The sequence below is a fragment of the Paenarthrobacter nitroguajacolicus genome (assembly GCF_031455195.1).
Classification (GTDB): Bacteria; Actinomycetota; Actinomycetes; order Actinomycetales; family Micrococcaceae; genus Arthrobacter; species Arthrobacter nitroguajacolicus_D.
Window position 1 is genome coordinate 1 of the sequence record NZ_JAVDSH010000005.1, and the last position, 56,834, is coordinate 56,834.

The window sequence follows — 56,834 nt, forward strand, 5'->3', positions numbered from 1 at the left end:
TACTGCACCCGGGAGGGTGTGGGAGAGTAGGACACCGCCGGACACACATTAACAGGGGAGCCCCGACCACGACGGTCGGGGCTCCACCCATTTAACCCACACAACACAACCCATGTACTGTCATGGGATGAATCTCACCCGGAGCCTCCCTTTTGACGCCACCGGTGCCCCGGCCAGCCACGGGTTGCTGACCCTCCGCCCGTTGGAGTTCCAGGATGCCGGTCCCCTGGCCGCCGCCTACGCACGGAACCGCGACCACTTGGCCCCGTGGGAGCCTCAACGCAGCGACGAGTTCTTCAGCGAAGCTGGTCAGGCTAAAGACGTCGCAATCAAGCTGAACCTGTTCGCAGCCGGCTACGAGGTACCGTGGGTCCTTACCGCGGGTCAAAGGATCATCGGAAGAATCACGCTCTCGGGTCTGGTCCGCGGACCCTTTCTCAGCGCGAATATGGGTTATTGGATTGACCAGGAGTTCACTGGCAAGGGCCTTGCCTCGGCCTCAGTAGGACATGTCCTGACCATGGCTGCGGATGAGCTCGGGCTCCATCGCGTGCAGGCCGCCACCCTGGTCCAGAACATGGCCTCGCAGACGGTACTCAAGAGGTCTGGATTCGAGCGGATCGGGATGGCGCCGGACTATCTGCAGATCGCCGGGGAGTGGCAGGACCACGTCCTGTTCCAACGCATTCTGTTCTGACCGGGCAGGGCAACGGGTCCCAACCCTTGGCGTGGGGTACGCCAAGGGCGTAAACCGGTCCCAAAAACCCCTAAAATCCGGTGATTTTGGTCAAAAAGGCGCGGAAACACGCGGAATTTGCTGGCCATGGCTGCCCAAGCTGGTAAGTTTTCGAACAGTGGCTTGCTCGCATTCCGCTTGAAAGCTCAAAAACGTATGAGTCCAGGAGGACGTAAATGGCTAAGAACCGTAGTGAACTCGTTGCAGAGGTAGCAGGCAAGGCTGGCACCAGCCAGGCAGCAGTCAACTCCGTGCTCGATGCACTGTTCGAAGTTTTCGAGGCTTCTGTCGCCGCTGGCGAAAAGATCACCATCCCGGGCTGGCTCGCAGTTGAGCGCACCGACCGTGCAGCTCGCACCGGCCGCAACCCGCAGACCGGCGAAACCATCCAGATCGCAGCCGGCCACAGCGTCAAGCTGACCGCAGGCTCCAAGCTGAAGGCTGCTGTCGCCAAGAAGAAGTAACTACTCTTCGGCGAACGCCTTGAAGGGACGGCAACCTGTTGGTTGCCGTCCCTTTTGCTGTTAGTTAATGCACATAGCGCCACTTACGATTCGCAGCCCGGCAGCGGGTAGCGGACAATGGATAAGTGCCATCAGCAAGAAGCTCCGCAACTGCCCCTTCGCCCGTTCCCAAGCCGGGACCGCGTGGAGGCGATTCCGTCGCGGGAATTTCCCTGCCGTGGCAATTGGCCGGCTTGGCGGTGTTGTTCCTGGTTCTGACCGCGGCCCTGATCTTCTCCGGAGCTTCGGCGGCCCGGCAAGTCTCCGACCCCGGCGCCTTGGTGCGGTGGGGCCTTCCCATCGCGAAGGCCGTACACAACGTATCTGTGGCCACTGTCATTGGTGGACTGATCTTCGCCGTAGGCATCCTGCCCAAGAACCTCGGCGGATCCCGATCACGTGAAAAGGATCTGGACGCTCCGGAGCATCCCGCGTTTGGCCGGGCACTTGCGGTCGCCGCAGCAGCCGGTGCTGCATGGACGTTGTCGGCCGTAACTGTTCTCGTCCTGACGTATGCGGACGTTGCTGGACAGGGACTTTCGGGAGATGCGGAGTTCACCCGGTCCTTGGTGTACTTCATGACCGACATCGACACCGGTAAGGCGTGGCTCGCCGTCACCATTATCGCCGCGGTGGTAACCACGGCATTGTTCGGCGTCAGGTCTTTGACGGGCCTGGCCTTCACACTGCTTTTGGCCCTCATTGGACTCGTTCCTACTGCCCTTATTGGGCACTCTTCAAGTTCCAGCGACCATGAAGGTGCCATCAACTCACTGGGCCTTCACTTGGTTGGAGTCTCAACATGGGTGGGGGGCATCATCATGCTCGCCGTCCTCTCCGGACTCCTTACGGGTTCGCGAAGCAAGGGGAGCCCGGATATCACGGAGCAGACCCTGCGGCGCTTCTCCGCACTGGCAGGTTTCGCGTTCGTTCTGGTCTTCGCCTCGGGTGTCATCAACGCAGCCATCCGCGTAACCAACCCAGCGGACCTGTTCGGTTCGCCCTACGGCCAGCTGATCGTTGCCAAGGCGCTGGCCACTTTGGTGTTGGGCGGCATTGGTTTCATGCACCGCCAATGGGTCATCCCCCAGCTCGGCAAGAGCGGCTCCATGTCTGCGCGCCGGGTGCTGTGGCAGTTGGTTTTGGTTGAGCTGCTCGTGATGGGTGCGACGTCGGGACTCGCCGTTGCGCTTGGGCGCTCGGCTCCGCCGCAGCCCACCACCTACGCGCCGGACGCGTCGCCGTCGTTCATCCTCTCCGGCTACGAACTGCCACCGGAACTGACCCCCGAGCGGTGGCTCACTGAGTGGCGTTTCGACTGGCTGTGGGTAGGTGTGGCGCTATTTGGCGCGGTCTCCTACATCATGGGCATCGTGAAGGTCCGCAGGCGTGGGGACAAGTGGTCCTGGTTCCGGGCCGTGAACTGGATGATCGGCCTGGTGGTGCTCACGTATATCACTTCCGGCCCACCCGCTGTCTACGGCAGGGTACTGTTTTCCGCGCACATGGTGGACCACATGGCCCTCACCATGGTGGCTCCGATCTTTCTGGTCCTGGGTGCGCCGGTGACCCTCGCCTTGCGCGCTCTCCCTGCCAGGGGCGAAGGCGCCCATGGCTCTCGGGGACTGCGCGAATGGTTGCTGCTGTTTGTCCACTCCAGGTTCTCGCAGATCGTCACCCACCCGCTGTTCGCCGCAGCGAACTTCGCAGGCTCGATCGTTTTGTTCTATTACTCGGATCTCTTCGGCCTGGCGATGCGCGAGCACGTGGGCCACGAGCTCATGAATGTCCACTTCCTGCTAACGGGCTACATTTTTGTGCTCAGCATGATCGGCAGCGATCCCCTGCCACGACGTGCCCCATATCCGATGCGCCTGCTTTTGCTGCTCGCCACCATGGGCTTCCACGCTTTCTTTGGCGTGGCCATCATGGGTGGTACGGGGCTGCTCGCCGCGGACTACTTCGGAAACCTCGGCCGTTCATGGGGGCCGTCGGCCCTGGGAGACCAGCAACTGGGTGGCGCCGTAGCTTGGGGCATCGGCGAAATACCCACGCTGCTGGTCGCAATCGGGGTGGCCGTCATGTGGTCCCGCTCGGATGAGCGGGAGACCCGCAGGGTGGATCGGGCGGCCGATAGGAATAACGACGCCGATCTCAGTGCTTACAACGATATGTTTGCCCGCCTGGCTGATCGCGACGCCAAGATGGCGGGCCGGAGCACGCAACCTACCCGGACAGACACCACTACGGACCCTGCCGGGCAGACTGAACCACATACCAAGCTGGAAGGACGCTGATGAGCGAAACCGTACGCACCCAACTCCGGGTCCGGGCCTCCGAACTGGAGGGCCGCGGCTGGCTCAACACGGGCGGCAAATCACTGGATCTTGAATCCCTGCGGGGAAAGATCGTGCTGCTCGACTTCTGGACCTTCTGCTGCATCAATTGCCTGCACGTCCTGGATGAGCTCCGCCCGCTCGAGGAAAAGTACTCGGATGTCCTGGTGACGGTAGGCGTGCACTCGCCCAAGTTCGAGCATGAGGCCGATCCCGTGGCATTGGCTTCAGCCGTTGAGCGCTACGAAATCCACCACCCGGTCCTGGACGACCCCGAGCTTGCGACGTGGAAGGCCTACACGGCCCGCGCATGGCCCACGCTTGTTGTGGTTGACCCTGAGGGCTACATCGTGGCCCACCTTTCGGGTGAGGGCCACGCCGGCGGCCTCGCCGTGCTGCTGGAGGAGCTCGTAGCCGAGCACGAAGCCAAGGGAACCCTCCATCGCGGCAACGGTCCATACGTGGCTCCAGAGCCGACGTCGGGCACGTTGCGCTTCCCCGGGAAGGCCACCCAACTGGCCAATGGCAACTACCTCGTAGTGGACTCCGGCCACCACCGGCTGGTGGAGCTCCGCCCAGACCTTGAGACCGTGGAGCGCGTTATTGGCTCGGGGACCAAAGGGTACTTGGACGGACGAGCTGAGATCGCCCAGTTCAACGAGCCGCAGGGCGTAGCTGTGCTCCCGTCTGAGCTCGCATGGAAGCTCGGATACGACGCTGTGGTGGCCGATACGGTGAACCACCGGCTGCGTGGCGTGACGCTCAGCTCAGGTTACGTGCAGACCGTCGCGGGTAACGGAGTGCAGCGCCTGCTGGATGCCGGTCCCGCACGCGTGACGGACACTGGTGCCGGTACGTGGTCCGAACACCACGACGACGGTCCGGCCGACTTCGCGGCGGACTCCGTGGACGTAGGAGCGCTGGGACTTGGTGCTGAAGTTTCGCTGTCCTCTCCGTGGGATGTGGTGTGGAGCGGGAAGCTGCAGCGCGTGGTTATCGCCATGGCAGGTACCCACCAGATTTTCGCCTTCGACCCCCTAAGCAGTGAGGTCTCCATCCTTGCCGGTTCCGGGCTTGAGGGCCTGTTGGACGGCAAAGCCGAGGAGGCCTGGTTCGCCCAGTCGTCCGGCCTCGCGATCGATGCGGATGACAACATCTGGGTTGCTGATTCCGAGACGTCGTCCCTGCGCCGGCTGGTTGTCAGCGATTCCGGCGTGACTGTCGAGACCGCAGTGGGGAAGGGGCTGTTCGACTTCGGGTTCCGCGACGGCGATTCCGCTGAGGCGCGTCTTCAGCACCCACTGGGCGTCACGGTTCTCCCTGACGGTTCGGTGGCCATCGCCGATACGTACAACGGTGCCGTTCGCCGGTACGACCCCGCCACCAAGTCTGTGTCCACGTTGGCGAGGGGCCTCGCTGAGCCCAGTGACGTAGTTGTGGTCCAGGTGGAAGGCAGCGAGCCGCTTCTTGTAGTGGTGGAGTCGAACAAGCACCAGCTGGTCCTGGTTCCCATCCCGAAGGAAGCCCAGCAAGTGGACGAGGGCGCGTCGCAAACGCACCGCCCCAAGAGCCCCGTCACGCCGGGAAACCTTGAGCTGGCAGTGCGTTTCAAGGCTCCCACGGGCCAGAAGCTTGACGACCGTTGGGGCGACCCGACGCAGTTGAAAATCTCCTCCACACCGCCGGAACTGCTGGTCTCCGGTGGAGGAACGTCGGTGGGCTTGCTCCGCACCCTTGAACTGTCAGCGGACGTCCCAGAGGGAATCCTTCACATCACGGCCCGCGCCGCGGCTTGCGATGGCCCCGAGACAGAGGACGGCGAGATCCCGGATCACGCAGCCTGCCACCTCTACCAACAGGACTGGGGCATCCCGGTGGTCCTGCAGGCTGACGGTGAATCGGAGCTGGTGCTGGACTTGCGAGGAATGGACTAGGTTGCCGGATAGTCCCGGGTCTGCCCCTGAGGGTGGACCCGGGCCATTCCCGTTTAAGCCACTCAGTTAGCAGATTCAGGCGATCCAGTTCAGCAGTGCCCAGCAAATCCGCCAGGCGTGGAGGCCGAAAACGTGCGCGACGTAGAAACCCGGTAAACCCTAGAACGTCAGGAGTGGCGTCACGGTGACAGTGTCGCCGGAGATGTCCAACTGGGTGGTGAAGCTGAAGTCGTGCTCGACGCTGAGGTCTTTGCCGTAGCCCGTGAAGAGGTCGATTTCGCGGGCGGTCAACGTCGCCTTGCCGTTCAGGGGCGCCACAACCCACTTGCCGCCAAAGGGCTCAATGGTGATCTTGGGGTATTCCGTAATGGCCCACTTGATGGTTCCGTCCACTACCCGCGCGTTGCTGACATGGTAGAAGGGGCAGTCCGGCTGCAGTCGCTGCTGTTCCGTGGCCTGGGCCGCGCACGTGTCCAGGAATTCCCGGACTTTGCCCGCAACGGCTTCATTCATGGCTTTCGTGGACCGGGTCTGCAGGTTCAGGGGCGCTTGGCCGCCGTCGCGGGAGGACACGAGGGCGGAAGCCGGCGGAGCCTCGAAATAGGTGCCGTTCAGGCTTGCTTCGTATTTGCCGGGGAAGAAAACGGCGAAGGTGTTGCGGCCGTTGGGCATGTTGACGGGGACGCCGTTGAGCGTTGCTTCGCTGGCATTCACCACGGTGACGTCAATGGTGGGCAGGGTGGTGGGCACGAAGGCCCACTTGGTGAAGAACAGCCACTGGGTTCCGGTCCGCTCCATCAGGAACTCGGTGTGGAGGCGGTTGCCGTCCAGGGTGTATTCCACGGGTACGGCCATCCGGTTGCTGCCACGCGCTTCGGGGTTCCCCACCTTGACGTCTGACATCTTGGAGGCGGCGGTTTGTAGCGCAGTTCCGTCCAGCATTGCGGCGTTGGCGCTGGGAACTTTGGCCCTCAGCAGTCCCAGCGCTTCTTCGCCTTCGCCCTTTTGCAGGGCTTGCAGGTATTCCTTGACGGGCTGCTGGGGGCTGGCCACCGAGGAGCTCACCAGGTTGATGCAGACGATGGCTCCGGCGGCAGCAAGCATTAGACCGAGCAGCCACCCGGCTGCGGTCTTGACCATCGCTTGACTCAACTGCACGCCCTTTACGTTACCTGCCGCAGCCGCAATCACTGTGCACGAAGGCGTCGGAACGTCTTATATCCACCGTTTGGAGAAGGCACGACGGCGGGCGGCAGCGATGCATGCCGCCGCCCGGGGCCGCTGGACAGGGCTAGCGACGCCGACGCGACGAGGTGCCGAAGACTCCGCGCATGAGGTCGCGGCCGAGCTGGGTGCCCATGGAGCGGACCATGCTCTTGAGGCCACCGCCCAATGCGCCTCCCAAGGCGCCGGCTATGTCGCCGAACATCCCGTCCTGTGGGGCGGGCGCGGGAGCCGGGGCAGGGGCTGGCGGGGCCGGGTAGGACTCAGGGGTGGAAGCCCGCGAGCTTGGACGGCCCAGGATTTCCTCCTCGATACGGCGGGCTTCGGCGTCGATGTCTGCCTGCGATGCTCCCGTAGCGGATGAGGGAACAGGAGGCAGGCCCGGTGCGGGGTCGCCTGTGGGGGCAGCGACCTGGCCGTTCAGCTTCTCGTACGCGGAGACGTTGTCCACCGCGGTGCCGTATTTGACCAGCAACGAGGACGCAGCCACGGTGCTCCGGATGAGCTCGTCAGTACTGGGTCCCATGACGGATTCCGGCGCCCGGAGCCGGGTCAGGGCAACCGGCGTGGGAGCGCCTTTTTCGTTCATGACGGTGATGACGGCTTCGCCGATGCCAGCTGAGGTGAGTGTCTTTTCCAGGTCGTAGTCGCTGACCGGGAACGTGGACACGGTTGCCTTCAGCGCCTTGGCGTCCTCGGGGGTGAACGCCCGCAAGGCGTGTTGCACCCTGTTGGCGAGCTGGCCCAGGATGTCGGCGGGAACGTCTTTGGGTGTTTGTGTGACGAAGAAGATGCCCACGCCCTTGGACCGGATGAGCCGGACCGTGGTGGTGATGGCTTCAAGGAAGGCCTTGGAAGCGTCGTTGAAGAGCAGGTGTGCCTCGTCCAGGAAGAAGACGAGCTTGGGCTTGTCCAGGTCGCCGGCTTCGGGCAGGTCTTCGAAGAGGTCGGCGAGGAGCCACATCAGGAAGGTTGAAAACAGCAGAGGCTTGGTCTGCAGCGTGGGGAGCTCCAGGCAGCTGACCACTCCGCGGCCGTCGGGTGCCGTGCGGAGCAGCTCGGCGGTATCGAACTCCGGTTCGCCGAAGAATTTCTCCATGCCCTGCGCTTCCAACCCCACCAGTTCGCGCAGGATCACACCGGCCGTGGCTTTGGAGAGGCCGCCCAGGTTCTCGAGTTCGGCTTTGCCTTCGTCCGAGGTGAGGAACTGGATGACGGCGCGGAGGTCCTTGAGGTCGATCAGTTCAAGGTTCTTCTGGTCGGCGAAGTGGAAGATCAGCTGGAGGCTGGATTCCTGGGTGTCGTTGAGGTCCATGATGCGGGAGAGCAGTATGGGCCCGAACGAGGTGATGGTGGCGCGGACCGGGATGCCGTTCCCGTCCCCGCCGAGTGAGAGGAACTCCACCGGGAAGTTCTTGGCTTCCCACTGCTGGCCCAGCGCGGACGTGCGGGCCGTCAGCTTCTCACTCCCGGTGGCGGGCGTGGCCAGCCCGGACAGATCGCCCTTGATGTCTGCAAGGAAAACCGGGACGCCCGCCGTCGAGAGCTGCTCGGCAATCATGTGGAGGGTGACGGTTTTGCCGGTACCGGTGGCTCCGGCCACCAGGCCATGCCGGTTCATCATGGCCAGCGGGAGCCGGACCTGTGCTTCCTTGTGGACTTCGCCGTCCACGATCGCGGCGCCAAGCTCAATGGTGGCACCTTCCAAGGTGTACCCCTGCTGGATGGTGGCGAGTTTTTCGGCAGTGCTTTTGTTGGCCATGCGCATAGCTTAGCTGCGCGGGGCAAGATCCTTGCTGAACGCCAAATGCATGATTTCCTCGGGGTCCGCGTCGAGGTCGAACAGCGCCGTGTACCCCGTGGCCAGGTACAGGTTTTTCGCTTCCGGCTGGCGGGGTCCCGTGGTCAGATAGAGCTTGGCGTAGCCGCGGCGCCGGGCCTCGGCTTCGAGCTCGACGAGAACCCGCCGTGCCAATCCGCGACGGCGATGGGAGGAGTGGGTCCAAATCCTCTTGAGCTCGGCTGTGTCCTGGTCATAGCGGCGGAAGGCGCCGCCGGCCACGGATTCACCGTTCTCCTGGATGATGATGAGCGCACCGTGCGGGGCCGCGAACTCTTCGGCGGGGTACCGGTTAAGTTCCTCGGCCGCGCCCTCGCTGCTGAACAGATCCCCATAACGTGCCTCGTATTCGACGGCGAGCTCGTCCAGGAGCGGGCGGACTCGGGGATCGTCCATGGGCAGGCTTAGGACGGTGAGGCCCGACGTCGGGAGGGTCGGCGAAGTGGTCATGTCATGCCTTTCGTGGGTGGAACCCCTAGTTGGGTTGGAGCGCTGGGACGGCGGCAACCGTGGACAGGATCCTCCGTGCCAGGGCGTCGTTTTCCCGGAACGGAGCTGCGTTGGTGTTGGGACGGGCAAAGGCGCCCGCGCCCCACCCCGACGTCCAAGGTCCCACCGCAAACAAACCCTTCTGTGGAATACCAACAGGGGACAATACTTCGTGATTCCCGGAGACCAGGAGTTTCCCCGTGGAGTGGGCTCCTGCGGAGGTGAGCAGCCGCTGTTCGGTGCCCCATCCGGCGTCGTGCAGGTGCAGCAGGGCCGGGTTGGCGGACCGCTCCACCGAGGCCGAAGGCAGCCGTGCCTCGATGTAGGCGGACGCGTCCACCACCACCGGCGACTGGAAGGAGCCTGCAACGAACCGTCCGAGGGTTTCATCAGCGCGCACCCACATACCCGGGCCCAGGAACTTCAGGAGTCCGGCCCTGTGCAGCGCGAGCATCTCACGGAGGCGGTGGGAAGGGGGCCCGGAGTCAACGAAGCTGAAGAAACCGTGCCACCAGCCGTGGATCGCCTGCTGGGAGCGGGCGTTGAGCCGCTCCTGCGGGACAAGCCGGCCGAGATCCATGTACACAAACAGCAGCGCGGTGAACAACGCGAGGGTTTCCGAGTGGTCGCTGCTGGTGCGGAGGTTGAGGTCGTTCTGGATGTACGCGGCAACGGAGCGCTGCACCGCGTCGTGGTCTGCGAAAGCGCATCCGCTCAATGGGTGGTCAAGTTTCTCCAGGTCCAGGCGGAGTGCCGGATCAGGGACAGACACGGCCACCAGTTCTTCCCGCGCGGAGCTGTACCAGGGGGCGGCGTCAAAATGGGTTTCGAAGCTTTCCCACGTCCCCAGCACCCGTGATGGGTAGCCGGTGAACAGTTCCCGGTAGTAGGCGTAGCCGGCATCCTTGGCGATGAGCGGCCACAGCTGCGTCCGGAAATCGAGCTCCTGATGCTCTGCCAGCAACGCCTGGACAGCCTCCGCAGTGAAATATCGGGGACGGGCAACCGGCTCACCGCGCAGCTCAGAGGAGATCTTGGAGTGATACGGCACCCCACGCCGCGACCCTGCCCAGACCCGTGGCTCGGCGCCGGAGGGAACGTAGTCAAGATCGCCGTCGGGCCTTTCCTCGAAACGTCCACCGCGGCCCTGGAACAACAGCACCAACAGGTCAACGAACGCGAGCCCCATTCCGGAGACGATCACGTCCTGGCCTGCCTCCACGGCGGAGTAGTCCACATCCGTGGTGTACGACGGCGGCGCATGGAACCCGCCATGCGTGGCAGCGAAGTCGCTGAGGCGGGCGGACTCAGGATCCAGCAAAGAGTCGGTGTGGCCCAATGCGTAAACCACGACGTCGGCAATCACCTCAGCGCCTGAAGCCAGCCTCAGGTGGTGGGAACCGTCGTCGGAAAGGCGTTCGACGGCCGTTGCCGTGTCCTGGTGGACCGTGACCGTCACGTCTGGGCCGAGGGAGGAGACGGCCCTGCGGAAGAACCACTCAAGGTACTTGCTCTGGAGCTGGCGGGAGGGGAAGGACGCAGGAGTCAGCGAGCGGAGCTGGTCGAGCAGGTGCGGCTCCAGGGCAGGAATGTCCCGGATGGTGCCGTCCAGCACACCCGCAGCCCAGGTAGAGAGGCCCGGGCCATCAACCGTTGGACCGTCGCAGGCCACCGAAGCGTCCGTGAACATGGTGACGTCTGCGGCTGTTGAGTTGAGCAGCAGGCCGGGGTCCTGGTCGTAACGCCAGATCCTGCCCGAGCCCGGCTGGTGTGGCTCGATCACGTGGATGTCCAACGGACCATCGAACAGCGATGGGCGGTTGGCGGCGAGCCGTTCGAGGACGCCGGCCGTGCGCGGGCCGCCGCCAACAAAGGCGACGGCTGGAACTCGTGACGGCATGGGATCTCCTGGCAAACAGTGGTTGGTGCAGTCCAATCTAGGTACCCCCGGGCACGCCGGTCGAGGAGCGGGTAACGGCCGTTCACTACGCGTCACACCGCGTTAAAGCAGGCAAAGAAGAGACGCATTTGACGGTTGGTGAAGGAATTTGTGACGCCATGCGAAGCCCCGAGAAGTCGCGCTAAGCCGGGTGAAGAAGTGCAAATTGCTGCCTTGCTGGCGGCTTCGGCGCGCCCATAGATTGGCAGCCATCCAATAGACAACAACCGAACTGAAATGAGGTGGCGCATGAGTGCAATCGCACCGCCTGCCACGGCGGACACCGCACCGCCCACCCCGGATTACTCCGAGTACAAGCTGGTCCCGGCCCGTCACCCGTGGCGTTGGGTGGGCACGGTGCTGGTTGCGGCCGGAGTAGCCGCCATCGCATGGTCGCTGGTGACCAACCCCCGCTGGGAGTGGGGCGTGGTGGCCCAGTGGTTCACCGCCCAGTCGGTAGTCAACGGACTCATCGAGACCCTCAAGCTCACGGCGATCTCCGGTGTCCTGGGGTTCGTCCTCGGTTTCATCCTGGCCCTCATGCGCCTGTCTGCCTCGCCGCTGCTGGTCTCGGTGTCCTGGACGTTCTCCTGGATCTTCCGCTCCACCCCGCTGCTGGTCCAGCTCCTCCTTTGGTACAACCTGGGCTACCTTTACGAGAAGATCAGCCTGGGCATCCCCTTCACGGACGTCCGCTTCTTCGAAGCCCAGACCACCACGCTCATCAGCCAGTTCGCGGCTGCCGTGCTTGGCCTCACACTGAACCAGGCCGCCTACTCCGCCGAGATCATCCGCGGCGGCATCCTCTCCGTTGACCAAGGCCAGCTGGAAGCAGCGTCCGCTTTGGGCATCCCGGCGTGGAAGCGTTCCACCCGGATCGTGCTGCCCCAAGCCATGCGCGCCATCCTGCCCAACGCCTTCAACGAGATCATTGGCTTGGTCAAGGGCACCTCGATCGTCTACGTCCTGGCCTACTCCGAGCTTTTCTACACCGTCCAGGTCATCTACAACCGGACCCAGCAGGTGCTGCCGCTGCTTCTGGTGGCCACCCTCTGGTACGTGGTGATCACTTCCGTGCTGAGCGTCTTCCAGTACTACATTGAGCGCCACTTCTCCAAAGGCGCCCTCCGGACCCTGCCGCTCACGCCGCTGCAGAAGGCCCGGAAGTTCTTCGCCACCCACGTTGCCGCTTCTCCCACGAAGGACGCCCGATGAGCATCATCGCAGCACGCAAAGAATCCGCGAAGGCCGCCGAAGCCGAAGGCAAAATGCAAGGCAAAACGCAAGGCAAAACCCCGGACGGAACCCAAGCTGCCGCCGTCGCCGCGTCCGCGGACACCACAGCAACCCGTGGGCAGGTGGATATCACCAACGTCCGGAAGTCCTTCGGCGCCACCGAGGTCCTCAAAGGTGTTTCCCTCTCCGTACGGCCTGGTGGCGTGGCTGTGATCGTTGGACCGTCCGGATCGGGCAAGTCCACGCTCCTGCGAACCATCAACCACCTCGAAAAGGTTGACGGCGGCTACATCACCATCGACGGTGAACTGGTGGGCTACGAGGTCCGTGGAAACAAACTCCACGAACTGCGCGAGAAGGACATCCTCAAGCAGCGCACCAATATTGGCATGGTGTTCCAGAGCCTAAACCTGTTCCCGCACCTCACGGCCCTCGAGAACGTCATCGAGGCACCGATCGTGGCGCAGAAGCGCTCCAAGGCCGAAGCCCGGAAGCGTGGCTTGGAACTCCTGGACCGGGTGGGCCTGAAGGACCGCGCCGACGCCTACCCTCGCCAGCTCTCCGGTGGCCAGCAGCAGCGCGTCGCAATTGCCCGTGCGTTGGCGCTCGATCCGAAGATCCTGCTTTTCGATGAGCCCACTTCCGCCCTGGACCCTGAACTGGTCAACGAGGTCCTTGACGTTATCCGGGAGCTGGCCAAGTCCGGCACCACGCTGATCATCGTGACCCACGAGATGGGCTTTGCCCGTGACGTGGCAGACACCGTGGTGTTCATGGATGACGGGCTGATCATCGAATCCGGCTCACCCCAGGACATCTTCGCCAACCCGCGCGAGGAACGCACCCGGAGCTTCTTCTCCAAAGTCATCGAACCAGCTTTCAACATCTAGGACTCCCTCCATGCTTCGCAAGACCCACGCCTTCGCCGCACATGAAACCACGCTGCGTCCCACCAAAACCAAGCTCCTGGCACTCGCTGTACTTCCGGCCGTCGTGCTTCCTGTCTTGGCCGGGTGCTCCGATCCCGGGGCGTCGGCTGCCAAGCCTGAATCGGAAGCTGCGAAGAACGGCATTGTGTACAACACCTCCGTTGACCAGAACCGGATCCGCGATGAGAAGGATGCCGCAGCGGCAGCCAAGGTTCCGGCTGCCATCTCCAAGGACGGCAAACTGACAGTGGCCACCACGGCCGGCTCCATCCCGCTGTCCTTCCACGCAACGGATGACAAGACGCCTATCGGCGTTGAGGTGGACATCGCCCAGCTCGTGGCCGACAAGCTCGGACTGGAACTGGACGTGCAGGTGACGTCGTGGGAGAACTGGCCGCTCAAGACGCAGTCCGGTGACTTCGAGGCCGTGTTCTCCAACGTGGGCATCAACGCTGCCCGCGTGAAGCTGTTCGATTTCTCCACGTACCGTGCCGCCTACATGGGCTTTGAAGCGAAGAAGAGCTCCAGCTACGACATCAAGGGTTCGGATGACATTTCCGGGTTGAAGATCTCCGTGGGCTCCGGCACCAACCAGGAAAAAATCCTGCTGGCTTGGAACAAGGAACTCGAATCGAAGGGCAAAGCGCCAGCCACGTTGCAGTACTACTCCTCCGACGCCGACACCATCCTGGCGCTCTCATCCGGCCGCACGGACTTGAACCTCGCTCCCTACCCGTCCGTGACGTACCGTGAAAACACCCGCGACGACCTCAAAGTGGTGGGCAAAGTCAATGCCGGCTGGCCCGCTGAAACCCTGGTCGCCGCCACCACGCTCAAGGGCAACGGACTGGCCCCGGCCATCACGGACGCATTGAACTCCACCATCAAGGACGGCTCCTATGCCAAGGTCCTGGAACGCTGGGGCCTCTCCGAGGAGGCCGTGACGGAATCGAAGACCGTCACAGAAGCGACGTTTGGTACCGGCAAATGAAGTTCCAGGTCCTTGACATCATTCCGCACCTGAAGAATCCGGTGACGGGGGACATCGTCTCCACTGCTGATCGGCTCAACCAGGTAGTGGAGACAGCCCGCCGCGCGGAGGAGCTCGGCTTCGACAGCTTCGCCGTCGGGGAACGCCACGCCGGTGAGTTCGTCTCGTCATCCCCGACGACGGTCCTCGCCGCGATCGCGGCCGTCACCACCCGCATCCGCCTCCAGACCGGGGTCACAGTGCTCTCCGTGCTGGATCCCGTGCGGGTAGCCGAGGACTACGCCACGATCGACCAGCTGAGCCGCGGACGTCTGGAATTGGTGATCGGCAAGGGCAACGAGGTCCTCCAGTACCCGTTGTTCGGCCTGTCCTTGGACGATCAATGGGAGCTGTTGGCCGAAAAGTACGCGTTGCTGCGGACGCTGTGGCGCAAGGAAAGCGTCACCTGGTCCGGTCGCTTCCGTCCCGCCCTTACCGAACCAACGACGACGACGCCACGCCCCTTTGCGGGGTCGCCCCGGATTTGGCACGGCTCGGCTACAACCCTGACATCAGCTGCGCTCGCCGCCAAGTGGGGCGATCCACTGTTTGCGGCCAACGCCATCCAGCCGCGGGAAAACTACAAGGTCCTGATCGACCACTACCGGGAAGAGTACGAGCGCCACGGCCATGATCCACGGCACCAATACCTTGGCTCGGGCAGCGGCGCAGGTGGAGTGTTCATCGCGGACACCACCCAGGAAGCCATCCGGCAGTACGGTCCCGTGTATGAGGGCCTGACCGCCGGGCGCAACGTTCCAGGGAACAACTCGCCTTTCCGGGATATCCAGCACGCAGTCGCCGAGGGCCCGGCGTTAGTGGGCAGCCCGGAACAGGTGATTGACAAGATCCTCAGCTACCACTCCTTGTACAGCCACGATCTCCAGTCGATCTCCCTGCCCACCACCCTGCCCTTCGAACAGCAACTCGAGATCCTGGAGCGGTTTGCATTCGAGGTCATCCCGGCCGTCCGCGCCGCAGCCCCTACCACTCTGTGGGAAACCGGGGATCCTTTCGGTGGCCGACCGGAATCTGCCGGAGCCACCGAACCCGACGCCGCAGCAACAGTCACCGCCGACCACGCCTTCAACAGGACGGACAACGCCCATGTCTTTGCACACTGAAACAGCACTCGAATCCTTTAGCGAGGAATGGCAGGAATGGCACGCCGCCCACGAGCGCAACCGGGCTCACCCGCACGGCTTCCTCGCAGTAACCCACCTGCACTGGCTCAGCAGCGAGGCGACCCGGCTGGAAGGTGCGCCTGGCATCTGGAGTGCAGATGACGACGTCGTAAGCGTTGTCCTGGAACCGGGCGAAAGCCTGGAGCGGGACGGTGTCCAGCTCAGCGGCAGCGTAGCGTTGGGTCCCATCGAGGAACGGGGCGGGATCAACCTGGTTTCCGGCGACACCGTGATCGAGGTTGCCAAGCGGGGCGGCGAGTACATCGTGCGGCCGCGGAATCCCGACAACCAACTGCTGAAGCAGTATCAGGGGACGCCCGCCTACACGCCCAACGCTGCCTTCGCGGTGTCCGGCTTCTTCGTGCCGTTCGAGACACCGCGCGCAACCACGGTGGGTGCCGCCGTCGAAGGTATCCAGCACGTGTACGAAGCCCCGGGCGAGATCCGCTTCAAGCTTGCCGGCGAGGAGTTGGCGCTGACTGCGTTCAACGGCTACGCGCCGGGCTCCCTGTCCGTGCTGTTCACCGACCAGACCTCGGGCAACACCACCTACGCGGCCAACCGCTCGCTGTCCGTGGTTGCCGCCGCTGATGGCTCCGTGCAGCTCGACTTCAACCGCGCAGTGAACCTGCCGTGCGCCTACACCGACCTCGCAACCTGCCCGCTGCCGCCGGCCGAAAACCGGCTTCCTGTGGCTATCGAAGCCGGCGAAAAGATCCCCTACGAACGTCAGGACCAGAAGTGAGCAGCAACAACAACCAAGCCGGGTTCCTGGCCATCGAATTGGACGGGGCGGGCTACAGGAACCTCGCCGCTGCCGTCCTCGCCGCCGAGTCCGCCGGATTCCACGTGGCAACATTCAAAGACGCACCCGCCGCGGGTCGGGTCAACGCACTACAACGGGCAGCTTTCGCCGGGCCCATCACGCGCACCATCGCTGTAGTGCCGGAAGTGGACACCGTCTATACGGAGCCGTTCCACATTTCCACTCAGCTTGCCAGCCTGGACTACGTCTCCGGTGGGCGTGCCGGCTGGATCGCTACCGCAGCGGAATCGCCCGAGGCGGCCGCCGCCGTCGGACGCGCCTTTGTTGAAGGTGACGTCCTGGCGCAGGAAGCTGCCGCCGCCATCGAGGTGGGCCGCCGTTTGTGGGATTCCTGGGAGGACGACGCCGTCATCCGCGACGTCGCGACCGGGCGTTACATCGACGTCGACAAACTGCACTACGTCGACTTTGAAACACCCGCGGACTTTGCCGGGACGCCTTATTCGGTAAAGGGCCCCTCCATCATCCCGAGGCCCCTCCAGGGCCAGCTGCCCGTGCTCGCTGCGGCGTCGCTGGTAGGCGAGGGCCTGGTCCCCGTGGATGCTGTCGACGCAGTCCTCGTCTCCGCGCCTACCGCGGAGCTGCTGGCTGCCGAGATCCGGGACGTGCGGGCCCGGCTTGGTGCCGCTGTTGCGGTCGTTGCGGAGCTCGACGTCGTCCTGGACTCGCGCGGGCAGGACGCCGCAGCGCGCTTGGCGGCTTCCACGGAAAGCGGACGTGCGCGGTTCGCTGGCACCGCAGCCGACCTGACGGAACTTCTGGACTCGCTTCTTCAGGAGGCCGACGGCGTTCGCGTCCACCCCGCTGAGGTGGACGTGGACCTGGAGGAACTGTCACGTCTGGTCCTTCCGGAACTCAGGCGCCGTGGTTCGCTGCGGGCGCCCATCCAGGACGGGTCGTTCCGCGACGTGCTGGGGCTGGGGCCGGCGGAGAACCGCTATTCGACATCTGCCGCGGCTACCGCCGCCGGAAAGTAGGGGACCACCATGACACGAGACATTTTCCAGCCGAGCGGCCAGATCCAGTTCGGCATCTTCTTCCAAGGCGTCAACTCGGGCACCATCTGGAAGGCGGAAGAATCGGGCTCACAAACGGACTTTGAGTCTTTCCGCCACATCGTCCAGACCACCGAACGCGGAAAATTCGCGGCGTTCTTCCTCGGCGAAGGACTGCGGCTGCGCGAGCACCTGGGGCGCCCCCATGCGCTGGACGTGGTGGGCCGGCCCGATGCGCAGACGATGCTCGCCGCGCTTGCCGCCGTCACCCGGAACATCGGCCTCGTTGCCACCCAAAACACCACGTACAACGATCCCGCCGACCTGGCTCACCGCTTGTCGTCGCTGGACCTGATCTCGGGCGGCCGGGCCGCGTGGAACGTGGTGACCACGGACAACGCCTGGACCGGTGCCAACTTCCGCCGGGGTGGGTACCTGGACCATGCCGACCGCTACAAGCACGCGGAAGCCTTTGTTGAAACCGCCAAGCGCATCTGGGACTCGTGGGAGACACCCACCGGTCCCGCCCGTCACGTCAGGCACGAGGGCCAGCACTACACCGTGGACGTCACACCGCGTTTGCCGCGCAGCGCCCAGTACCGGCCGGTGCTCTTCCAAGCGGGCGACTCTCCCGAAGGCCGCGATTTCGCTGCCCGCCAAGCCGACGTGATCTTCTCGGCACACCCCAGGTTCGATGACGCCGTGGAGTTCCGACGCGATATCGTGACCCGCTCCGTAGCTGCCGGACGCGGTGCCAACGCAGTGCAGATCATGCCCGCCAGCGAGTTCATCCTTGCAGGCACCGAGCAGGAGGCACAGGAGAAAAAGGCCTGGGTCCGTAGCCTGCAGATCGGTCCGCAGCAGGCCATCGCATACCTGGAACAGTTCTGGGGCCGGGAGCTCTCCTCCTACGATCCTGACGGTCCCCTCCCGGAGATCGATCCCGTGGTGGAGGAAACGTCCGAGACCCGCGGCAGTGGATTCCATGGCGCAAAAGCCCGGCAGCTCGCCGATCAGTGGAGGGCCGAGGCCAAGGACAAGGGCCTGTCCATCCGCGGGTTCGTTACGTCCAAGACGGCGCGCATCGACTCAACGTTCACGGGTTCGTACTCCGCAGTGGCAGACCACCTGGCCGAGTACGCGCGGGTGGGTGCCGTGGACGGGTTCAACATCTCGCCGTGGCTCATCCCCACAGGCCTGGACGACATCGTGAACCACCTGGTGCCCGAGCTGCAGGAACGCGGCGTGTACCCGACGGAATACCGCGGGACCACGCTCCGGGAAAACCTGGGGCTTGAGACGCCGGTGCGTTCCGAAGAGTCGGTACGGGTCTCGTGAACACGGGGCTCTTGCTGCAGCTTTGCCGTCGCTGGTTTGGGTTCACGCCGGACCGGCGCGGCAAGGCGCCCGACGGCGGCGAGGCGACTGCCGCCGTCGTCGACCCTTCGCGTGGGACCATCAGCCTTCAGTTGACGGTGCTGGGGCAGCCGCTTTAGAGCAGTTCCTTGAAGACGTTCCAACCGCTACCTATCGGCCCATACGGGCCGTACAACGCTCCGGTTGACGCACCTGTGGTGTAGCCGAGAAGGTTGCCGTTGGCGTCCACTGCAGAGAGCTCGTTGTATTTGGAGTGGCCGGAGCTGCCGAGTCCGGCCACGACGGTGAACGCCTCCCACCCAATGCCGACCCGTGCAGGCTGCTCCCAGCCCCCTTCGCCGTCGGAGGGATACTGGTACAACTGGCCATACTGATCGCGGCCGAAAATATCCACCGCACCATCGGCGTTCATATCACCGCCTGTGATGATCTTGTTCATGACCTGCCAACCCCACCCCACCTGCTCGGGCTCAAGCCAGCCGCCTTCGCCGTCGCCAGGGTAAAGGAAGAGGCCGCCGCCGGTGTCGCGTGCCAGCACATCGTTGGTGCCATCGCCGTTGAAGTCACCCGGTCCCACGATGGCATTGAAGACGCCCCAGCCTTGGCCTACCTGCCGCCGGTCCAGCCAGCCGCCCTCACCATCGCCGGGGTACAGGAAGAGCTTGCCCGCGGCGTCCCGGCCCAGGAGATCGTTGAAACCGTCGCCGTCGAAGTCGCCCGGGGAGAACACGATGTCAAAGACGTTCCAGCCCTGCCCCACTTGCTGGGGTTCGTCCCAGGAACCCCAGTACGCCGGGCAAGGGCCTTCACACATTCCCTTGTAGTACGTGTAGGTCCGTGGGTAAAGGATGAGCCTGCCGTCGTTGGTCCGGGCCAAGGGCTCGAAGTTGCCGCGCCCCGTCCATCCCATCGCCCGGCTGGAGGCTTTGACGGGCTGGGTTTCCGCGCTCAGTTGGGTGCCTGTGGGACAACCGGTTGTGCCTGGAGTGAGCGGGTGCACCCTCAGGGATATCCGCCCGTCCTTGTCCTCGGGAAGGATTTTCAGGACGTCGCCCTGCCGCTCCTGGGGAAGGGGAACACCGTCCCGCAACCATTCAAGCGTGATCCCGTCGCCGGAACCGTCAGGGTTTCGGCAACCGTAGTAGCTGTAGTCGTATTGGCGGCGCATTTCGGCGCCCACGTAAGGAACGCCGTCGATGGACGGTGTTGGCTGGGACGCCGCTTCAGCAGGGCCCGTACCCAACAGCGCCGCCGCCAACCCCAAGACCGCGGCCGAGGCAAACCTGACTGTGCGCGCTCGAATAATCCCCATTGTTTCCCCCCGGAAGCCGGCATCGATGGTGCGTAGGTTTGTGCTGAGGCTACCGCACTTGCGGGGTCCAGTCAGGGTGTTGCGGTAGAGACCATGAAAACGTCGATGGGATCCTCGGATTCCAACACGAAGCCATGGCGTTCATAGAGACGCCGGGCAGGACTGCCCTGCAGGACGTCCAGGCGGAACGGCCGGTGATCCGCCGAATCTGCCATGACATGCCGGAGCACGGCCCCGCCCAAGCCTTTGCCCTGATGGGCAGGGGCCACGTAAAAGTGTTCGATCCACAACGCATCCGCTTCCGGGCGAACCGCAATCACCCCGGCATCCACGCCATCGGAATGGATCACCGAAGTATGTTCCGGCTTGAATCCCTTCAGGAAACGCTCGCGGACCCGCACCGGATCGAATCTTCCAAGGCGCTCCAGGTCCGGGCGCATCACCACTGCACGAAGCTCGGCGATCCACGCCGCGTCGGAGGCTACGCAGGGACGAAGAATGAAATCAGCCATGCGAACCAGCCTATGCGCTCGCTGCCCATGACAGCGGCTTCACCCAAGCCACCTTAGGATGAAACGGACGAAAGGTGCCGCCCACATGGTCACACGCGAAGAAGTTGAAGCCGCATATTCCCGGACGTCAGGCTGGGTCCGCCACACGCCCGTGGCCGAAAGCGGGAGCGCCGAGCCATACCACCTGTGGTTCAAATGCGAATACATGCAACACACAGGCTCCTTCAAGGCCCGCGGTGCGTTCAACCGGCTGCTGACAGCGAAGGAAAACGGCGAACTGGATCCCGAGGTCGGAATCGTGGTTGCCTCCGGGGGTAACGCCGGGCTGGCCAACGCCTACGCCGCGGCCAAGCTGGGCGTACCAGCAACCGTGTTCGTCCCCGAATCCGCGCCGGCCAACAAAGTGCACAAGCTGTATGCCATCGGTGCCACCGTGGTCCAGGGTGGCGCGGAGTACGCGGAAGCTTACGCCGCGGCCGTTCGTTTCGCGGAAGAGAAGGGCGCCGTCTACTGCCACGCCTACGATCAGCCCGAGATCGTCGCGGGCGCCGGTGGTGTGGGGCTTGAGTTGCTGGACGAACTGCCCGACGTCGACACCATCCTCGTTGCTGTCGGCGGCGGCGGGCTGATAGGCGGGATCGCCGCCGCCACCGAGGGGAGGGCACGCGTGGTTGGCGTGGAACCGGAAACGGTCCCCACCCTGCACACAGCGCTCGCCCAAGGTAAACCCGTGGACGTACCCGTATCAGGAATCGCCGCCGACTCCCTGGGCGCCCGGCGCATTGGCGAGATTGGCTTCGGGGTTGCCCGCCGGACCGGCGTGCACAGTGTGCTTGTCAGTGATGAGGACATCATCCAAGCCCGGCGCAGCCTATGGGAGAACCACAGGATCGTGGTGGAGCACGGTGCTGCCGCGGCTTACGCGGCGTTGCTCTCGGGGGCCTACGCCCCGCGCGATGGTGAGACTGTCGCCGTCGTACTGTGCGGCGCGAACACGGATCCCGCCCACTTCTGACAAGGGCAGCCCAGCCAGGGCCAGCGCGCAAGAATCCCCGCCGGTTGGTATCCGGCGGGGATTCGGCGTCGGCAGGTCTGCCCTGCCACAGCGGGCGTCCTACTTCTTAGGCAGACCCGCCGGGTTCAGTTCGGACGCCGGGATGGCCTCGGATGACAGACCCCAACGGTCCAGGATCTTGCCGTAATCGCCGTCCTTGATGAGGGTGTTCAGCGCAGCCTGGGCCGCTACTGCCAAGCCGTTGCCCTTCTGGGTGGTGAATGCGATCTCGGCCTTCAACGGCCAGCCGCCTTCCAAGGTGCCTACCTGCTTCGTCTTTCCGTCCTTCGCGGCCTTGTAGGCTGCCGAGGCGTTGGGGCCAAACGTCAGGTCCGCACGGCCCGACTGAAGTGCGAGCTGGGAGGCGGAGTCGTCGTCGTAATACTGGAAAGCGACCGGCTGCAGGCCGTTCTTTTTGTTCTCCTCGTCCCAGCGCACCAGGATGGCCTCCTGGTTGGTGCCCGAACCGACGATGATGCGCTTGCCTGCGACGTCCTTGGCTTCCTTGACCTCACCGATGTCCGAGTCGCTCTTGGCGTAGAAGCCCAGGAGGTCGTTGCGGTACGTAGCGAAGTCGAACTTTTCCTTGCGGGCTTCTGTGACGGTGACGTTGGAGAGAACCGCCTCATACTTGCCCGATTCAACGCCCAGCGGCCAATCCGCCCAGGCCACCGGAAGGACTTCGACCTGAAGGCCCAAGGTCTCACCAACGGCGTAGGCTATATCCACTTCGCTGCCGATGAGCGTCTTGTTGTCCGTGGCAAACGTGCTCAGGGGCGGGGTGCCTCCGGTGGTCACCACCGTCAACTTGCCATCAGCCTTGATGGCGTCAGGGACCAGTGCGGCGGCCGCCGAATCGACCGTGACTTTGATGCGGTCCTGCTGGGGCGTCAGGTTGAACTCTTTGGTCGTGGAGCTGGACGAAGCGTTCGACGACGGGGCAGTCGCGTTGGTAGCGGCTGTCGCACCCGGATCCGAGCAGGCCGCGAGCCCCAGCAGGGCGGTAGCGGCCAGCGCCGCGGTGACGCCGGTCTTGCCTGCAAAACGTGCCATGTGTACTCCTCGTGTTCCCTCATCGGGAGGTCTGATGCGTGCTTGTGGCTGCAACTATCCGGTAGGTCCGCAACCGGGGTCAAAGCACTCTGAAACGCTGGGATACAGGGGTTCATGGCGGTTAATCGGGCGTCGAACAGGGTCATAAAACACCCCACGCAGGGCAGCGAACCGGGGCGCGACGCAACTCACAGAAATAAGGCAGCCATCGTGGTGGTTGTCGATAGAGTGCCCGGCGATCAACCGCGGGGCCCCGTGCAACGTACCGAAAGGCCTTTCTTGTGACTGTTCCTCTTTCCATCCTCGACCTGGCAACCATCGGGAAGGGCCAGACGGTGGCGGAAAGCCTCGCGGGCAGCGTTGCCATGGCGCAGAAAGCCGAAGAACTTGGCTATCGCCGGGTCTGGTACGCAGAGCACCACAACATGTCGGCCATTGCGTCCTCCGCGACGAGCGTGTTGATCGCACACATCGCTGCGCACACCAACTCCATCCGCCTCGGTGCCGGCGGCGTCATGCTGCCCAACCACTCGCCGCTGACCATAGCCGAGCAGTTCGGTACGCTGGAGACCCTCCACCCAGGCCGGATCGACCTCGGGCTCGGACGCGCCCCCGGCAGCGACCAGAACACCATGCGGGCCCTTCGCCGGGACCACACGTCCTCGGACAGGTTCCCGCAGGACGTCCTGGAACTGCAGGGATACCTGACAGGGCCCACCCGGATCCAAGGCGTGGAAGCCACCCCGGGCAAGGGCACCAACGTGCCCCTTTACATTCTTGGATCGTCGCTCTTTGGTGCCCAGCTGGCCGCACAGCTCGGTCTCCCCTACGCATTCGCATCACATTTTGCGCCCGCCGCGTTGCAGGACGCCGTGGCCATCTACCGGCGTGAGTTCAAGCCGTCGGAGCAACTGTCCGAGCCACACGTGATCGCCGGCGTGAACGTCACTGCTGCGGACAGCAACGCCGAAGCGCAGGCCATCCATCTCGCAGTTAAGCGTGCCCGCGTTTCGCTGTTCTTTGGCGGCGGCCGAGAGTTCACGGACGACGAAGCGGACATGGTCCTCGACTCCCCGCAGGGGCAGCACATTGCCCAAATGATGAAGTTCTCCGCCGTGGGCACCCCTGAAGTGGTGCACGACTACCTTGACGAGTTCGCGGCGTTCGCCGATGCCGATGAACTGATCGTGGCGCACCAGAGCATCGGTACCGAGGAACGCCTTCGCTCGGTTGAACTGGTGGCCGAGGTTGCAGGGCTCATTCCCGCCTAGGCTTTCAGGGCTGTCAGCCCTTTACCGTCCCCGTATCAGGTGGGCCAGGAGTGCTACGTGCAGCGAGGTGCGCGATTCGGGGTCGTCCAGGTCCACACCCAACAGTTCTTCCAACTTGGCGAGCCGGGCATAAAGCGTCGGCCGGCTAAGGTAGCCGCTGCGTGCCATAGCGGCTTTGTTGCCCCCGGATCCGAGATAGCGGCCCAACAGCTCCAAATATTCGCCTTTGCCTTCGGCTTCAGCACGGAGGACGGCAGACAACTCGGACTCCACGAATTGCTGGACGCGGGGATCCTTGCGCAGGAGGGCGAGCAGCCCGCGAAGGCGCACATCAGTAGCTCGATAGTAGGGTTTGCCTGTTTCCCGTAGTGTGGCGGCGCTTTCGGCTACGTGGGCCGCTTCGTCAATGCCCGCAGCGGCTTCCAGGAGCGTGGCCTTCATGCGGCCAACCCCAATGATCCAGGCTGGGGGAACTGCGGGGGTGGGGCGGGCTCCGGAGCCGGCCTCAGCCACTGGGCCTGCGGCGGCTTCGGCCAATATCTGCAGCGTCGGCTCCTCCTGCTGCCGGGCCGGGAGGGCAAGGATCATTCCGACTGAACCGGACTGGATACTTGCCGCCAAGGCTGTTCCGGCGGTGGACTTCACGGCCTTCGCCAGTCGCTCCAGAAGTTCGCGTTCGTCCTGCTGCCCTGCGAAGGGGTCGGTGGGCAGCACAGGGAGGCCCCATGCTGGGAAGGCGGTCCTGAAAACGAGCGGCACGTAATAGGAGGAGCGTTTCAAACCCAAGGAACCAGCACGTGCCAGCGCCTCCGCCTCACTGAGTCCGCGGGGCTGGCGCAATGAGTTCAGGAGTCCGGCTTGGGCATGATGGCTGAGCTCTCGCTGATCGCGGTCCGCCAGGCGGTTGATCGACAGGGTCTGGGCCGCCCGCTCAAGAACCATGACGGCCATGTCCTCATCGGCGCCAACAGCTGCCGGAGGCATCGGCACCACCAGCCTGCCCCATACCTGTTGCCTTACCCCCACCGCTGCCTGCAGCCATTGCTCTGGCCCGGACCTGCTGGTGAGCGACGGAAACGGCGTGGTCCTGGAGCGCCGCTCCCAATCGTCCAAGAGATCCGTGGTGGTGACGTGCTGGCCCGCATATGCGAGCACCAGGTGCGAGAGGTCCTCCAGTACGACGGATGCACCGATCATCATGGCCGCCTGCTCGACGACGCGTTGGGTGTCTGCGCTTTCCAGGCTCAGTACCGTAAATGCTTCATGCACGTCCCGGGCCCGTTCCACGCGCTCCAGTTGGTCAGCGACGATCATCCTGTGGACAATCTCCGTGACCTGGACGAACCGCACCCGCCGTTCGACGATAACCACGGGCATGGAGGCTGTGCGGGCTGCTTTCTCCAGGGCTTTCCGGCTGCGTTGCCGTTGGCCAACGAGTTCCACGATCAACCCGGCCGCTCCGGCCGCCTCCAACGAGTGAATGAACGACGCCGACGCTTCCGGTGACTTTTCCAGCTCCAGTCCGGTGGTGAGGACCAGTTCCCCACCCGACAGCAGGCCGCCGACGTCGAGGATTTCGCTGACGTGCACCCACCGGACGGGTGAGTCCAGACCCGCTGTGCCGCCAAGCACGCTGGGGTCCGCGGCACGCAGCACGGGCAGCTCAAGCACGGCACTAACAGTAGGCAACATTTACAAAGTGTAAGGCTCCAGCGACATTCCTTTACATATGCGCCCTACTGCGGGGACTCCACGGCAGGAAGACTGATTCCAACCCCGGACACCTCACCAAGGAGAACTCTTGAACACTATCGAGCACTGGATCAACGGCAGCTACGTCCCGGCCGGCGACCGCACCGCTTCTGTCACCAACCCTGCCACTGGGAAAGTGACCGGACAGGTTGCTTTGGCCAGCGTCGAGGAGGGCAATGCCGCCGTCGCCGCCGCGAACGCCGCCTTCCCGGCATGGCGCGAAACCTCCCTCGCCCGCCGCACCCAGGTCCTCTTCGCTTTCCGCGAGCTCCTCAACTCCCGCAAGGACGAGCTTGCTGCGATCATCACCTCCGAGCACGGAAAGGTCCTCGATGATGCTCTGGGCGAGGTAACACGCGGACAGGAAGTGGTGGAGTTCGCTTGCGGTATCCCGCACCTGCTCAAGGGCAGCTACACCGAAAACGCCTCCACCAAAGTGGACGTCCACTCCATTCGGCAAGCCCTGGGGCCCGTGGCTATCATCAGCCCATTCAACTTCCCTGCGATGGTCCCCATGTGGTTTTTCCCGATCGCGATCGCCGCAGGAAACACGGTCATCATCAAGCCGAGCGAAAAGGACCCCTCGGCCGTCAACTGGATCGCCGAGCTGTGGAAGGAAGCCGGTCTGCCCGACGGCGTATTCAACGTCCTGCATGGCGACAAGGTGGCGGTTGATACCCTGCTGACGCACCCGGACGTCAAAGCCGTCTCCTTCGTGGGCTCCACCCCGATTGCCAAGTATGTCTACGAGACCGCTACCGCCCACGGCAAGCGGGTCCAGGCCTTGGGTGGGGCGAAGAACCACATGATCGTCCTTCCCGACGCCGACCTTGACCTCGCTGCCGACGCCGCTATCAACGCCGGCTTTGGTTCCGCAGGGGAACGCTGCATGGCTGTCTCGGCGCTCCTGGCTGTTGGCGACATCGCAGACGCGCTGGTGGACCGGATCGCTGACCGCGCCCGCAGCCTGCGCACCGGCGATGGCCTGCGTGGTTGCGACATGGGGCCCTTGGTGACGTCCCAGCACAGGGACAAGGTGTCGGGATACGTCGACGCCGGTGAAGCGGCCGGTGCCACGCTGGTGGTCGACGGCCGCGGCGTCGTCCCCGACGCTGAAGGTGACGGCTTCTTCGTGGGCCCAACACTGTTTGATCACGTCACCACCGACATGTCCATTTACCAGGACGAAATTTTCGGACCTGTGCTCTCGGTGGTCCGTGTGGACAGCTACGACGATGCCCTCGCCACCATCAACGCCAACCCTTACGGCAACGGCACCGCGATTTTCACCAACGACGGCGGCGCCGCCCGCCGCTTCGAGAACGAGGTTGAGGTGGGAATGGTGGGCATCAACGTTCCCGTACCGGTACCCATGGCCTACTACTCGTTCGGCGGTTGGAAGAACTCCTTGTTCGGCGACACGCACGCCCACGGTTCTGAAGGAGTGGGCTTCTTCACCCGGGGCAAGGCAGTTACCACCCGCTGGCTGGATCCCAGCCACGGTGGCATCAACCTCGGTTTCCCGCAGAACTCCTAAGCGCCAGAAAACTTGTCAGTGCCAACGTCAGGACAATCACTATGACCGCCATCCTTGAACCAACACTCACGGACCCTGGGGCAGCCCAACGCGCCTACGAGCTGGACCGCAAGCACGTCTTTCACTCCTGGTCCGCGCAGGACACCCTGGATCCCATGGTCATCAGCGCAGCGGAGGGGTCGCACGTCTGGGACGGTGAGGGCAACAAGTACCTGGACTTCTCTTCCCAGCTCGTCAACACGAACATTGGCCACCAGCACCCTGCCGTTGTGGCAGCTATCGCAGCACAGGCAGCCAAGCTGTGCACGATTGCTCCCAGCTATGTCAACGACGCCCGATCAGAGGCCGCGCGGCTGATCGCGGAGCGAACCCCGGGAGAGCTGGACCGGATCTTCTTCACCAACGGTGGGGCGGATGCCAACGAACATGCCGTCCGGATGGCCAGGCTGCATACGGGCCGGCACAAGGTCCTTTCGGCCTACCGCTCGTACCACGGCGGAACACACTTGGCAGTCAACATCACTGGCGACCCCCGGAGGTGGGCCAGCGACCACGCCTCCACTGGCACTATCCACTTCTTCCCGCCCTACCTCTACCGCACGGCCTTCCACGCGGCCACGGAGGCAGAGGAAGCCCAGCGGGCTCTGGAACACCTGGAACAGCTCATCGAGTTCGAAGGTCCGTCCAGCATCGCTGCGATCATGTTGGAGAGCATCCCCGGAACTGCAGGGATCTACGTTCCGCCGGCAGGCTACATGCAGGGCGTCCGGGAGCTGTGCACCAAGCACGGCATCGTCTTCATTGCTGACGAGGTCATGGCCGGTTTTGGACGCACAGGGAAGTGGTTCGCCGTCGAGCATTTTGACGTCGTCCCTGACCTGCTCACCTTTGCGAAGGGCGTGAACTCCGGCTACGTACCGCTCGGTGGCGTGGCCATCAACCCGGAGATCGCGGCCACCTTTGGTACCAGGGCCTATCCCGGAGGATTGACCTACTCCGGTCATCCACTGGCCACTGCGGCAGCAGTCGCCACCATCAACGCCATGGAACGTGAAGGCATTGTGCAGCACGCGGAACGCGTCGGCACCGACGTGATCGGTCCGGCGCTGGCTGGATTCGTCGAACGTCACCGTTCTGTAGGAGAAGTGCGGGGTCTCGGCGTTTTTTGGGCCATCGAATTGGTCAGGAACCGTGTCACGCGGGAGCCGCTGGCACCTTACGGTTCCTCCAGCCCTGAAATGAACCAACTCGTGACGGCTTGCAAGTCGCGGGGCCTCATCCCGTTCGCGAACTTCAACCGTATCCACGTGGTTCCACCCTGCAACATCAGCGTCGAGGACGCCCGCGCAGGCCTGGCCATTGTGGATGAGGTCCTGGACCTGGCGGACACCTTCGCTGAATAAGTGCTGTGTCAGGTCCCGTCCCGGGTGTGGCCGGAGGAAGGCGGGACCTGACAACGCCAAATGATTTACGCATTTGCAACGAAGAACGCATGACGGCGAAACCAGACGGGCGGAAACTGGATCTATCCGCTTCGGAAGGATTCCCCATGCCTACTCACTTGAACCAGTCGGTCGCCGATTCAGCACTGCTGATGAAGTCGCTTCCGCTCGGCCTGCTCCGGACTGCCCTTCAGTCCGACTCGCCAAACGGCATCACGCCGCAGCTGTTCTCGGAGCTCCGGATCCTTGCACGGGTTCCCGGCTTGCTGGTGGCCTGCAACTACGGCGGGACTCTCTGCGCGGCTGAAGGCGTGTCCACGGAGACGCTCCCTCTGGACAGTGCAGCCGTAGCTTTACGGGCGCTCGCAGCGTTGCCGAACACGCACACCGCCATCATTTCCGGCCGGTCGCTCAGGGATTTGGCGGCAGTTTCCAGGCTGCCGGCCGAGGTGCACCTGGTGGGATCGCATGGCGTGGAGTTCGACATGGGCTACGCCTACACCCTTTCCCTCGCTACGGAACAATTGCTCCAACAGGTGGCCACGGCGCTGACCGAAGCCGTCGGGTTCGAAAAGGGCATCAGCGTGGTCCGTAAGCCCGTGGGTGTAGCCGTGCACACCAGGCCGGCCACGCCGGAAGTCGTGGACCGGGTGATCTTCGCAGCACAGAAGATCGCCATCGAGTTCGGCTTGTACTTCATCGTCGACGGAACAGTCCTGGACGTTACTGTGGAGGAGCCCGCCAAGGGGCAAGCCCTGGAGCAGCTCCGGGCACGGCTGGGCGTGAGTGCCGCACTTTTCGCGGGAGATGCCGAGAGTGACGAAAAGGCGCTGGCGACCCTGCGCGGCCCGGACCTTGGTTTGCATGTTGGTCCGGGCGATACGACGGCGGCACACACCATCCCGGACCCGGAAGCCTTCGCGAAGGTGCTGGCTTTGTTGTTCGAATTGCGCCGCGCCTGGCTCTTCGGTGAGGACGCCGTGGGGCTGGAACGACATTCGATGATCGGCAACGGCAGCTCCACCGCCTTGCTCACGCCCGACGCGAAAGTCTGTTGGATGAGCCACCCCCTGCCGGACTCGGGATCATTGTTCGCCCACATCCTTGGCGGGGATCCTGCAGGCCACTTCAGCGTAGAGCCCGTTAAGCCCTCGCAGGTGCTGGCCCAACGCTATGTGGATAACACCATGATTGTTGAAACCCGCTGGGCCGACGTGACCGTGACCGACTACCTCGAACCGGCGCCGGAAGGCATCACCAGCCTGGTTCGCGTGCTTTCGGGAACAGGCACGGCCCGGGTGGTTTTCGCGCCGAGGCCCGACTACGCCAATGCACCGTTCGACATGGAGATCCGCGGCGATGACGTCCACATCATCGGCACCTCGGACCCCATCATCCTCTCTGCCCCGGGAGTTGCTTTCCAGGTCACCAGCGACGGCAGGTTCGCAACGGCAACAGCCGAAGTGCCGCTCAACAACGGACCCGTGGTGCTGAATTTGCGTTGCGGTGACACCGAGCCGCCACCCGCGGACCCGGTGGGTGAGCCCCACCGGCGTGCCGCCGTCGGACTCGTCACGCGCGAGTGGGTCAAAATGCTGCAGCTGCCCACCATGAAACCGTCGCTGGTGCGGCGCTCGGCACTGGTGTTGAAGTCGCTGGTCCACGAGCCCACCGGTGCTGTCCTCGCAGCCCCAACAACATCGCTGCCCGAGGGTATCGGTGGAACCCGGAACTGGGACTACCGGTACTGCTGGCTGCGGGACGGTTCCATGACGGTCAACGCCTTGGTCAGCCTGGGCTCAACCGAGGAAGCTGAGGGATTCCTCAGTTGGCTGGGCCGGATCCTGGAGAACGCGCCGGGGCCGGAATGGTTGCACCCGCTCTACTCGGTGACCGGGGCTCCACTGTCAACGGAGGCGATCGTTGAGAGCTTGCCAGGCTACGCGGGTTCGCGGCCCGTGCGGATCGGCAACGCAGCAGACCACCAGGTTCAGTTGGACGTGTTCGGTCCAATTGCGGAGCTGATCCATGATCTCGCCGAACGGCGGGGTTTCCTGCCGGACGACCATTGGTTCCTCGTGGAGCAGATGGCGCACGCAGTCATGGCGCGCTGGCACGAACCCGACCACGGTATCTGGGAAGCCCGCCGCGCCCCCAGGCATCATGTGTACACAAAGGTCATGTGCTGGGTCACGCTGGACCGCGCGCTTCGGGCTGCGGCGCTGCACGGCCGCGAACCTCACCCGGATTGGGAGCCTGAGGCACGGACCATCCGTGAGGAAGTCCTCCGGGAAGGCTGGGACAGTTCGGCCGCATCGTACACCGTGGCCTACGACAGCCCGGACCTCGATGCCGCTGTCCTGCACGTCGGCCTGTCGGGCCTCCTTGATGTCCAGGACCAGCGTTTCCTGGACACCGTCAATGCCGTCGAGCGGGAGTTGCGGGTGGGGCCCACGGTCTTCCGATACAGGTACGACGACGGTCTGCCGGGTTTGGAGGGTGGCTTCCACATCTGCACCACCTGGCTGATCGAGGCTTATCTGGCTGTAGGCCGCCTGGACGATGCGCTGGAGCTGTTCAACCAGTTGGTGGCTCTGTTCGGGCCTACGGGCCTGCTGCCGGAAGAGTACGACCCCGGCACCGAAACACACCTGGGCAACCATCCGCAGGCGTATTCACACCTGGGCTTCATCCGTTGCGCACAGCTCCTGGACCACTATTTGGCAAGTGCTGACGTGGAGTAACCCCACTAGGCGAGCAACAGCGCCACGGCGATCATTGCGGGCACGGCCACGATCGTGGTGATGAGAACGGTGTCCTTGGCCACGGTGATTCCGGCCTGGTAGCGGTTGGCTGCGACGAACACGTTCTGGGCTGTCGGCAGCGCGGACGTCACCACCACGGCGAAGAGTGCGTGGCCGTCCATTCCCAGGGCAAACCGTGCGAACAGGTACGCGATCAGTGGATGCACGATCAGCTTGAACGCGCTGGCCAGCAAGGTATCAAGCCGGCGTCCGGCGTCTTTTTGCAGTGGCCTGGAGCCGTTGAGGCTCATGCCGAACGCCATCAACATGGCCGGAATCGCTGCGCCGCCAATCAAGTGGACCGGTTCGAGGATCAGCGCCGGCACCTGGAATCCGGTACCCGCCACCACCAAACCCAACGCCGACCCCACAATCATGGGGTTCTTCACGATCATCAGCAGGAAGCGCAGGGGAGTGGTGCGGTGCGAGCTGGTGCTGGCGTCCAGGGCCATCAGGTACATCGGTGTGAAGAACGCCAACTGGAAGATCAACAGCGGGGCCACATAGCTGGCATCGCCGAGGACAAAAACGGCGATGGGGATGCCCAGGTTCGCGGAGTTCGCCAACGACGCGCTCATGGAGGACATGAGGGCTTCGGGCATCGAACGCTTCAGCCAGAACTTCACGATCAGGAAGAACAGCAGGCCGGTGATGACAGCGCCCACGGCCGTGACCAGAAGCGGTGCTGCGAACACGTCGTGCAACTTGGCCTTGCTCAGGGTTTCAAAGAGGAGCGCGGGGCTCGCCACGAAGAACGTCAGCGAACTCAGGACGGACCGGGCGTTCTCGCCCAGAATGTTGCGGCGTCCAACAAACATGCCCACCAGGATGATGGCCCAGACAACAAAAAATCCCGACAAGACGCCGATCATGGCAGCGTGCGGGCGGAGGCTCTTTGGGTCACGGACTACAGCCTAGCCAGAACCGCCCGGCGAGTAAGCGTTTTCTGCCGGGTATTCCGTCATATGGACGCCCATAACGCGCTCGACGTCGGCACCCGGATGGGTACCGACGTCGAGCGTTGCTGTTAGGGCCTAGCTGAGGTGCGCCGCGTTGCTTAACGCGTGGGGTGGGCGCATGAGTCCGGGCGTATGGGCCTCGGCGGGGTCGTTACCCAGCTGGAGGATTTGGTTGTCCTTGCCAACATGGACAACCTTGGGCTGGTATGACTTGGCCTCTTCGGTGGTCATCTGCGCATAGGTGATGAGGATCACCAGATCGCCCACATGGACTTGGTGGGCAGCGGCACCGTTGATCCCGATCACGCCGGAACCGCGCTCGCCGGCGATGGTGTACGTCTCCAGACGGGCACCGTTGGTGATGTCCACAATGGAGACGAGCTCGCCGGGAAGGATGTCCGCCGCGTCCAAGAGGTCCAGGTCGACAGTGACCGAACCGACGTAGTGGAGGTCGGCGTGGGTCACCGTTGCGCGGTGAATCTTGGACTTGAACATTGTGCGGATCATAATGCGACCAGTTTAGCGCGGCACCCTCATTCAGCGCTGTGACGTACCAGACTCCGAGGCCCTTGGAGGGTGGCGCCGGCGATGCGGTAACGTCTTCTGCGGTTACTGACCCCGATCGAAAGGCCCGAAGCGTGCTGGAGTCATACGCGCAGGGAAGGCCGCTTGAGTATTGGCTCTCGGCCGATCTGGCCAGGGTCAGTCCTCCCCAGGCCCCATCCCGTTTGCGCCAGCTTGCCGACGCGCAGGGTGCCTTGGCTGCGGCCTGGAGCTGTGCGATCGGCGGTGGCCCCCTGATGCTCCTCATCGGCGCCGTTGTTTCCTCACTCACCGGTAATCCCGCGTGGGTACTGTCTTTGGGGCTGCCGGGAGTTCTCCTGGGCCTGCTGGGTTGGCGGGGCTGGAAGAAGGTCCGCCTCAGATTGCCGGACACCAACAAGCTGCTCATTAATCGCGGGCCGGGATCCGCCAAGGGCGGCGTGTGGGCGACCCTGGGGATTGCAGGGCTGCAAGCTGCTGCTTTCGCTGTGGCCGTCCCCTCGGCCCTCGAACAAGGAACACTCCCCACCCTGTTGTGGGTCTACTTCATGATGGTGCTCCTGTTGGTGGCGGTCATCCTGGTCCCTTCCGTAGTACTGGGCAGGGCGCGTGAGTCCTTCCGGGAGAGGCTGCTGGTGGATCCGGCTCTCCGCCGGGCCGTGGAGGAGGACATGGCCACGTGGAGGGACCCGCACGGCGGAAGTACTGCGTACGGGCCACTCTAAGGTTCTGCGTTAAGCCGGTTCGCTCATCAACGCAGGCTGGTATTTTTCCAGTTCAACCCCCGATGCCGCCAGCATCCGCAGCTCAGGTAAGCCGCCTTGCACCACGCCGCCTGCGCGTGCCTGCACCAGGACGTTGCCCAATGCGGTGGCCTCCACGGGACCGGCAATGACGGGTTTTCCGGTGGCGTTCGCGGTCAGTTGGCACAGGAGCCGGTTTTGCGAGCCGCCGCCCACGATGTGCACCACTGTGGTGTTGCGGCCGGTGAGCCGTTCGGCGTCGGCCAGCGTACGTCCGTAACCGGCCGCGAGACTGTCCATAATGCAACGCACGACGGCGGCGGGCCGGTCCGCGAGCACCGCGCCGGTGTTTCGAACGGCAGCGCGGATCCGGTCCGGCATGTCATCTGGTGCGGTGAATGAGGGATCGTCGGCGTTGATCCGCGGCCCGCCGTCGGGGAGTGCCGCTGCAGAGTCGAGCAATGCCGGCAGGGACTGGTTGAAGCCTTGCGCGGCCCAGGAACGCTGGCATTCGCTTAGCAACCACAGGCCACCAACATTGCGCAGGTACCGGATGGTGCCATCAACTCCACGCTCGTTGGTGAAGTTGGCTTGGCGGCTGGCCTCAGTCAGGACCGGGGCGTTCAACTCCACCCCCACCAAGGACCAGGTCCCGGAGGAGATGTAGGCAAAGTCCTGGCCCTCAGCGGGGACTGCGGCCACGGCGGAGGCGGTGTCGTGCGAACCAACGGCCACCACCTTGGTGCCAGCTGAAAGGCCGGTCCGCTCAACAATGGCGGGCAGCAAGGTACCAATGGTCTCGCCGGGCTGAATCAGCGGCGGGAAGATATCCCGAGGCAAGCCCAATGCATCAAGGAACCCCAATGCCCACTGGCCCGCTACGGCGTCAAAAAGCCCGGTGGTGGAAGCGTTCGTGGCCTCGGTCCGCCGTTCGCCGGTGAGCAGGAAAGCGATGAGGTCCGGAATCAGCAGGGCCTGGAGTCCATCCACGTCCTTTTCGGTGGCGAGCTGGTACAAGGTATTGAACTGCAGGTACTGCAGGCCTGTAGTGGCGTAGAGCTTCTCGGGCGGGATCACTGCGTGTACCCGCTCCACAGCGGCCCGGCTGCGTTCGTCGCGGTAGCTGTAGGGCTGCGCGGTCAGTTCGCCGGCGTCGTTCACCAAGCCGTAGTCAACCGCCCATGTGTCGATGCCGATGCTCGCGATGCGCTCGCCGCTGCCCGCCGCCACGGAAGCAGCGGTAGCGAGTCCCTTGAGCACCTCCGCGAAGAGGGCGTCGAAATCCCAGTGGAGGCCGCCGTCGAGCTCTATGACGCCGTTGGGAAAGCGGTGGATCGTTTCCAGTGCGACGCCGGACGTCGGCGAGACACGGCCCAGCATGACGCGGCCGGACGAGGCGCCGATGTCGATGGCTGCGAAAACCTTGTTTGTCTGCGGAGAGGACACCGCCCCCGCGTGGGCCGGGGCGGTGTCCGTGGTGGTTCCGTTGGTCACTGTTGGTCCTAGCGGAGGAAGGCAGCTGCCACGCCGGCGTCCACGGGGATGTGGAGGCCGGTGGTGTGGGAGAGCTCGTTGCTGGTGAGCACGGACGCGGCGTTGGCCACGTGTTCCGGGAGGACTTCGCGCTTGAGGAGGGTGCGCTGGGCGTAGTACTTGCCTAGTTCCTGCTCGTCCACGCCGTAGACCGCGGCGCGCTTGGCGCCCCAGCCGCCAGCGAAGATACCGGAGCCGCGGACCACGCCGTCGGGGTTGATGCCGTTGACGCGGATGCCGTGATCGCCCAGCTCAGCGGCGAGCAGACGGACCTGGTGGGCTTGGTCGGCTTTGGTGGCGGAGTAGGCGATATTGTTCGGGCCCGCGAACACGGAGTTCTTGGAGGAGATGTAGATGATGTCTCCGCCCAAGCCCTGATCGATCATGACCTTCGCTGCGGCCTTGGAGACCAGGAACGAGCCCTTGGCCATGACGTTGTGCTGGAGGTCCCAGTCCTTCTCCGTGGTTTCCAGCAACGGCTTGGAGATGGACAGTCCGGCGTTGTTGACCACCAGATCCAGGCCACCGAATGCGAGCACGGCTTTCTGGATCGCGGCAGCGATCTGGGCTTCGTCGGTCACGTCGGCCCGGACGCCGATGGCGACGTCGGAGCCGCCCAGTTCCTCGGCTACCTTTTGGGCGTTCTCAAGGTTCAGGTCGGCAATCACCACGCACGCGCCGTCGGACGCCAAACGGGTAGCGATCGCCTTGCCGATGCCCGACGCCGCGCCGGTCACCAGCGCGATGCGCGTGGCGTGGGACTTTGGCTTGGGCATCCGGGCGAGCTTGGCTTCTTCCAGCGCCCAGTATTCGATGCGGAACTTCTCGGATTCCTCGATCGGCGCGTACGTGGAGATGGCCTCTGCGCCGCGCATCACGTTGATGGCGTTGATATAGAACTCGCCGGCCACGCGAGCGGTCTGCTTGTCCTTGCCGAAGGAGAACATGCCCACGCCGGGGATCAGCACGATTGCCGGGTCCGCACCGCGGAGGGCCGGGCTGTCCTGGTCTGCATGACGGTCGTAGTACGCCTGGTAGTCCTCGCGGTACGCGGCGTGCAGTTCCTTGAGGCGGTTGGTTGACTCCTCGATGGTGGCGTCGGCCGGCAGGTCCAGGACCAGCGGTTTGACCTTGGTACGCAGGAAATGGTCCGGGCAGGAGGTGCCCAGCGCGCCGAGCTGCGGGTGCTTTGTTGAGGCAAGGAACTCAAGCACTGCGGCGTCATCGCTGAAGTGCCCCAGCTGCGGTTTGTCCGTGGAGGCCAGGCCGCGGATCACCGGGGCGAGGGCGGCGGCTTTGGCGCGGCGCTCCTCCTCGGGGAGTGCGGCATAGCCGGGGAGTGGCGGGCCGAAAGGCTGGGACTTGCCGTTGGCTTTGATGTAATTCTCGGCTTGGTCAATGATCCACAGCGAGTTGGCCTCTGCTTCTTCGCTGGTGGCGCCCCAGGCGGTGATGCCGTGGCCGCCCAGGATGGTGCCGATGGCCTGCGGGTTGGCTTCCTTGATCGCCGCGATGTCCAGGCCCAGCTGGAAACCGGGGCGACGCCATGGAACCCACACCACTTTGTCGCCGAAGACCTTGGAGGTCAGCGCCTCGCCGTCCACCGCGGTTGCAATCGCGATGCCCGAGTCCGGGTGCAGGTGGTCCACGTGCGCTGCATCCACCAGGCCGTGCATGGCGGTATCGATCGACGGCGCGGCGCCGCCCTTGCCGTGCAGGCAGTAATCGAACGCGGCCACCATTTCGTCTTCACGCTCGACGCCGGGGTAAACGGCCTTCAGTGCCTGCAGCCGGTCCAGCCGCAGCACAGCAAGGTTCTCGGCTTTCAGTGTGCCGAGGTCGCCGCCGGAGCCTTTGACCCAGAGGAGCTCCACGTCCTGGCCCGTGACAGGGTCTTTTTCGGTGCCCTTGGCGGAGGTGTTGCCGCCGGCGAAGTTGGTGTTCCGCTTGTCCGCGCCGAGGCGGTTGGAACGGTTGATCAGCTCTTCAACAGTGGTGTTGTCTGTGTTCTGCATGTTCATGCCTTTACGCGCCCCATCCGGCTTGCTGGCCGCCTGCGCGGTCCTCGTTGATCTTCTTCTGGTATCCGCTGGCCTTATATGCGGCCATCGGGTCGGCGGGCAGGCCGCGGGACTCGCGCCACTGCGCCAGGACCGGACGGACATCGGTGTAGAAGGCATCGTTGAAGATGCCGTTGGCGGCCAGGACATCCCCGGCACGCTGGGCCTCGGTGAGGGCTGCCGTGTCCACGAGCAGCGCACGCGCGGTCATCTCCTGCACGTTCAACACCGAGCGGATCTGGCCCGGGATCTTCTCTTCCAGGTTGTGGCACTGGTCCAGCATCAGGGCAACGCCTGACTCCTTGCCGAAGCCACCGCCGCGGATCACCTCGTGCATGATGCGGAACAGCTGGAACGGGTCAGCGGCGCCAACAATCAGATCATCGTCGGCGTAGAAGCGGGAGTTGAAGTCGAAGGACCCCAGCTTGCCCAGCCGCAGCAGCTGCATCACGATGAACTCAATGTTGGTTCCCGGGGCGTGGTGGCCGGTGTCCAGGCAAACGAAAGCCTTCTCGCCCAACGCCAGGGTCTGCGCGTAGGACGTACCCCAGTCCGGAACGTCGGTGTGGTAAAAAGCGGGCTCGAAGAACTTGTACTCAAGGACCAGCCGCTGTTCATCGCCGAGGGCCGCGTAGATCTCTTGCAAGGATTCGGCGAGGCGGTCCTGTCTGCGGCGTATATCGTCCTGGCCCGGGTAGTTGGTGCCGTCAGCCAGCCAGATCTTCAGGTCCGTGGACCCCGTGGCATGCATGATGTCGATGCACTCAAGGTGGTGGTTGATCGCGCGGCGGCGAACGGACTCGCTGGAGGAGGTCAGTGACCCGAACTTGTACTCGTCGTCCTGAAAGGTGTTGGAGTTGATGGTGCCCAGCCCAACGCCCAGTCCTTCGGCATACTCGCGAAGCGCGGAGTAGTCATCTACTTTGTCCCACGGAATGTGCAGGGCGACGGTGGGAGCCAGCCCCGTCAGCTCGTGGACCTTGGCGGCGTCGGCGATCTTTTCCTGAACGGTGCGCGGCGTGCCCGGGGTGCCGAACACCTTGAACCGCGTCCCTGAATTTCCGTAGGCCCAGGACGGCACTTCAATGGCCAGTTCCCCTAGACGGCCCAGGGCCGATTCTGTGGTGTTCATGCTTGTTCCTTTTGGTATTCGTGGGCGGGATCTTTGTCTATGTGTGTGGCGCCGGCGGGCTCTGTGACGGATCCCGCGGCGGCCAGTTGATCCTCGAGGTTGAAAACTTCCTCGATGATCTCGAAACCTTGGTCTGGAGGGAGGTCGCTGTCTGCGAAGAGGTTTGCCATCTCGGCCTGCCAGCGGGCATTAACCTCGGTGAGGGCCATCTGCGCCTGCGCTGCCTCGTAGTCTTCGCATTCCAGGTAGCCAATCAGTTGGCCATCAGGGGCGAGGAACAGGGAGTAGTTGTTCCACCCCGCGCTCTTGAGCGCTGCCAGCATCTCCGGCCATACGGCGGCGTGGCGCTCCTTGTACTCGTCCATCAGTTCCGGCTGGACTGAAGAGCGGAAACAAACCCTCATGTGCGGATCTCCAGGGTTACTCGTCTTTGAATCGTTTCATTTGTTACGATTCAAATTACCCTCGTAAACGGGAGGGTGTCAAGGCGTTTCCAACACATTGACGTCAGCCAGCGGAGATCGGAAAGCATGTCCCAGACAGCCAGCATCAAAGACGTTGCCACCCATGCCCAGGTAGCCGTGGGAACTGTTTCGAACGTGCTGAATTATCCGGACCGCGTTTCGCAGCGGACCAAGGAACGTGTCCTCAAATCCATTGCCGAACTCGGTTTCGTACGCAACGACGCCGCCCGCCAGCTCCGGGCAGGACAAAGCCGGACCATCGGCCTGATTGTGCTCGACGTCGGAAACCCCTTTTTCTCCTCGGTGGCGCGTGCTGCTGAAGATGCCGCTACGGCGCTGGGAAGCGTGGTGCTGGTAGGGGACAGCGGCCAGGACGCATCCCGCGAAGCGCATTACATGGACCTGTTCCAGGAACAGCGCGTCCAAGGCCTGCTGATCTCTCCGGTAGGTGATGTGGGTGAGCGGATCGATACCCTGCGCGAACGCGGCGTTCCCACAGTCCTGGTGGATGAATTGGCCGACACCGCGCGGTGCAGCTCAGTGTCCGTTGATGACCAGGAAGGCGGATATTTGGCCGCCAAGCACCTTCTTGACCTGGGCCGCCGTCGCCTGGCTTTTGTTGGCACTCCCTCCATCCGCCAGGTGGCCAGCCGACTCAAGGGCGCACAGCGCGCCGTTTCAGAGGTGGACGGAGCGTCGATTGAGGTGCTCGACTCTGCAGGGCAGACAGTCCTTGCGGGGCGTCAGCTCGGCAACAAGCTGGTGGAGCGTTCTCCGGACGATCGCCCCGAAGCTGTGTTCTGCTCCAACGACCTCCTTGCCCTGGGCGTCATGCAATCACTGACCATGCTGCGAACCGTGCGGATCCCCGAGGACATCGCGCTCATTGGCTATGACGACATCGATTTCGCCATCTCCGCTGTAGTGCCGCTGTCCTCGATCCGCCAGCCCACGGAAGCGCTCGGCCGCACAGCGATCGAGCTGCTCGCGGAAGAACAGGAGAGCGGCGGGACCAAGCACCGGTCCGTAGTGTTCACCCCCGAGCTGGTGGTCCGCCAAAGCACCGCCGGCGCTTAGCTGCGCTTGACGGTGACGTCCCGGGGCAGCGCCGCTACAAAGTCGACGAGAAGGTCGCCGCGTTCGACGCTGTAGCCGGGCTCGATCTCAAACTCCACGGCGTAGGACGTTTGGTTGTTGCAGGAGTGTTGTTACAGCGCGTAGATGCTCCAGGATGCCGTGTGCTCAGCGCCGGGCTCAAGCCGGATCAGGTTCGTTCCGCTGCTGAACGCATCTGGTGGGCAGGTCATGGGCTCCACGGCCAAGCCGATCCGGCTCGGAATGGGGGCCGGCTTGTCGGCCGTGTGGATCTGTAGCCACTGGCAGCTTTCGTCCCAGGACATTCCGACGCCGGTGCCCGCCGGATCCCGCACGGAAAGCCGCGCCAGCCCGTCGTCGAACGTCAGGCCTGTGAAGGCGTGGTCTATCTCGGTGCTGCCGATACCGCGTGGCGCGCGGAAATCGAACTCATGGCCGGCTACCCGTGCCAGCGAAAGCGGCAGTAGCCTGTCCGGCGTGACCTCCAGGAAGGAATCCGCGGCAAACTCCAGCACCCACTCGTCCAGCGGCGACGGGCCCGCCACAAGGTACGGGTGTGGGCAGACGCCATAGGGTGCCACCACGTCAGCAGCGTTCACTGCTGTCACGGAAGCGTGCAGCCCGGATTCGTCCAACACGTATCGGGCCGAAAGTTCCAAGGCGAACGGGTAACCCGCGGTCGGACCTACCGTGCACGTCAAGGTGACCGAACCGGCGTCGGACTCCTTCATTGTCCAGTCGAGCGGGAAGGCGAGGCCGTGCAGAGACGTTTGCCGTTCCGGTTCGTTGACCGGCAGCTGGTGCGTGACGTCGTCGAAGGTGTACTTGCCGTCCGCGATCCGGTTGGGCCACGGTGCAGCGATGATGCCACGATAGTCGGGGATGGGGCCGCCGGCCGGGAACGGGACAATAAGGTCACGCCCATCGAACCGGAGGACTCGCAGGGCAGCCGCGCGGGCGGTCACAACAGCCGTGTAACCGCCCGCGCTCAGCGTGAATTCAGTGCTCACAGGCCGCCGGCCAGCTTGTAGTACGCGGCGTTCCAGTTGAGTTCCTTCTTGAACTGTTTGATGGTGGTGCCTTCGTCGATGGTCAGGAGTTCGGTCTTGGCGATTTCGGCGAAGTCCTCGAACACTTCCAGGCCCACCTGCGTGGACAATACCGTGTGGTGCGCGGCGCCGGCGGTGAGCCACGCGGCGGCCGAGGTAGCGAAGTTGGGCTTGGGCTCCCAGAGTGCGCGCGCCACGGGCAGGTTGGGCAGCGGTTGGTCGAGGTCGACGACGTCCACCACGTTCGCCACCAAGCGGAACCGATCGCGCATATCAGACAAGGCGACGACGATGCCCGGGCCGGCGTCGGTGTCGAAGACCATGCGGACGGGGTCTTCCTTGCCGCCAATACCCAGCGGGTGGATCTCCACGCGCGGCTTCTTGGCGGTCAGCGACGGGCAAACCTCCAACATGTGCGCGCCCAGGATCTTCTCGCCGCCGGGCTCCAAGTGATACGTGTAGTCCTCCATCAGCGACGCACCACCGGGCAGGTCTCCACCCATGACCTTGGCCGCGCGGACCAGGATGGCGGTCTTCCAGTCACCCTCCGCGCCGAAGCCGTAGCCGTCGGCCATAAGCCGCTGGACCGCCATACCGGGGAGTTGGCGCAGTTCGCCCAAGTCCTCGAAAGAGGTGGTGAAAGCGGCCGAGCCGTTCGCTTCCAGGAAGCTGCGCAGTCCCAGTTCGATGCGTGCGCTGTAGCGCAGCGATTCGTGCCGGTCGCCCCCTGCCTTGAGTTCGTCAACCACCTCGTAAAGTCGCTCGTACTCCGCAACCAGGGCATCGACGTCGGACTCTGCGGCGCCGTGGACAGCCTCGGCGAGCTCATTCACGGACCAGGTGTTCACCGAGACGCCGAAACGCAGCTCGGCTTCGGTTTTGTCGCCTTCGGTGACTGCGACGTTGCGCATGTTGTCGCCGAAGCGGGTCAGCTTCAGCGTCCGGACGGCGGCCCATCCGGCGGAGGCGCGCTGCCAGGCACCCACCTGACGGGCGACCTCAGGGTTGCTGACATGCCCGACGACGGTCTTCCGCGGCACGCCGAGGCGCGACTGGATGTAACCGAATTCGCGGTCACCGTGCGCTGCCTGGTTGAGGTTCATGAAGTCGAAGTCGATGTCTGCCCACGGCAGGTCCCGGTTGGCCTGGGTGTGCAGGTGCAGGAGCGGCTTGCGCAGGGCGTCGAGGCCCTGGATCCACATTTTGGCGGGGCTGAAGGTGTGCATCCACGCGGTCACACCAATCACGGAGTCATCGGAGTTGGCTTCCAACGCCGTGCGGCGGATGGCGTCCGAGTCGGTGAGGACCGGCTTCCAGACGAGCTTCACCGGGACGTCGCTGCTGGCGTTCAGGGCGTTGGCAATCTCCTGCGACTGCGCTGCGACCTGCTTGAGGACGTCCTCGCCGTAGAGGTGCTGGCTGCCGGTGAGGAACCAGACCTCGTACTGCTCAAGTGACGTGTTGTTGGCCTTTGCCATGGGGTGCTCCTGGGGTTGTGTTCTTGTCCGGGCTGGGCTGCTGAGGGCTTAGCGGCCGTAAACGTTTTGGTAGCGGTCGTACAGCGACTCGATCTTGGATTGGTCGATGGGAAGTGGTTCGCCCAGCTGACGGGAAATGTGCACGGTCCGGGCTACTTCTTCGCACATGACAGCGGCCTTGACCGCGGACCGGGCGTCCTTGCCGATGGTGAACGGGCCATGGTTCTGCATGAGCACGGCGGGGGAGTTGGAGTTCTTGAGCGTCTCAACGATGCCTTGGCCGATCGAGTCGTCCCCGATCAGCGCGAACGGTCCCACAGGGATGGGGCCACCGAATTCGTCGCCCATCATGGTCAGGACGCAGGGGATTTCCTCGCCGCGGGCAGCCCAGGCTGTGGCGTAGGTGGAATGCGTGTGCACCACGCCGCCGACCTCGGGCATGTGCCGGTAGACGTACGCATGCGCGGCTGTGTCCGAGGACGGCGAAAAATCCGGATTCCCCCAGTCGACGGTGCCCGCGCTGCCGGTGTTCATGCCCCGAACCGGTGTGCCGTACAGGTCGGTGACCACCATGAGTTCCGGTGTGAGGTCGTCGTAGGACACCCCGGATGGCTTGATGACCATGAGGTCGTGGCCCGGAATGCGGCCCGAGACGTTGCCCGCGGTCCACACCACCAGTTCATACCTGGTGAGTTCAGCATGGAGCTCACACACTTCCTTGCGAACCCTCGCGATGGTGTCCAGGAGCGCGCTCATGCGGACACCCGCTCTGCGGCGTCGGTGGAAGAGTTCGACGCCGGTTCGGTCACCGTCGCGGTGCCCTGCGCCTTACGCTGGATCGCCTTAAGGCGGTGCATGACATAGTTGGTTCCGCGGCCGAAGTAGTCGTGCAAGGTTCGGTATTCCTGGAAGAGGACGTCGTATGCGGCGACGTTTTCAGGAATGGGCGTGTACACAGCGCCGGGAGCTGCTGCCATGGATGAGGCGGCTTCGCGAATGTCCTTGTACTTCCCGGCAGCAACGGCAGCGTGGATGGCCGAGCCGAGCGCGGGGCCCTGCTCGGAACCGATCGTGGAGAGCTGGAGGCCGGTGATGTCGGCGTAGACCTGCATCAGGAACGTGTTCTTCAGCAGGCCGCCAGCCACGATGAATTCCTTGACGGGGACACCGGAATCGCGGAAGGCATCCACGATGGTGCGGGTGCCGAACGCCGTGGCCTCCAGTAGGGCCCGGTAGGTGTCCTCAGGTTTGGTCGCCAGGGTCTGTCCCACCACGATGCCGGAGAGTTCATGGTCAACCAGCACTGACCGGTTGCCCGAGTGCCAGTCCAGGGCGATGAGTCCATGCTCGCCAATGGCCTGTTTCTTGGCGAGTTCGGTGAGATGTTCGTGGATGCTTCTACCCTGGGCTGCGGCGGCCTGGTGGTATTCCGGCGGGACACCGTTCTTAGTGAACCAACCGAAGATGTCGCCTACACCGGACTGGCCGGCTTCGTAGCCCCACAGGCCGTCAACGATTCCGCCGTCAACGACGCCACACATGCCCGGGACCTCGCGGAGGACGTCGCCGTTCATGACATGGCACGTGGAAGTACCCATGATGGCAACAAGCTGCCCAGGCTCCACGGCATTGGCTGCCGGTGCGCTCACGTGCGCGTCAACGTTTCCCACGGCTACGGCAATCCCTGCCGGAAGCCCCGTCCATGCGGCGGCTTCTTCCGTGAGCTGTCCGGCGGCCTCGCCCAAACGGCCGATGGTGTGCTCCAGTTTTTCGGAGACGAAATCCTTGAAGTCGGGATTGAGCTCGGCGAGGAAATCCTCTGACGGGTACTTTCCGTCCTGGTAGATGCCCTTGTATCCGGCTGTGCAGGCGTTCCGGACGTAGTTTCCGCATAGCTGCCAGACGATCCAGTCGGCGGCCTCAACCCAGTGATCCATGGCGCCGTAGACTTCGGGGTCCTCTTCCAGGAGTTGCAGGCCCTTGGCGAATTCCCACTCGGAGGAGATCAGGCCGCCGTAACGGGGGAGCCAGGATTCACCACGCTTTTCAGCAAGCTGGTTGATGCGGTCCGCTTGTGGTTGGGCGGCGTGGTGGCGCCACAGCTTCACGAAAGCATGGGGTCGGTCAGCGAAGCGTTCCAGCTCGTTCAGCGGCGTGCCGTCCGCCGTCGTCGGGACCATGGTGCAGGCGGTGAAGTCGGTGGCGATGCCCACCACCTTCTTCGGGTCGATGCCGGCATCGGCGACGGCGGCCGGCACAGCATTGCGCAGGACGTCGCGGTAGTCGTTGGGGACCTGGAGTGCCCAGTCGACGGGCAAACGCTGGCCGCTGCCGGGAAGCTTTTCCGTGACCACGGCATGGGGGTATTCGAACACGCCACTGCCGAGCTCGGCGCCGTCCGAGACGCGCACAACGACGGCGCGGCCGGAGAGGGTGCCGTAGTCCACGCCGATGACGAATTGCTCATCGAGTGGGGAATTTTCTGAGGTATTCATGAGGTCTCCATCCGGCTGGCCAGGGCCTCATTGCCGGGGTTCGGGGTGGAAAAGTGAAGAAGGTCTGATGCAATTGTTAGCGCTCACAACTTTGATGTCAAGAGCGGTTCCGTTGATGTGTCCAAGCCCGCTCATCGGTAGGGTGGCAAGACAAACTGTTTGGGGGAACAATGAGATACCGCACGATGAAGTCCGCTGCCGCCGCCGCTGCGCTCCTGCTGCTTACCGGATGCTCCAGCTACTCCGGGATTGCGGCCGTACAACGGCCCGCCGAGGCAAAAGACGCACTACCCGCCGATATTCGGAGCGAAAAAGTTGACTTGCCCTCAGACTTCCGACTTTTGGCGGAGGACGACGGGGTTAAGTACTTCGCAGCAGAAAGCCCTGAGCACACGACCGCCTGCATCGCCGCCTACCCCGTCGACAAGCCGGACCAGTGGATGCTGGCTTGTTCCGATGGGATTACCGGTGAACGGGAAATAGTGACCACCAGCCACACGGGGCAGCCCACTGTGAAGCTGGTGACAGCCGGCTTCGACACCAAGGCCCTCGAAGCAGAGGGCTGGCGTAAAGTTCACGACAATGTCTGGGTGGGGGCCGCAGCCAACCCCTAGGCCTGCCCCGCTTGGCGGGTACTGGCTTGGGTAGGTCCGGCCTGGGCTGTGGTGGAGCGGACAACCAGGCGCGGCGTGACCGTCGCCGGCGCATGCGAAGTGCCTTTGTCCAAGTACTCAAGCAGCAGGTCGATGCAGCGTTGGCCGAGCTCTTCGAAGTCCTGCGCAACGGTGGTCAGTGGCGGAATGAAGTACGCGGATTCCGGCTGGTCATCGAAACCCACCACACTGATATCGGTCGGAACCTGGACGCCGGTCTCGTTGAACGCGCGCAGTACTCCCAATGCCATCTGGTCATTGGCAACAAAAAGAGCCGTCACCGAGCGCTCTCCAGCGATCTTCAAGCCTTCTCGGTAACCGCATTCAGCACTCCAATCGCCCTCGATCAGTGTGGCTGGCTCAAGCCCCGCTTCAGCCAAAGCGTCCCGCCAGCCGTCGATGCGTGCCGCCGCGTCGATCCAATCGGCGGGCCCGGACAAGTGGCCGATCTGCGTGTGGCCAAGGTCCAGAAGGTGTTGGACGGCCAACCGGGCGCCCTGCCGTTGGTCGACTGTGGCGCCGCTCAGGTTCTCGTCGCCCACGGACCCTACGGCTACCAGTGGAACCTGGGTTGTGATAGCCCGCAGGACATCAAAAGTTCCAGGGTGGGGCACGGTCACCACAATGCCGTCCACGCCTTGGTCCATGAAGTGGGCGATGGCGTCCTTGATGGTTTCCGGTGTGACTTCGCGCAGGCCCGCAACGCTGACGAAATAGCCGGCGTCCCTCGCTGCCTGCTGGACGCCCAAAAGTGTGTGGGATGGTCCGTACTGGGCCAGCTCGCTGCCGAGCACTCCAATGGTTTGGGAGCGCCGGGTCACCAGGCTGCGGGCGGCCACGTTGCGGCGGTAGCCGAGATCGGTGATGGCCTGTTCGACGCGCTCGCGGGTCTTTGAACTCACGTTGGGGTGGTTGTTGAGCACCCGTGAAACGGTCTGATGGGACACCCCGGCGACGCGGGCGACGTCCTCCATGACAGGAGGGCGGGTTGGTGCGGTTCGTTCAGAGCTCACCCTGTCACGATAGAGCACTGGCCACGATGATCAGTCGATGGCCGCCTTTGCGGCGTAACGGCGGTACGTCGTAAGGAAGGCCGCGGGTGCGTCGCCGTTCCGCGCTCTCACGTTCACACCCTCCACCGGCCAGTCAGGCAACGTGCCCGCCAGGACACCCGCTGCTTGGCGGGCGGCGCCATCGGCAACGTACTCGCCCGGCTTTGGCACGAACACCGGAACGCCGAATGCAGCGGCGGCTATCTGCTGGACGGCTTCGGATTGTGCGCCGCCGCCTACCAGGATGATGCGCTGGGCGGCGACACCCTGTGCTTGGAGTGCGGCCAGGCCATCGGCGAGTGAGCACAGCACGCCCTCGAATGCAGCCCGGGCCAGGTTGGCGGGGGTGTAGTTGGAGAGGGTGAGGCCGTGGAGCGAACCAGTGGCGTTCGGCAAGTTGGGTGTCCGTTCACCCTCGAAATACGGCACCATGGTCAGCCCGCCGGATCCTTCCGGTGCGGACAAGGCCAGATCGCCGAGTTCGTGGAGGGTTACGCCCAGCAAAGCGGCGGTGGAGTCGAAGATCCGTGTGGCGTTGAGCGTGCAGGCCAGCGGAAGATAGTTGCCGGTCGCATCAGCAAAACCTGCCACCAATCCACTGGCGTCGTGTGACGAACCCTTTGACACGGCGAATACTGTTCCCGAGGTGCCGATGGATATGACGACATCACCGACGGCGGCACTGACGCCCAGTCCTGCGGCAGCGTTATCGCCAGCGCCCGGCCCGATCAAGGCTCCTCCCGGAGTCTTGCCTGCCACTTCCAAAGGCCCCACGACGGTAGGCACCACCGGCACGTGCCCCAGCGTGCTTCGAAGTACTTCGGGAAGATACTCGCCGGTGGTGGCCGAAAAGTAGCCGGTGCCGGAGGCATCGGACCTGTCGGTGCGGAGGAGCTCCAGCGACGCAGGCCCTGTTCCGGGACCGTTACCTGCCAAGCGCCAAGACAGCCAATCATGGGGAAGACACACCGCGGCCGTACGGGCGGCGTTTTCTGGCTCATTGCGGGCCAACCAGCGCAGCTTGGTGGCCGTTAATGAAGCGACCGGCACGGTTCCTGTGCTGCTTGCCCACTGGGCGGCACCGGCCACTGAATCGCCATCACCGGCCTCGCGGATGAGATCCTCGGCATCCGGTGCTGAACGGGTGTCGTTCCACAGCAGGGCCGGGCGAACAACGTCTCCGGATTCGTCCAGGCACACCATGCCATGCTGCTGCCCACCGATGGAGACGGCGTCCACATCATCGAAACCGCCCGCGTCAGTGATCGCTTCCTGCAGCGCAGTCCACCAGTGCTCAGGGTGAACCTCGCTTCCCTCCGGATGGGAAGCCCGGCCCTGACGCACCAGGGCGCCTGTGGCTGAGTCCCGGATGATCACCTTGCAGGACTGGGTGGAGCTGTCGATCCCGGCTACGAGAGGCATGCGTAATTCCTTTGGAGGACATCACCGGACGTACCCGAGAACAAGGGCACGTCCGGTGATGGATGTTGGTGGGCGGGAGTGACTTAGCGGGCGCCGAGCAGGTGCTCGATGGCCAGCTGGTTGAGGCGGACGAAAGCGAACGAGCGCTCCGCGGCCTGGTCGGCGTCGAACGTTTCGAAAGCGCTGGCGTCAGCCAGCAGGTCCGCGGTGGTCTCACCGGCGCTAAGAGTCGGCTCGCCCAGCTCGAACACGCCTGAGGTGGCCAGTGCTTCCTGGACCTCGGGATCCGCGCGGAACGCAAGCGCGCGCTCCTTGAGCAGGAGGTACATGGACATGTTGGACTTTGCGGATTCCCAAACGCCGTCGTAACCGTCAGTGCGGGACGGCTTGTAGTCGAAGTGGCGTGGGCCGTCGTACTTCGGTCCGCCGTTCGGGAAGCCGTTCTCCAGGAGGTCCACGGTAAAGAAGGCGCTGGTGAGGTCGCCGTGGCCGAAAACAAGGTCTTGGTCGTACTTGATTCCACGCTGGCCGTTGAGGTCGATGTGGAAAAGCTTTCCGGCCCACAGGGCCTGGGCGATGCCGTGGGTGAAGTTCAGGCCTGCCATCTGCTCGTGGCCCGTCTCCGGGTTGAGGCCCACGATGTCACCGTGTTCCAGCTGCGCGATGAACGCTAGGCCGTGCCCGACGGTGGGAAGGAAGATGTCGCCGCGGGGTTCGTTCGGCTTGGGCTCCAGGGCGATCCGGAGGCCGTAACCCTTCTCCTTGATATAGCCGGCCGCGGTGTCAACGCCTTCCTTCATGCGGTCCAGTGCGGCGGAGAGGTCCTTCGAGCCGTCATATTCGCTGCCTTCGCGGCCGCCCCACATCACGAACGTCTCGGCGCCAAGCTCGGCGGCGAGATCGATGTTACGGAGGATCTTGCTCAGGGCGAAGCGACGGATGGAGCGGTCGTTCGACGTGAAGCCGCCGTCCTTGAAGACGGGGTGGCTGAAGAGGTTGGTGGTCACCATGGGTGTCTTCAAGCCGGTCTCGGCCAATGCTGCCTTGAAGTTCTTCAGGATCAGTTCACGTTCGGAGGCCGTGGCATCGAAGGGGATCAGGTCGTTGTCATGGAAAGTGATGCCGTAGGCGCCGAGGTCGCTGAGCTTGTGGACTGCTTCCACCGGGTCCAACGCAGGGCGGGTTGCTACGCCGAACGGGTCTGCGCCTGTCCAGCCGACGGTCCAAAGGCCAAAGGTGAAGCGGTCTTGGGGGGTGGGCTGCGGGGTCATTTTGCTCCTTTGCAAAGCACTGGGGAGGGAAGGAAAGTAGTGCCTTCCAATTAGTTTTCAATCTGAACTATATGGGGGATGGTGGATTATGGTCAATGGAAGCCGGCAAAAAGTTTTTCGAATCCGCAGGGAGGTCCCATACCCGTGATTGACGCAACCGCGCCGGGGCGCGTAGGTGATGTCCGCCGTCGTAATCTTTCGCTCGTGTTGGACTCCATCGCGAGGACGGGGGATGCCAAGCCCAGTCGCGCGCAGCTTGCCGCGGGAACCGGACTTACCAAGGCTGCGGTGTCCAGCCTCGTCGCCGACCTCGTGGAATCCGGGTTGGTCTCCGAGGTGGGCCTTTATCGCGACGGTGAGCGGGGGAGGCCTGGCCAGGGCCTGGAACTCAGTTCCCGGCGCGGCGTGATCGGCATGGAAATCAACGTGGATTACCTGGCCGTAGGCGTGGTGGACCTCGCTGGCAACCTGCGCTTCCATTCAAGTGTTGAGTCGCCCAACCGGGGCTTGGAGCCGGCGACGGTGATGGAGCGTCTCGGCGCCTTGGCGGCCGAGGCGAAGGCTGCTGCGGCCACCGAAGGCATAGCCATCCTCGGTGGCGGCCTGGCTGTCCCCGGACTGGTGGACGAGCAGCGAAGCGTCGTCCTGTCCGCCCCCAACCTGCATTGGGAAAATGAGCCGTTGAATCCAGGGGCCCTCCTGGAGGGGGCCCCGCTTGGAGTGCGGTTGTCCAATGAGGCCAACAGTGCAGCGCTGGGCGAACTTTGGTATGGCGGCGGCCCTGCTGACTTCCTCTACGTATCCGGAGAAGTGGGTGTAGGCGGCGGCGTCATCATCGCGTCCGAGCTGTACACGGGGCCGGGTGGCTCCGCGGGAGAGTTGGGGCATATCGTAGTGAACCCGGATGGTCCGTCCTGTTCGTGCGGCGGGGCCGGGTGCCTGGAAACCTTCGCCGGCCAAGAGGCGATATTCGAGGCGGCGGGCATTCCGCCCGGCGCGTTGGAGGAGCGCGCTGAGTTGCTGCTCGCGGCTCTTCGGCGGCGGGATCCACAGGCCACAAAGGCAGTCGACGACGCCGGGCGGTACCTGGGCGTCGCCCTCGCCTCCTCTGCCCGGCTGATGGATATCGAAGCGGTGGTGCTCGGCGGACATTTTGCCACGCTGGGAGAGTGGCTGCGCCCGGCCCTGTTGGGCAGCCTGGAGCGCCATGCGCCGGGGCTTTTGGATCCGAGGAACCTGACCCTGTCCGGCCTGGAGCATTCCGGAACCCTTCTGGGAGCTGCCGGCCAGGTGATCCGCTCCGTGATTGAGTCGCCCTTCGAGTTCCTGCTGGCGGCGAAGCTGGCATAGATTCCGGGTTGAAAGTCGGCGTGGGTTCTTCCTAAAGAATCATCAGCATGCTTAGTATTGATGGGTCAGTTGTTCGCGCAACCTACCCCCACGGACGAGTGCCCCATGACTACACAAGATTCAGCCCACACAAGCACTGCGAAGGCGCAGACCGCACCCTCCCCGGAAGACTCGCGCAAGCCGGACAGTCCCAACGACCTCGCCAAGCCCACATGGATGTACATCGCCAAAAGGACCCTAAGGGAGTTCACCAAGGACCAGTGCCCGGACGCTGCGGCAGGCTTGACGTACTACGGTGTGCTCGCGCTCTTCCCCGCCCTCCTTGCCTTGGTTTCGCTTCTCGGCATATTTGGCGATGCAGGCAAGACCACATCGGCATTGCTGGACATCGTCCAGCAATTTGCTCCCGGACCGGGCGTTGACACCCTCCGAAAGCCCATCGAGGAACTGACCCAGTCCAATGCGGCCGGCTTCGCCCTCTTCTTCGGGATCGTGGTGGCCCTATGGTCGGCCTCCGGCTATGTTTCCGCTTTTAGCCGCGCAATGAACCGCGTCTACGAAGTGGACGAAGGGCGCGGCTTCATCAAGCTCCGCGGCACGATGCTGGCAGTTACCGTCGTTGCGGTGGTGGGTGCTGCGCTGGCCGCGGCCATGCTGGTCCTCAGCGGGCCGGTCGCTGAAGCGATCGGTGGTGCCATTGGATTATCCGAGACGTTCCTGACGGTCTGGAACATCGCCAAATGGCCGGTGCTCATCGTCATTGTCGTCGCAATTATCGCAGTGCTCTACTACTTCACTCCCAACGTCAAGCAGCCTAAGTTCCGTTGGATGAGCATGGGCTCCCTCATCGCCCTGGTGATTTTCGCCCTTGCCTCACTGGGCTTCGGCTTCTACGTTGCCAACTTCAGCAACTACAACAAGACCTATGGTGCCCTGGCGGGTGTGATCATCATGTTGCTGTGGCTCTGGATCCTGAACATGTCCTTGCTGTTCGGCGCCGAATTCGACGCCGAGATGGAGCGTGGCCGCCAGCTGCAGGGTGGCATTGAAGCTGAAGAGAGCATTCAGCTGCCGCCCCGCGACACCAAGAAGAGCGACAAGATGCAGGAAAAGGAAGATGAAATTGTCAGGACCGGAGAGGAAATCCGTGAAAGCCGCGGCGACGAACCGCGGAAGAACAAGTAGACGGAACCCTGACATGGACGCCAGCAAAACCAAGCTCAAAGCGATCAAACACGGCGACAACGTGAAAATCCGTGGTGAGGTCTTCCGAGTCAGCGCAGTGCAGCCCGCGGAAGGCTCACCGAACATCACCCTGGAACTACAAGGCCACGACGGCGGTTCGGTCACCCTGATTGGTCTGCCGAAGGCGCGCGTGGAGCTCGCTGGGCGGGCATCCTAGATCCCCGGTTTCCCGCTGGTGCGGAACGCACCTCAACCCCGGCACATGGCCGAGGACGCGCAAATTCCCTCGGGCCACGCACAAGGAATGGTGACGCGCGGATCCGGGCGTCACCGGCGTATTGCAGTGGCCCGGCCGAATTTGGGTGTCGCAAAAAGCGGGCCCCTGCCGTGACCGTGGCAGGGACCCGCTGGTTCTTGGAGCGATCCTCCCGCGGAGCTTAGGGCATCCGCGGGAGGATCACGTTCTTAGGCGAACGGGAGGACGAGCTCCGCGTAGCGCTGCTTCATGGTTTCCAGGACGGAGTCGCCATCTGCATCCCAGATCTCCTGGTTAAAGATTTCGACCTCGATGTCGCCCGTGTACCCGGCGTCCCTGACCCAGGCGCCGATGGTCGCGAAGTCGATGACGCCGTCGCCCATCATTCCGCGGGAGAGCAGCGCATCCGCTGCAATCGGCAGGTTGAAGTCGCACACCTGATAGGAGGCGATGCGGTTTTCGCGGCCGGCACGTTCGATCTGCGTCTTCAGTTCCGGATCCCACCACACGTGGAAGGTGTCGACGGCGACGCCAACGGCCTTTGCGTCGTAAGGCGCTGCGAGGTCGAGGGCCTGGCCAAGGGTGGAGATCAGGGCACGGTCGGCCGCGTACATCGGGTGCAGCGGTTCCAGCACCAGCCGGACGCCGTTCTCCGAGGCGAAGGGAACAAGTTCCTCCAATCGGTCCGCCACGCGTTGACGCGCAGCGACCACGTCCTTTTCACCCGGTGCGAGGCCGCCAACAACCAGGAACAACTCCCGCGTGTCCAGTGCCACTGCTTCGCGGACAGCTTCGAAGTTGTCGGCCAGTGCTGCGGCCTGTCCCTCGGGATCTGCCGCGGTGAGGAAGCCGCCGCGGCACAGGGACGAAACCCGGAGCCCGGCGTCCTTGATCAACTTGGCTGCCTTGTCCAGGCCGGCTTCGGCAACCCGGTCGCGCCAGGGACCGATCGCGGGGATGCCCGCACGGGCACAGCCGTCCACGGCCTCGGCAAGTGTCCACTTCTTGGTGGTGGCGCTGTTCAGCGACAGCCGCGAGAAATCCGTGCTCATGCGCCCACTCCGTTGATCCGAAGGTAGTCCGACATGCGGAAAGCTGCCAGTGACGGATCCTTCAGTAATCCGGCTTTGTCCGCCAGCTCGAAGGTCTTCGTCAGGTGCAGGACCGAACGGCCCGAGTGCAGGCCGCCCACCATCTGGAAGCCGGGCTGCTTGCCGTTGAGCCAGGACATGAAGGCGATCCCGGTCTTGTAATAGAACGTCGGGGCGCTGAAGATATGCTTGCCGAGCTCACGGGTGGAGTCGAGGATGGCGCGTCCCTCGGTGCCTTGGTCGGCGTCGTACTTCTGCAACGCAACCGAAGCGGCCGGGTAGATCGCTGCGAAGATGCCCAGCAGGGCGTCCGAGTGGTGGGTCTCGTCGCCGTCGATCAGCTCGGGGTAGTTGAAGTCGTCGCCGGTGTAGAGGTGGACGCCTTCCGGCAGGTTGGCGCGGAGGGCGACCTCGTGGGAAGCATCCAGCAGCGAAACCTTGACGCCGTCAACCTTGTCCGAGTGCTCGCGGATCAGGCTAAGGAACGTTTCGGTGGCGACGGAGACGTCATCGGAGCCCCAATACCCGGCCAGTGCGGGGTCGAACATGGTGCCGAGCCAGTGCAGGATGACGGGCTGGTCAACTTCCTGCAGGAGCGTGGAGTAGACGTGCAGGTAGTCGTCGGCGCTGTTGGCAACCTTGGCCAAGGCGCGGGAGGCCATGAGGATGACCTTAGGCCCGGCCTCGCTGACGACGGCGATCTGCTCACGGTAGGCGTCGATGACGGCCTGGATACCGGCCGCGCCATCTGGGAGGGCGGCAATATCCAGCTGGTCGGTTCCGGCGCCACAGGAAACGAGGTCCCGCACGGACTTGCCGGCCGTCGCCGCATTGTTGCCGGCCACGACCGACGCGGCCTCGGCACCTGTGCGCTTGATGAGCTGCTGGGTTGCTGCCCAGTCCAGGCCCATGCCGCGCTGTGCGGTATCCATGGCGTCGGCAACACCCAGCCCGTAGGACCACAGCTCGTGCCGGTACGCCAGGGTGGCGTCCCAGTCGAGCTGCGCCGGGGCGCCGGGAGTGTTGTCCGCCGCGACCTCCGGGATGACGTGGGCTGCGGCGTAAGCGCGGCGGGCCGTCAAAGGGGCGGTCGGCTTGGCCCACGATGTGGCTGCCTGAAGGCGGTACTCGCGGGTGCCGCCGTCGTCGGTGGGAAGAATCAGTGACGTCATTAGAGGGTGATCTCCGGGATGTCGATGGTGCGGCGTTCAGCCGAGGACTGCAGGCCGAGTTCGGCCAGCTGCACTCCGCGGGCTGCGGAGAGCAGGCCGAAGCGGTGCTCACGGCCGGCGACGACGTCCCGCAGGAATTCTTCCCACTGCAGCTTGAAGCCGTTGTCCAGCTCGGCGTTGGCGGGAACTTCCTGCCACTGGCTTCGGAAGGATTCGGTGACGGGCAGGTCCGGGTTCCAGACTGGCTTGGGGGTGTGGGCACGCTGCTGCGCGACGCACTTGTTCAAACCGGCGACGGCGGAACCGTGCGTGCCGTCGATCTGGAACTCAACCAGTTCGTCGCGGTAGACGCGGACGGCCCAGGAGGAGTTGATCTGGCCGATGACGTCGTCGCCGCCCGGGGTTTCGAGCTCGAAGATGCCGTATGAGGCGTCGTCTGCGGTGGCCTTGTATTCCTTGCCGGCCTCGTCCCAACGGGCGGGGATGTGCGTGGCGGTCTTGGCGTTGACGCTCTTGACCTTGCCGATGATGCCTTCAAGGACGTAGTTCCAGTGGCAGAACATGTCCGTGGTCATTCCGCCGCCGTCTTCCTTGCGGTAGTTCCAGGACGGGCGCTGTGCAGCCTGCACGTCGCCTTCGAAGACCCAGTAGCCGAACTCGCCACGGATGGAGAGGATGCGGCCGAAGAAACCTTCGTCCACCAGGCGGCGGAGCTTGACCAGGCCGGGGAGGTACAGCTTGTCGTGCACAACGCCTGCGGTGACGCCGGCTTCCTTGCCGATCTGTGCGAGCTCGATGGCCTCTTCGAGGGTCTCGGCCGTCGGCTTCTCGGTGAAGATGTGCTTGCCGGCGCGCATGGCCTTCTTCAGGGTGGCGGCGCGGAGGCTGGTCATGGAAGCGTCGAAGATGATGTCCACGGTGGGATCGGCGATGACGGCATCCAGATCGGTGGTCCATTCGGAAACCTTGTGGAGCTCGGCCAATTCCCGGATCTTGGCCTCGTTGCGGCCAACCAGGATGGGCTCCACCTGGACCTTGGTGCCGTCTTCGAGGGTGAAGCCGCCGGCATCGCGGATGGGAAGGATGGACCGCAGCAAGTGCTGACGGTAACCCATACGGCCGGTAATGCCGTTCATGGCGATGCGGATCGTCTTTGTTTCGAAACCCATGTTTTCTCTCCAGTGCCTTGTGTGCCGGTCGCTCTGCGGTTCCCGGTGCTTGCTTGGTTAGCGTGGGAAAGCGCATTCCCATTGCAAAGAATCATGCACCATGGCGCGCCAGATTGGCAAGCGCTTTCCCGAATTCGCGCACGCCCTGACATAATTTCCCTAGCGCCAGTCCCGACGCCTGCAGACAAGGAGGGCCCCGTGGCCGCCAGCACACTAAGTGAAGTTGCCCGTTTGGCCGGGGTTTCCCTGGCCACGGCATCGAGGGTCCTCAACGGCTCATCCCGGAAACCCGCGGAAGACATCGCCGAGCGCGTCCGCGAAGCGGCGGACAAGCTCGGCTATGTCCCCAATGCGCAGGCCCAGGCCCTCGCGAAGTCCAGTTCCGGGTTGATAGGCCTGATTGTCCACGACATAGCCGATCCCTACTTCTCGGCAATAGCCCGCGGTGTCCAGGAAGCCGCGCGACAGCAGAACCGCATGGTGTTGCTGGCAAGCACCTCCGGCGCCGCTTCCGACGAGAGGGAGGCGGTAGCTGCCTTCGCTGCCCGCCGTGCGGACTCCATCGTGATCGCCGGTTCACGCTCCGTCCGGGCTGAGGACCAGCAAGGCAATGCCGAGCTCGCCGCCGAGTTGGACCGTTACTGCCGCAACGGCGGACATGTGGGCGTAGTGGGGCACCCCATCGTCGGAGCCTCCGCCTCAGAGGGCTACCACGTAGTGAAGGTCCCCAACGAGGAACTCGCGGCTGGCCTTGCCGCAGAACTGGCTGCCTCCCATGATGGCCCGTTCCTGATCATCGCAGGCCCTGAAGGCCTGTACACCTCCGACGACAGGGTCCGCGGATTCCAGCGCGGACTCGCCGACGCCGGCAGGACACCGGCCGAGGTTATCCGCACCGGCTTCAATCGTGCGGGAGGATACGACGCCGGCCTGGCGCTCGCGGAACGCATCAAGTCTTCCGAAGAGCGGCTCTGCATCTTCGCGGTCAACGACGTCATGGCTATCGGGGTCACAGCGGCGCTGCGGCCGGAAGGGGTGTGGATTCCCCGCGATGCCACCATCGCGGGCTTCGACGATATCGAAACCCTCCGCGACTTCCGGCCCGCTCTTTCAACGGTGCATTTGCCGCTCGAGGACATTGGTCGCTTGGCTGCCGGCGATCCGGATACGCCACCTGTCAGCGGCGTGGTCAAGCTCCGCCGCAGCACCGAAACCCCGGCGGAATCGCAGATATGACCGCAGCGGAGGCTCAGGCGCCCCGAGCGCTCACGGTGATTCCCGCCGTCGGGCCTTCCGGTCTGGCGGCGCCCGCAGTCCTGGTTCTGCCCGGCGGAGGCTACGCGAAAA

At 64.0% G+C, this 56,834-nt stretch carries 49 protein-coding genes and 1 pseudogene (1 of these 50 running past the window's edge); 25 read left to right on the forward strand and 25 right to left on the reverse strand.

Annotated features, from left to right (window positions below):
* The first annotated feature begins 127 nt into the window (after positions 1-127).
* The 4 genes from J2Y68_RS11920 to J2Y68_RS11935 all read left to right on the forward strand — a co-directional run bounded on the left by J2Y68_RS11920 (position 128) and on the right by J2Y68_RS11935 (position 5,509).
* Entirely contained in the window at positions 128-697 is a 570-nt protein-coding gene (locus J2Y68_RS11920; protein ID WP_309993678.1) for a GNAT family N-acetyltransferase, read from the forward strand.
* A gap of 215 nt (positions 698-912) precedes the next feature.
* Complete coding sequence (locus J2Y68_RS11925; protein ID WP_309993679.1) at positions 913-1,200, forward strand: HU family DNA-binding protein; 288 nt, start codon at positions 913-915, stop codon at positions 1,198-1,200.
* A gap of 125 nt (positions 1,201-1,325) precedes the next feature.
* Positions 1,326-3,536 carry a bifunctional copper resistance protein CopD/cytochrome c oxidase assembly protein gene (locus tag J2Y68_RS11930; RefSeq protein WP_397334973.1) on the forward strand — a complete coding sequence of 737 codons (2,211 nt, stop codon included), beginning with the start codon at positions 1,326-1,328 and terminating at the stop codon, positions 3,534-3,536.
* Positions 3,536-5,509: an NHL domain-containing thioredoxin family protein gene (locus J2Y68_RS11935; RefSeq protein ID WP_309993680.1), complete on the forward strand. Its 1,974-nt coding sequence runs from the start codon at positions 3,536-3,538 to the stop codon at positions 5,507-5,509. Before J2Y68_RS11930 ends, J2Y68_RS11935 begins: the two co-directional genes overlap by 1 nt.
* Before the next feature lie 159 nt (positions 5,510-5,668).
* Here J2Y68_RS11935 and J2Y68_RS11940 read toward each other — a convergent pair whose 3' ends face one another.
* The 4 genes from J2Y68_RS11940 to J2Y68_RS11955 all read right to left on the reverse strand — a co-directional run bounded on the left by J2Y68_RS11940 (position 5,669) and on the right by J2Y68_RS11955 (position 10,962).
* Complete coding sequence (locus J2Y68_RS11940) at positions 5,669-6,649, reverse strand: hypothetical protein (RefSeq protein ID WP_309993682.1); 981 nt, start codon at positions 6,647-6,649, stop codon at positions 5,669-5,671.
* A 151-nt stretch (positions 6,650-6,800) separates the two neighbouring features.
* Positions 6,801-8,495, reverse strand: coding sequence for a helicase HerA-like domain-containing protein (locus tag J2Y68_RS11945; RefSeq protein ID WP_309993685.1), 1,695 nt, complete (start codon positions 8,493-8,495; stop codon positions 6,801-6,803).
* Between the two features lie 9 nt (positions 8,496-8,504).
* Entirely contained in the window at positions 8,505-9,023 is a 519-nt protein-coding gene (locus tag J2Y68_RS11950; protein WP_309993687.1) for a GNAT family N-acetyltransferase, read from the reverse strand.
* Between the two features lie 25 nt (positions 9,024-9,048).
* Positions 9,049-10,962, reverse strand: a complete 1,914-nt coding sequence (locus J2Y68_RS11955; protein ID WP_309993689.1) for an FAD/NAD(P)-binding protein — start codon at positions 10,960-10,962, stop codon at positions 9,049-9,051.
* A 288-nt stretch (positions 10,963-11,250) separates the two neighbouring features.
* Here J2Y68_RS11955 and J2Y68_RS11960 point away from each other — a divergent pair, with 288 nt between their 5' ends.
* The 8 genes from J2Y68_RS11960 to J2Y68_RS11995 are packed head-to-tail and all read left to right on the forward strand — an operon-like array spanning position 11,251 to position 18,697.
* A complete protein-coding gene (locus J2Y68_RS11960; RefSeq protein ID WP_309993692.1) occupies positions 11,251-12,216 on the forward strand; it encodes an amino acid ABC transporter permease in 966 nt (321 codons plus the stop codon).
* Positions 12,213-13,127 (forward strand): amino acid ABC transporter ATP-binding protein, encoded by a 915-nt coding sequence (locus tag J2Y68_RS11965; RefSeq protein ID WP_309993694.1) that lies wholly within the window; start codon positions 12,213-12,215, stop codon positions 13,125-13,127. The genes J2Y68_RS11960 and J2Y68_RS11965 overlap by 4 nt, the downstream gene beginning before the upstream one ends.
* Positions 13,128-13,137: 10 nt before the next feature.
* On the forward strand, positions 13,138-14,157 hold the full coding sequence (locus J2Y68_RS11970) for an ABC transporter substrate-binding protein (protein ID WP_309993696.1): 1,020 nt from the start codon (positions 13,138-13,140) through the stop codon (positions 14,155-14,157).
* Positions 14,154-15,320 carry an LLM class flavin-dependent oxidoreductase gene (locus J2Y68_RS11975; protein WP_309993699.1) on the forward strand — a complete coding sequence of 389 codons (1,167 nt, stop codon included), beginning with the start codon at positions 14,154-14,156 and terminating at the stop codon, positions 15,318-15,320. Before J2Y68_RS11970 ends, J2Y68_RS11975 begins: the two co-directional genes overlap by 4 nt.
* Positions 15,304-16,125, forward strand: a complete 822-nt coding sequence (locus J2Y68_RS11980; RefSeq protein ID WP_309993702.1) for a DUF1684 domain-containing protein — start codon at positions 15,304-15,306, stop codon at positions 16,123-16,125. The genes J2Y68_RS11975 and J2Y68_RS11980 overlap by 17 nt, the downstream gene beginning before the upstream one ends.
* On the forward strand, positions 16,122-17,183 hold the full coding sequence (locus tag J2Y68_RS11985; protein WP_309993704.1) for an LLM class flavin-dependent oxidoreductase: 1,062 nt from the start codon (positions 16,122-16,124) through the stop codon (positions 17,181-17,183). Before J2Y68_RS11980 ends, J2Y68_RS11985 begins: the two co-directional genes overlap by 4 nt.
* Positions 17,184-17,192: 9 nt before the next feature.
* Entirely contained in the window at positions 17,193-18,539 is a 1,347-nt protein-coding gene (locus J2Y68_RS11990) for an NtaA/DmoA family FMN-dependent monooxygenase (protein WP_309993707.1), read from the forward strand.
* A complete protein-coding gene (locus J2Y68_RS11995) occupies positions 18,536-18,697 on the forward strand; it encodes a hypothetical protein (RefSeq protein WP_309993709.1) in 162 nt (53 codons plus the stop codon). The genes J2Y68_RS11990 and J2Y68_RS11995 overlap by 4 nt, the downstream gene beginning before the upstream one ends.
* Here J2Y68_RS11995 and J2Y68_RS12000 read toward each other — a convergent pair.
* Together J2Y68_RS12000 and J2Y68_RS12005 are read right to left on the reverse strand one after the other, a co-directional pair.
* Positions 18,694-19,890, reverse strand: coding sequence for an FG-GAP repeat domain-containing protein (locus tag J2Y68_RS12000; protein WP_309993711.1), 1,197 nt, complete (start codon positions 19,888-19,890; stop codon positions 18,694-18,696). The genes J2Y68_RS11995 and J2Y68_RS12000 overlap by 4 nt on opposite strands.
* A 71-nt stretch (positions 19,891-19,961) precedes the next feature.
* Complete coding sequence (locus tag J2Y68_RS12005; protein WP_309993714.1) at positions 19,962-20,402, reverse strand: GNAT family N-acetyltransferase; 441 nt, start codon at positions 20,400-20,402, stop codon at positions 19,962-19,964.
* An 85-nt stretch (positions 20,403-20,487) separates the two neighbouring features.
* Between J2Y68_RS12005 and J2Y68_RS12010 the strand changes: the two genes are divergently transcribed.
* The gene (locus J2Y68_RS12010; protein ID WP_309993716.1) at positions 20,488-21,417 is read left to right on the forward strand and encodes a threonine/serine dehydratase; all 930 of its coding nucleotides are present in this window, start codon (positions 20,488-20,490) and stop codon (positions 21,415-21,417) included.
* Positions 21,418-21,516: 99 nt separating this feature from the next.
* On the opposite strand, the gene J2Y68_RS12015 is transcribed toward J2Y68_RS12010, so the two are convergent.
* Entirely contained in the window at positions 21,517-22,509 is a 993-nt protein-coding gene (locus J2Y68_RS12015) for an ABC transporter substrate-binding protein (RefSeq protein ID WP_309993718.1), read from the reverse strand.
* A gap of 281 nt (positions 22,510-22,790) precedes the next feature.
* Between J2Y68_RS12015 and J2Y68_RS12020 the strand changes: the two genes are divergently transcribed.
* Positions 22,791-23,780 carry an LLM class flavin-dependent oxidoreductase gene (locus J2Y68_RS12020; RefSeq protein ID WP_309993721.1) on the forward strand — a complete coding sequence of 330 codons (990 nt, stop codon included), beginning with the start codon at positions 22,791-22,793 and terminating at the stop codon, positions 23,778-23,780.
* A 21-nt stretch (positions 23,781-23,801) separates the two neighbouring features.
* Here the strand turns inward: J2Y68_RS12020 and J2Y68_RS22030 are convergent, their stop codons facing one another.
* Both J2Y68_RS22030 and J2Y68_RS12025 read right to left on the reverse strand, forming a co-directional pair.
* On the reverse strand, positions 23,802-23,948 hold the full coding sequence (locus tag J2Y68_RS22030; RefSeq protein WP_397335087.1) for a helix-turn-helix domain-containing protein: 147 nt from the start codon (positions 23,946-23,948) through the stop codon (positions 23,802-23,804).
* 228 nt (positions 23,949-24,176) lie between these two features.
* Positions 24,177-25,472: pseudogene (locus J2Y68_RS12025) on the reverse strand (PucR family transcriptional regulator ligand-binding domain-containing protein); the annotation flags it as partial.
* A 109-nt stretch (positions 25,473-25,581) separates the two neighbouring features.
* On the opposite strand from J2Y68_RS12025, the gene J2Y68_RS12030 reads away from it, so the two are divergent.
* From J2Y68_RS12030 to J2Y68_RS12040, 3 genes are all read left to right on the forward strand, one after another.
* Positions 25,582-27,069: a CoA-acylating methylmalonate-semialdehyde dehydrogenase gene (locus J2Y68_RS12030; RefSeq protein ID WP_309993725.1), complete on the forward strand. Its 1,488-nt coding sequence runs from the start codon at positions 25,582-25,584 to the stop codon at positions 27,067-27,069.
* Between the two features lie 41 nt (positions 27,070-27,110).
* Positions 27,111-28,472 (forward strand): aspartate aminotransferase family protein, encoded by a 1,362-nt coding sequence (locus J2Y68_RS12035; RefSeq protein ID WP_309993728.1) that lies wholly within the window; start codon positions 27,111-27,113, stop codon positions 28,470-28,472.
* 146 nt (positions 28,473-28,618) lie between these two features.
* Positions 28,619-31,255 (forward strand): trehalase-like domain-containing protein, encoded by a 2,637-nt coding sequence (locus J2Y68_RS12040; RefSeq protein WP_309993730.1) that lies wholly within the window; start codon positions 28,619-28,621, stop codon positions 31,253-31,255.
* Positions 31,256-31,260: 5 nt separating this feature from the next.
* On the opposite strand, the gene J2Y68_RS12045 is transcribed toward J2Y68_RS12040, so the two are convergent.
* The gene (locus J2Y68_RS12045) at positions 31,261-32,187 is read right to left on the reverse strand and encodes an AEC family transporter (protein ID WP_309993732.1); all 927 of its coding nucleotides are present in this window, start codon (positions 32,185-32,187) and stop codon (positions 31,261-31,263) included.
* Between the two features lie 162 nt (positions 32,188-32,349).
* Positions 32,350-32,781, reverse strand: coding sequence for an aspartate 1-decarboxylase (gene panD / locus J2Y68_RS12050; protein WP_309993735.1), 432 nt, complete (start codon positions 32,779-32,781; stop codon positions 32,350-32,352).
* Between the two features lie 131 nt (positions 32,782-32,912).
* On the opposite strand from panD, the gene J2Y68_RS12055 reads away from it, so the two are divergent.
* Positions 32,913-33,542, forward strand: coding sequence for a hypothetical protein (locus J2Y68_RS12055; RefSeq protein ID WP_309993737.1), 630 nt, complete (start codon positions 32,913-32,915; stop codon positions 33,540-33,542).
* A gap of 9 nt (positions 33,543-33,551) precedes the next feature.
* Here J2Y68_RS12055 and J2Y68_RS12060 read toward each other — a convergent pair whose 3' ends face one another.
* Genes J2Y68_RS12060 through J2Y68_RS12075 form a run of 4 tightly spaced genes read right to left on the reverse strand, consistent with a single transcriptional unit; the run spans position 33,552 to position 38,689 of the window.
* Positions 33,552-35,054, reverse strand: coding sequence for a rhamnulokinase (locus J2Y68_RS12060; protein ID WP_309993739.1), 1,503 nt, complete (start codon positions 35,052-35,054; stop codon positions 33,552-33,554).
* Between the two features lie 8 nt (positions 35,055-35,062).
* Entirely contained in the window at positions 35,063-37,114 is a 2,052-nt protein-coding gene (locus tag J2Y68_RS12065) for a bifunctional aldolase/short-chain dehydrogenase (protein ID WP_309993741.1), read from the reverse strand.
* A gap of 4 nt (positions 37,115-37,118) precedes the next feature.
* On the reverse strand, positions 37,119-38,285 hold the full coding sequence (rhaI, locus tag J2Y68_RS12070; RefSeq protein WP_309993745.1) for an L-rhamnose isomerase: 1,167 nt from the start codon (positions 38,283-38,285) through the stop codon (positions 37,119-37,121).
* Positions 38,282-38,689, reverse strand: coding sequence for an L-rhamnose mutarotase (locus J2Y68_RS12075; RefSeq protein WP_309993747.1), 408 nt, complete (start codon positions 38,687-38,689; stop codon positions 38,282-38,284). The genes rhaI and J2Y68_RS12075 overlap by 4 nt, the downstream gene beginning before the upstream one ends.
* 126 nt (positions 38,690-38,815) lie before the next feature.
* Here J2Y68_RS12075 and J2Y68_RS12080 point away from each other — a divergent pair, with 126 nt between their 5' ends.
* Positions 38,816-39,826 carry a LacI family DNA-binding transcriptional regulator gene (locus J2Y68_RS12080; RefSeq protein ID WP_309993750.1) on the forward strand — a complete coding sequence of 337 codons (1,011 nt, stop codon included), beginning with the start codon at positions 38,816-38,818 and terminating at the stop codon, positions 39,824-39,826.
* A 131-nt stretch (positions 39,827-39,957) separates the two neighbouring features.
* On the opposite strand, the gene J2Y68_RS12085 is transcribed toward J2Y68_RS12080, so the two are convergent.
* Genes J2Y68_RS12085 through araB form a run of 4 tightly spaced genes read right to left on the reverse strand, consistent with a single transcriptional unit; the run spans position 39,958 to position 44,866 of the window.
* A complete protein-coding gene (locus tag J2Y68_RS12085; protein WP_309993752.1) occupies positions 39,958-40,854 on the reverse strand; it encodes an aldose 1-epimerase family protein in 897 nt (298 codons plus the stop codon).
* Entirely contained in the window at positions 40,851-42,371 is a 1,521-nt protein-coding gene (araA, locus tag J2Y68_RS12090; protein WP_309993754.1) for an L-arabinose isomerase, read from the reverse strand. The genes J2Y68_RS12085 and araA overlap by 4 nt, the downstream gene beginning before the upstream one ends.
* A gap of 48 nt (positions 42,372-42,419) precedes the next feature.
* The gene (locus J2Y68_RS12095) at positions 42,420-43,127 is read right to left on the reverse strand and encodes an L-ribulose-5-phosphate 4-epimerase (RefSeq protein WP_309993756.1); all 708 of its coding nucleotides are present in this window, start codon (positions 43,125-43,127) and stop codon (positions 42,420-42,422) included.
* Positions 43,124-44,866 (reverse strand): ribulokinase, encoded by a 1,743-nt coding sequence (araB, locus tag J2Y68_RS12100; RefSeq protein ID WP_309993758.1) that lies wholly within the window; start codon positions 44,864-44,866, stop codon positions 43,124-43,126. Before araB ends, J2Y68_RS12095 begins: the two co-directional genes overlap by 4 nt.
* A 185-nt stretch (positions 44,867-45,051) precedes the next feature.
* On the opposite strand from araB, the gene J2Y68_RS12105 reads away from it, so the two are divergent.
* A complete protein-coding gene (locus J2Y68_RS12105) occupies positions 45,052-45,480 on the forward strand; it encodes a hypothetical protein (RefSeq protein ID WP_309993759.1) in 429 nt (142 codons plus the stop codon).
* Here the strand turns inward: J2Y68_RS12105 and J2Y68_RS12110 are convergent.
* From J2Y68_RS12110 to xylA, 3 genes are all read right to left on the reverse strand, one after another.
* Positions 45,477-46,493 carry a LacI family DNA-binding transcriptional regulator gene (locus J2Y68_RS12110; RefSeq protein ID WP_309994311.1) on the reverse strand — a complete coding sequence of 339 codons (1,017 nt, stop codon included), beginning with the start codon at positions 46,491-46,493 and terminating at the stop codon, positions 45,477-45,479. The two genes, J2Y68_RS12105 and J2Y68_RS12110, sit on opposite strands and share 4 nt — an antisense overlap.
* A gap of 69 nt (positions 46,494-46,562) precedes the next feature.
* The gene (gene xylB / locus J2Y68_RS12115) at positions 46,563-47,993 is read right to left on the reverse strand and encodes a xylulokinase (protein WP_309993761.1); all 1,431 of its coding nucleotides are present in this window, start codon (positions 47,991-47,993) and stop codon (positions 46,563-46,565) included.
* An 83-nt stretch (positions 47,994-48,076) separates the two neighbouring features.
* Positions 48,077-49,264, reverse strand: coding sequence for a xylose isomerase (gene xylA / locus J2Y68_RS12120; RefSeq protein WP_211713584.1), 1,188 nt, complete (start codon positions 49,262-49,264; stop codon positions 48,077-48,079).
* An 81-nt stretch (positions 49,265-49,345) separates the two neighbouring features.
* On the opposite strand from xylA, the gene J2Y68_RS12125 reads away from it, so the two are divergent.
* The 3 genes from J2Y68_RS12125 (at position 49,346) to J2Y68_RS12135 (ending at position 52,016) form a co-directional block, all read left to right on the forward strand.
* Entirely contained in the window at positions 49,346-50,614 is a 1,269-nt protein-coding gene (locus tag J2Y68_RS12125) for an ROK family transcriptional regulator (RefSeq protein ID WP_309994313.1), read from the forward strand.
* A gap of 105 nt (positions 50,615-50,719) precedes the next feature.
* A complete protein-coding gene (locus J2Y68_RS12130) occupies positions 50,720-51,799 on the forward strand; it encodes a YihY/virulence factor BrkB family protein (RefSeq protein WP_309993763.1) in 1,080 nt (359 codons plus the stop codon).
* Positions 51,800-51,812: 13 nt separating this feature from the next.
* Positions 51,813-52,016, forward strand: a complete 204-nt coding sequence (locus J2Y68_RS12135) for a hypothetical protein (RefSeq protein ID WP_309993765.1) — start codon at positions 51,813-51,815, stop codon at positions 52,014-52,016.
* Between the two features lie 248 nt (positions 52,017-52,264).
* On the opposite strand, the gene J2Y68_RS12140 is transcribed toward J2Y68_RS12135, so the two are convergent.
* From J2Y68_RS12140 to J2Y68_RS12150, 3 genes are read right to left on the reverse strand one after another with little or no spacing between them, the layout of a single operon-like run.
* A complete protein-coding gene (locus J2Y68_RS12140) occupies positions 52,265-53,107 on the reverse strand; it encodes a sugar phosphate isomerase/epimerase family protein (RefSeq protein WP_309993767.1) in 843 nt (280 codons plus the stop codon).
* Positions 53,104-54,318, reverse strand: a complete 1,215-nt coding sequence (locus tag J2Y68_RS12145; RefSeq protein ID WP_309993768.1) for a dihydrodipicolinate synthase family protein — start codon at positions 54,316-54,318, stop codon at positions 53,104-53,106. Before J2Y68_RS12145 ends, J2Y68_RS12140 begins: the two co-directional genes overlap by 4 nt.
* Positions 54,318-55,487, reverse strand: a complete 1,170-nt coding sequence (locus tag J2Y68_RS12150; protein ID WP_166842176.1) for a Gfo/Idh/MocA family protein — start codon at positions 55,485-55,487, stop codon at positions 54,318-54,320. Before J2Y68_RS12150 ends, J2Y68_RS12145 begins: the two co-directional genes overlap by 1 nt.
* 198 nt (positions 55,488-55,685) lie before the next feature.
* On the opposite strand from J2Y68_RS12150, the gene J2Y68_RS12155 reads away from it, so the two are divergent.
* Entirely contained in the window at positions 55,686-56,723 is a 1,038-nt protein-coding gene (locus tag J2Y68_RS12155; protein WP_309993770.1) for a LacI family DNA-binding transcriptional regulator, read from the forward strand.
* Positions 56,720-56,834 carry the 5' portion of an alpha/beta hydrolase gene (locus J2Y68_RS12160; RefSeq protein WP_309993772.1) on the forward strand. The gene runs 647 nt beyond the window's last position, so only the first 115 of its 762 coding nucleotides appear in the window; the start codon lies at positions 56,720-56,722; the stop codon falls past the right edge of the window. Before J2Y68_RS12155 ends, J2Y68_RS12160 begins: the two co-directional genes overlap by 4 nt.

Excerpts from the sequence above, each read along its gene's own strand:
- J2Y68_RS11920 (WP_309993678.1), top strand. The coding sequence starts at position 128 with ATGAATCTCACCCGGAGCCTCCCTTTTGACGCCACCGGTGCCCCGGCC.
- J2Y68_RS11925 (WP_309993679.1), top strand. The coding sequence starts at position 913 with ATGGCTAAGAACCGTAGTGAACTCGTTGCAGAGGTAGCAGGCAAGGCT.
- J2Y68_RS11935 (WP_309993680.1), top strand. The coding sequence starts at position 3,536 with ATGAGCGAAACCGTACGCACCCAACTCCGGGTCCGGGCCTCCGAACTG.
- J2Y68_RS11940 (WP_309993682.1), bottom strand. The coding sequence starts at position 6,649 with ATGGTCAAGACCGCAGCCGGGTGGCTGCTCGGTCTAATGCTTGCTGCC.
- J2Y68_RS11945 (WP_309993685.1), bottom strand. The coding sequence starts at position 8,495 with ATGGCCAACAAAAGCACTGCCGAAAAACTCGCCACCATCCAGCAGGGG.
- J2Y68_RS11950 (WP_309993687.1), bottom strand. The coding sequence starts at position 9,023 with ATGACCACTTCGCCGACCCTCCCGACGTCGGGCCTCACCGTCCTAAGC.
- J2Y68_RS11955 (WP_309993689.1), bottom strand. The coding sequence starts at position 10,962 with ATGCCGTCACGAGTTCCAGCCGTCGCCTTTGTTGGCGGCGGCCCGCGC.
- J2Y68_RS11960 (WP_309993692.1), top strand. The coding sequence starts at position 11,251 with ATGAGTGCAATCGCACCGCCTGCCACGGCGGACACCGCACCGCCCACC.
- J2Y68_RS11965 (WP_309993694.1), top strand. The coding sequence starts at position 12,213 with ATGAGCATCATCGCAGCACGCAAAGAATCCGCGAAGGCCGCCGAAGCC.
- J2Y68_RS11970 (WP_309993696.1), top strand. The coding sequence starts at position 13,138 with ATGCTTCGCAAGACCCACGCCTTCGCCGCACATGAAACCACGCTGCGT.
- J2Y68_RS11975 (WP_309993699.1), top strand. The coding sequence starts at position 14,154 with ATGAAGTTCCAGGTCCTTGACATCATTCCGCACCTGAAGAATCCGGTG.
- J2Y68_RS11980 (WP_309993702.1), top strand. The coding sequence starts at position 15,304 with ATGTCTTTGCACACTGAAACAGCACTCGAATCCTTTAGCGAGGAATGG.
- J2Y68_RS11990 (WP_309993707.1), top strand. The coding sequence starts at position 17,193 with ATGACACGAGACATTTTCCAGCCGAGCGGCCAGATCCAGTTCGGCATC.
- J2Y68_RS12000 (WP_309993711.1), bottom strand. The coding sequence starts at position 19,890 with ATGGGGATTATTCGAGCGCGCACAGTCAGGTTTGCCTCGGCCGCGGTC.
- J2Y68_RS12005 (WP_309993714.1), bottom strand. The coding sequence starts at position 20,402 with ATGGCTGATTTCATTCTTCGTCCCTGCGTAGCCTCCGACGCGGCGTGG.
- J2Y68_RS12010 (WP_309993716.1), top strand. The coding sequence starts at position 20,488 with ATGGTCACACGCGAAGAAGTTGAAGCCGCATATTCCCGGACGTCAGGC.
- J2Y68_RS12015 (WP_309993718.1), bottom strand. The coding sequence starts at position 22,509 with ATGGCACGTTTTGCAGGCAAGACCGGCGTCACCGCGGCGCTGGCCGCT.
- J2Y68_RS22030 (WP_397335087.1), bottom strand. The coding sequence starts at position 23,948 with ATGGCACGCAGCGGCTACCTTAGCCGGCCGACGCTTTATGCCCGGCTC.
- J2Y68_RS12035 (WP_309993728.1), top strand. The coding sequence starts at position 27,111 with ATGACCGCCATCCTTGAACCAACACTCACGGACCCTGGGGCAGCCCAA.
- J2Y68_RS12040 (WP_309993730.1), top strand. The coding sequence starts at position 28,619 with ATGCCTACTCACTTGAACCAGTCGGTCGCCGATTCAGCACTGCTGATG.
- J2Y68_RS12045 (WP_309993732.1), bottom strand. The coding sequence starts at position 32,187 with ATGATCGGCGTCTTGTCGGGATTTTTTGTTGTCTGGGCCATCATCCTG.
- panD (WP_309993735.1), bottom strand. The coding sequence starts at position 32,781 with ATGATCCGCACAATGTTCAAGTCCAAGATTCACCGCGCAACGGTGACC.
- J2Y68_RS12065 (WP_309993741.1), bottom strand. The coding sequence starts at position 37,114 with ATGAACATGCAGAACACAGACAACACCACTGTTGAAGAGCTGATCAAC.
- rhaI (WP_309993745.1), bottom strand. The coding sequence starts at position 38,285 with ATGAACACCACAGAATCGGCCCTGGGCCGTCTAGGGGAACTGGCCATT.
- J2Y68_RS12075 (WP_309993747.1), bottom strand. The coding sequence starts at position 38,689 with ATGAGGGTTTGTTTCCGCTCTTCAGTCCAGCCGGAACTGATGGACGAG.
- J2Y68_RS12080 (WP_309993750.1), top strand. The coding sequence starts at position 38,816 with ATGTCCCAGACAGCCAGCATCAAAGACGTTGCCACCCATGCCCAGGTA.
- araA (WP_309993754.1), bottom strand. The coding sequence starts at position 42,371 with ATGGCAAAGGCCAACAACACGTCACTTGAGCAGTACGAGGTCTGGTTC.
- J2Y68_RS12095 (WP_309993756.1), bottom strand. The coding sequence starts at position 43,127 with ATGAGCGCGCTCCTGGACACCATCGCGAGGGTTCGCAAGGAAGTGTGT.
- araB (WP_309993758.1), bottom strand. The coding sequence starts at position 44,866 with ATGAATACCTCAGAAAATTCCCCACTCGATGAGCAATTCGTCATCGGC.
- J2Y68_RS12105 (WP_309993759.1), top strand. The coding sequence starts at position 45,052 with ATGAAGTCCGCTGCCGCCGCCGCTGCGCTCCTGCTGCTTACCGGATGC.
- J2Y68_RS12110 (WP_309994311.1), bottom strand. The coding sequence starts at position 46,493 with ATGGAGGACGTCGCCCGCGTCGCCGGGGTGTCCCATCAGACCGTTTCA.
- xylB (WP_309993761.1), bottom strand. The coding sequence starts at position 47,993 with ATGCCTCTCGTAGCCGGGATCGACAGCTCCACCCAGTCCTGCAAGGTG.
- xylA (WP_211713584.1), bottom strand. The coding sequence starts at position 49,264 with ATGACCCCGCAGCCCACCCCCCAAGACCGCTTCACCTTTGGCCTTTGG.
- J2Y68_RS12130 (WP_309993763.1), top strand. The coding sequence starts at position 50,720 with ATGACTACACAAGATTCAGCCCACACAAGCACTGCGAAGGCGCAGACC.
- J2Y68_RS12135 (WP_309993765.1), top strand. The coding sequence starts at position 51,813 with ATGGACGCCAGCAAAACCAAGCTCAAAGCGATCAAACACGGCGACAAC.
- J2Y68_RS12140 (WP_309993767.1), bottom strand. The coding sequence starts at position 53,107 with ATGAGCACGGATTTCTCGCGGCTGTCGCTGAACAGCGCCACCACCAAG.
- J2Y68_RS12145 (WP_309993768.1), bottom strand. The coding sequence starts at position 54,318 with ATGACGTCACTGATTCTTCCCACCGACGACGGCGGCACCCGCGAGTAC.
- J2Y68_RS12150 (WP_166842176.1), bottom strand. The coding sequence starts at position 55,487 with ATGGGTTTCGAAACAAAGACGATCCGCATCGCCATGAACGGCATTACC.